The sequence below is a fragment of the Levilactobacillus parabrevis ATCC 53295 genome, assembly GCF_001434055.1.
Taxonomy (GTDB): Bacteria; Bacillota; Bacilli; order Lactobacillales; family Lactobacillaceae; genus Levilactobacillus; species Levilactobacillus parabrevis.
This window is the reverse complement of the sequence record NZ_AZCZ01000008.1, coordinates 1-57671: the sequence shown is the minus strand read 5'-3', so window position 1 is coordinate 57671 and position 57671 is coordinate 1. Positions and strand designations below refer to the sequence as shown.

Genomic DNA, 57671 nt, shown 5'->3' with positions numbered 1-57671 from the left:
AGCAGAATCGTTACTATGAAGTCTTGGAAAATGGTATTGTTAGTGAACAATCAGTGACCCAACCTAAAAGTGGGACTCCGGTTTACGGTAATTTCAAGAATACCAAGCGCCTTCACCAGATGATTTTGCAATATGCCAAGCTCGATTCGGAAATTAAACGAAGTATCAGTGAAATTCATGATGCGCCGAATAAGGACAATCCGAACCGGGTCCACTTGTTCATGAATGATGGTAATGAGGTCTACGCTAGCATCCCAACTTTCGCCCAGAAAATGGCGTATTACCCGGGGATTGCAGCGAAAATGAAACAAAAAGGTGTGGTCAATTTGGAGGTTGGGGCGTACTCGTACCCCTTTACAAAATAATTCATTTTGATTGCAACGGCGAAAAAGCGTCAATTAGGCTTTTTCAACCCCTAGTAAATGTGGTAAACTGAAAAATAATTAGGGGAAAAAGCGAATTCATGCAGTGTTGATATTAGATTAACTTAGGAGGTTCCTTTTTCTATGGATAATTCAGGGATGTACGTTGGTCTCGATATAGGAACCACCTCAATAAAAGTCATTGTTGCTGAGAATGTTAAAGGGCAAATGAACGTTATTGGTGTGGGAAATGAACGTTCGAATGGTGTCAGTCGCGGAGTTATCGTGGACATTGACAAGGCAGCTGAAGCGATTCAGCGCGCCGTTCGACAAGCCGAAGAGAAGGCCAGCATCGAAATTCACGATGTAATTGTGGGAATTCCCGCAAATATGTTAAAGATTGAACCATGTAGCGGGATGATCGCCATTGACGATCAATCTCGTGAAATTACGGGGCGTGACGTCCGGACGGTCGCCAGTGCCGCGTTGATTCAGAGCTTATCACCAGAACGTGAAGTCGTGGACATCTTAGCCGACGAATTTGTGGTCGATGGTTTTGACGGGATCAAGGATCCGCGGGGGATGGTCGGCGTTCGTCTTGAAATTCACGGGACGTTGTTTACTGGACCCAAGACGATCATGCACAATACCCGCAAAGCCGTGGAACAAGCTGGCCTTAACCTGCGGGGGACAGTTATCAACCCGATGGCACAAGGCATGATGGTCATGAATGATGGTGAACAAGACTTTGGGACCATCCTGATTGATCTTGGTGGCGGACAAGCTACGGCAGCCGTGATTCACGACCACCAGTTAAAATACATTGATGTCGACCAGGAAGGTGGGCAATTCATCACCAAGGATATCTCGGTGGTCTTGAACACTTCCCTGGACAGCGCGGAAAAACTCAAGCGCGATTATGGTTACGCCGATGCAACGCAAGCCAGCGACGAGGATGAGTTCCCAGTTGATGTGGTCGGTCAAAGCCAACCAACACCAATTTCGGAAAAATACTTAGCTGAAATTATTGAAGCTAGACTTGACCAAATTTTCCAACGTCTACGGTCTAACCTAGACAAAGTCCAAGCCTTAGAGTTACCGGGGGGTATCGTGTTGACTGGTGGCGTAGCTGCGCTGCCAGGCATCACTGACTTGGCTACGGATGAATTTGGGACCAACGTTCGGGTCTACGTGCCCGATCAGATGGGGCTTCGGCACCCATCGTTCACGTTGGCACTAGCTTTAGTGAAATACTTTGGGGATCTGAGTGAGATTGACTTGCTCATCAAGAGCGCTTTGACTGGCTCCACCCAATTAGCCGATGAGACTGACGAGATTCGTTCCAGAGAAGCCGCCCAAGAGGCTGCTAACAATGCTCCGGCACAATCTGGTCAGACTCCGAAGGCTAAACAACCAAAAGAAAAGAAAAAGCGAACTGAAGGGTTCCGGAAGTTCTTTAGCGACTTCTTCGACTAATGCGAGATGGAGGAAATACAAATATGGAATACTCACTAGATTCAGCGCAAAATCACGGCGCGAATATCAAAGTCATCGGTGTCGGGGGCGGGGGTAACAACGCCGTCAACCGGATGATCGCCGAAGACGTTAAGGGTGTCGAATTTATCGTTGCCAACACCGATGTCCAAGCCTTGGAAGCTTCTAAGGCTGAAACCAAGATTCAACTTGGCCCGAAACTGACCAAGGGACTTGGTGCTGGTGCCAACCCTGAGATTGGGGCCAAGGCTGCCGAAGAAAGTGAAGAACAAATCACGGAAGCCTTAGATGGCGCTGACATGGTCTTCGTTACCGCTGGGATGGGCGGGGGTACCGGGAACGGTGCTGCCCCAATCGTCGCTAAGATTGCCAAGGATGGCGGTGCTTTGACGGTGGGGGTTGTGACCCGGCCATTTAGTTTTGAAGGTCCACGCCGCGGTCGTTTTGCCGCTGAAGGGGTCGCTGCCATGAAGGAAAGCGTTGATACGCTGATCGTCATCGCCAACAACCGCCTGTTAGAAATTGTCGACAAGAAGACACCAATGATGGAAGCCTTCCAAGAAGCTGACAATGTGTTACGTCAAGGGGTTCAAGGGATCTCTGACTTGATTACGAGTCCTGGCTACGTTAACTTGGACTTCGCTGACGTGAAGACGGTCATGAAGGATCAAGGGGCTGCATTGATGGGTATCGGCTCTGCCAACGGTGAAAACCGGACGGAAGACGCTACCAAGAAGGCTATCTCCTCACCACTGCTGGAAGTTTCTATCGATGGTGCCGAGCAAGTCCTGCTGAACATTACCGGTGGGCCAGACCTGTCCTTGTTTGAAGCCCAAGCCGCTTCACAAATCGTGTCTGACGCCGCTACCAGCGATGTTAACATCATCTTCGGGACGTCCATCGACGAAGAACTCGGCGATGAAGTTCGGGTCACGGTGATTGCTACCGGGATCGACAAGAAGAAGGAAGAACGCGAGGCTGCCCAACACAGTCGGGTTGCTCGGCGTGAATCCAATCAACAAGGCAACAACACTGAATCACAAAATAACCAAGCAAGTAAGAATGAAACGGATCAAGATCCATTTGGTAACTGGGACATCCGCGAACCTGCCCACCGGCCAGAACCCAAGGCTAGTTCATCTCATGATGAATTTGCCGGAGTTGACAAGCCAGACTTTAATATCTTCAACCCTAGCTCTAACAATGACAGTGCACCGGCTGATGATAGCAATAAGGGCGAGGACACGCCACCGTTCTTCAAGCGTCGGCGCAAGTAAGGGCGTCCCAGGTAGGAGTCGTTATGAGAGGAGTGGCCAACCATGGCGGAGAAGTTTAGTCTAAGCAGATTTTTCGGTGTCAACGATGATTATGACGAAGACTATCAGGAACCCGAAACAGCTCCGGTAGCGAACCCAACGCCAGCTACCCCTAATCGGCCAGTCGATAGTCGAAAGGTGGTTGCCATGCGCAATGCAAAACCCAATGCCAGTCATATCGCAATTTGTGAACCCCGGATCTACTCTGATGCGAAGTCGATTGCCAAACAGCTTACAGGTGGCGATGCCGTCATCGTGAACTTTGCGCGGGTCGATGAGCCACAAGCACAGCGCATCGTAGATTTCTTAAATGGGACCGCATTTGCTGTGGGTGGCGAGATCAAGCGGATCGGTGAACAGATTTTTCTGTGCACCCCGCATAACTTTGAAGTTAGCGGCGACGTCGCGGCAAATCTAGGAACGCAGTTTACGAAGTAAAGGAGCGACGCCTTGTTAACGATTGTGAATTTGATTTTCCAGGTTTTAGGCTGGGTCGTGAGTGCCTACATCATGTTGATCGTGGTGTACGCGCTGATGAGTTGGTTGCCTGGGGCTTACCAGTCGAAGTTAGGTCAGTTCATTGGCCGGCTGGTCGAGCCATTTCTAAGTTATTTTAATTTCATTTCGGTTGGACCGTTAGGATTTGGCCCAGTCGTGGCCATCATCGTCCTATCGTTGGTTCAATACGGTTTGCAGTACCTGCAGTACATTGTACTGAGTCTACTCGTTTGACGAATCAAGGGGAGGTTTGAGACATGGATGAGAACGTCACACAACATTTTCGACCGGATGAAGCACCGTTTATTGATGCTGTCGGTGGTTGGCTTCAACAGGTGGCGGACGAGTACCGCCCCGTCCTCACGCATTTCTTGAACCCACGGCAAGTCTATATTGCCACCACGTTAGCACACCGTGCGGACGTGAAGGTTCAATTTAGCGGTGGCCACAAAATGGCTGAGATGCAACGCGCCCTGTTCTTTCCGGATTATTACGAACCCGAGGAGAAAGACTTCGAGTTAACACTGTTACGGGTAGATTATCCGGTGAAGTTTGCCACGTTACATCACAGCCAGATTTTGGGGACGTTGTTGGGTTCGGGGATCGAACGTGAAATTTTGGGCGATATCCTGACCGATGGCGAAACGTGGCAGGTCGTGACGGAGTCGTCAATGGCCGATTATTTGACGGGGCAGGTCGATCACATTGGTCGGGTCAAGTCCCGGCTAGTGGTCAGCGACTTTGCTGCGTTGATTCAACCGTTAGACGAGTGGGAAGCGGAGTCTGCAACCCTATCGTCATTGCGGTTAGACAACATCGTGGGGACCGGCTTCCATTTATCCCGGCACCGCGCGAAGGAATTGATTGAAGGCAATCACGTCCGGGTCAACTGGACGGAAACCATCAAGCCGGATTACGAGCTCGACGTGGCTGACATCGTGTCGGTCCGAGGGTTTGGTCGGGTGCGGTTAGACGAGATTGCCGGCCGTACGAAAAAGGAAAAAATTCGGGTCACCCTAGCGGTGTTGAAGAAATAGATGCGGAGGGAACACAATGGTACTAAGTCCATTAGACATTCATAATAAAGAGTTTGGCACGAAGATGCGTGGTTACAACGTTGATGAGGTCAATGATTTCTTGGATCAAGTCATCAAAGATTACCAAATTACGTTGAATCACAATAAGGAATTAGAGGAACAATTAGATGCAGCAAACGGGAAACTCAAGTACTTTAACGACTTGAAGGACTCTCTTAACCAATCTATCTTGGTTGCGCAAGAAGCTGCGGATAAGGTTAAGGCTAATTCTCAAAAGGAATCCGAAATCATCATCAGAGAAGCGCAAAAGCAGAGTTCTGATATTGTTTCTGAAGCCACGAACAAGGGCAATCAGATCATGGACGAAGCTTCGAAGCGGGCCAAGAAGTTGGCCGTGGAGACTGATGACTTGAAGAAGAGTACCCGGGTCTTCCGTCAACGTCTACAAGTTATGCTGGAAAGTCAGTTGGAAGTGGTTAAGTCCAATGATTGGGACAGCCTGTTAAAGGAAGGGTCCATGTCCAGCTACGAAGAAATCAAGAAGGTCGTTGGCGACCGGCTTGACAATGATACAGCTCAAGGCGTAAACTCAAACACATCCCAACCAAGTGGTGAGACGGCGGTGGCAGATGATGCCCCGGTCCAAGAAGCCCCAGTGACGGATGCGAATGATTATAATGGCGAGACCGTTGTGATTTTCCCAGACAACGATCAACCGCATTTTGATCAAGACCAACAATAAATAATAAATGACAGAGAAATCAGTCAACTAAAAAAGACGACACAAGCGAGTTAGCGATGGTGGAAGGCTAACGTCACCTCTTTTTAGCTGGTATCATTCTCCAAGTCCCGTGGCTGAACCAACAGTAAGCAACGGCGGAAGCGCCCCGATACGGCGTCTTGAGGGAAGGCGGTAACCGCCGCTTTCTGAATTTGGGTGGTACCACGAACGACTTCGTCCCTTGCGACGGGTCGTTTTTTGTTTGGAAAGAGTGCAGAACAAGGCGGTTAGGTCCCGAGCATTAACGTCAATAAGGATAAAAGCCCGGGTCTGGCTTTTTCCTTATTGGGGTTAAGCGCAGGGACCTGCCTTGTGGCGCACGTTTCGGCTGTGTAATGGTAGAGGAGCACCAGTGCAATCCTGCCAAAAAATAGTCAACAGCGAGGCCCCGATTACCAGCTGGCCGGTGTTAACCTGTTATACTAAGCAAGGCAAGTTTGGTAATCTGCTCCGGGGGCACTTCGGAGCATAAGATAATTATTTTGCATGATCATCAGGATACAATCGGTCCGGTAGACCGGTGAGCTGAGGCCAGTTAGACTGGCTTGAGCTCACCGGTTCATCAACCGTGAAGGACTTAATCATAAGGAGGAAATGACGGTATGCGAGTGAAAGACACGTTGAACCTGGGTAAAACCAAATTCAAAATGCGTGGCAATTTGCCGGTTAAAGAAGTTGAACGGCAAAAAGTCTGGGCTGAAAACAAGATTTATGAAGCCCGCCAAAAATTAAATGAGGGGAAGCCATCGTTTATTTTGCACGATGGCCCACCATACGCTAACGGTCCCATCCACATGGGGCACGCGTTGAACAAGGTTTCCAAGGATATTATCGTTCGTTACAAGTCGATGAGCGGCTACCGGGCACCTTACGTTCCTGGTTGGGATACCCATGGTCTGCCAATCGAACAACAGTTGACGAAGGCCGGCTACGACCGGAAGAAGATGTCGACTGCCGACTTCCGTGACCTCTGTCGCGAATACGCTTTGAAGCAAGTTGACCAACAACGTGAAGGCTTCAAGCGGTTAGGCGTTTCCGCTGAATGGGACAATCCTTACTTAACGTTAAAGCCAGAATTCGAAGCCGCTGAAGTGCGGGTCTTTGGTGAAATGGCCAAGCGTGGGTTGATCTACAAGGGGAAGAAGCCAGTCTACTGGTCATGGTCCTCCGAATCAGCCATGGCTGAAGCCGAAGTTGAATACCACGATGTGACCTCACCTTCCGCCTTTTATGGAGAAAAGGTCGTTGATGGTAAGGGCGTCTTAGATGACGATACTTACTTGGTCGTTTGGACCACGACCCCTTGGACCATTCCTGGTTCTGAAGGGATCACCATCGATGCTGGTATCGAATATGCCGTTGTCCAACCTGCCGGTGAAGATCGTAAGTTTGTCTTGGCCAGCGACTTGGTTGCTGAAAATGCCGAACGCTTTGGTTGGAAAGACGTCAAAGTCTTGAAGACGGTGATGGGCCAAGATATGGACAATATCATTGCCCAACACCCATTCATTGCCGACCGTAAGTTAGTGGTTATGTTAGGCGACTTCGTCACGACCGATTCCGGGACTGGTTTGGTTCATACTGCACCAGGTCTTGGGGAAGATGACTTCAACGTGGGTAAGCTGTACAATCTGCCCGTCTTAGTACCAGTCAACGACCAAGGGTACATGACCGAAGAAGCAGGTCCCGACTTTGCTGGTGTCTTCTACGAAGATGCTAACCAAATCGCGTTGGACAAGCTGAAGGCTAACAACGCCTTGCTGGACTACATGCCATACGAACACAGTTACCCATTCGATTGGCGGACGAAGAAGCCCGTTATCTTCCGGGCAACGCCACAGTGGTTCGCTTCTGTGGACAAGATTCGTGATGAAATCTTGGCAACGTTGAAAGACGTTAAGTTCCAGCCTGACTGGGGTCAACGGCGGTTAGCCAACATGATCAAGGACCGTGGCGACTGGGTTATTTCCCGGCAACGGGTCTGGGGTGTGCCACTGCCAATCTTCTATGGTGAAGATGGTGAGGCAATCATCACACCAGAAACGGTGGAACATGTCGCTGACTTGTTCGGCCAATACGGCTCAAACATCTGGTTCAAACGTGATGCCAAGGACTTATTGCCCGAAGGCTTTACTAGTGAACACTCACCAAATGGTGAATTCACGAAGGAAACCGACATCATGGATGTGTGGTTCGACTCCGGTTCATCACATCAAGGGGTCTTGGCTGAACGCGATTACCTCGATTTCCCAGCAGACCTTTACTTGGAAGGTTCCGACCAATACCGTGGTTGGTTCAACTCTAGTTTAATCACCAGTGTTGCCGCTACCGGCAAGGCACCTTACAAGCAAGTCGTTTCACAAGGGTTTACGTTGGACAAAGAGGGTCACAAGATGTCCAAGTCCCTGGGGAACACGATTGCTCCTGACGAGATCATCAAGAAGATGGGGGCCGACATCGTTCGTCTCTGGGTCACTTCCGTTGATTCCTCAGCCGACGTTCGCGTTTCTACGGAAGCCTTCGTCAAAATTTCTGACAGCTACAAGAAGTTGCGGAACACCATGCGTTACTTGCTGGCAAATACCAGCGACTTCGATCCTAAGACCGACGCCGTTGCTTTTGATCAGCTGACCGCGGTTGACCGTCACATGCTTTACAAGCTCAACGAATTCACGAAGAGCGTGGAAGGGCATTACGATAACTTTGACTTCCTGAACATCTACAAGGAACTCATCAACTTCGTCGTCACCGACCTGTCCGCCTTCTACCTGGACTTTGCCAAGGACATCTTATACATTGATGCCGCTGACAGCAAGGCACGCCGGTCCATGCAAACGGTCTTCTACCAGATTGCCGTTAGCTTGACTAAGTTGATCACGCCAATCCTGCCACACACCGCTGAAGAACTCTGGGGCTTCCTGCAAGAACCAGAAGACTTCGTGCAATTGGCCGAAATGCCTAAGGTTCTGGACATGGATGACGCTAACGAAGTGGAAGACAGCAGTGAAAACTCTGCTTGGGATCACTTCATGAAGCTGCGGAGCCACGTTCTGAAGGCCTTGGAAGAAGCCCGGAATGCCAAGTTGATTGGGAAGGCTGCTGAGGCCCACCTGGACTTGTACATTGACGACCAAACCAAGACGTTGTTGGACAAGTTAGACGTTGACGTGCAACAAATCTTACTGGTTTCTGGTTTAGACTTTGCCGACCTGGATCAAGCTCCAGCCGATGCGCTGAGCTTCGATCACGTCGCCGTCAAGGTTACGCCAGCTGCTGGTGAGGTCTGTGACCGTTGTCGTTTGACCAAAGAAGATGTTGGTAGTGACAAAGACTATCCTCACTTCTGTGCCCGCTGTGCCGCTATCGTTCGGGAGAACTATCCTGAAACGGCAACGGAAGGTTTTGAAGAAAAGTAAGCTTTGAGTGCTTGCCTTAACTGAAAATTAAGTTGTGCCGCAAAGATGACTGCCTGCTTGGGTAGTTGGGCTTTGCGGCACTTTTTTGGTGCGGGGGCATCCGAGAATGATGGCATGTTACAACTTAAATTGTTTACACGGAACACACAAGTCGGGTATACTGCTCGTAGTGTTAATTTTCATAAAAAGGGGATGACTTTATGACCGACGTTTTTAAGATTGTTAACTGGTTTAGAGTGACCAGTAATGCTGACATGCGGACGATTAAGGCTGATGAATTGACGCAAATGAAGGTTATGAAGTTATTATATTATGTTCAGGGGACGTACTTGGCGGTCCACGGCGAAAAGGCATTTTCCAATGATATTATTGCTTGGAAGTTTGGCCCGGTTGTTCGTGAGGTTCATGAAAAGTACAGTGGTCAACGCGGAATTGTTGGCAATCTTAGTGAAGATCCGCAAGCTATTGCGGACTATACCAGCATTCCGTCAGATTCTGATTTGGGCATCATATTGAAGGCCGTCTGGCAAGCATTCGGGGATATGTCTGCCACTGAATTGATGCAACAAACACACACGGAACGTCCGTGGCAGGAGACTGTCCCCAATGGTGTGATTACATCCGAATTGATGACGGCTTTTTTCAAAGCTGAAGTCGTTTTGCAATGAGCAAAAACGTTCGGTTGAATCCTAAATATCTTGAAACAGGGCATATAAAGATTGACCTCAGAAAACAGTTGCACTTTGACCCTGACCGTTTGGCTTTTAACTTGTCTTTTGTGACGAGAGATAGGCGGTTTAATTTTGAAGATAAGGGGTTTAGCAAGATTGTCAAAGCAAAATTATTCGACAAAATGGTTCGGCTCTCGTCTGATAATTTTAATGTAATCCTGGGTTGGTCCAAAAGTGTTGGGTTAGAGAATTTACCGGAAACGGCAGTAAGATTGGCAATCAATCCAGAGTTTGTCCAATCCCATCGGCATGAGGACTGTTTACCCGACTATTGGATTTTTCGATTGGCTAATACTGGTCGAGTTATTGGTAAGATTCAGGAAAAGACGTTTTACGTTCTGGCCGTCGATACTAAATTTAAATTATATAAACATTAATGATTAAACTACTGCGCCGTTGGCGGGGTAGTTTTTTGTAAGTATTTCTATTATTTTTATTCTTCAACCGCCAGTAAACCGGCAATAAGCCCCCGTGTTTGCGGTCTACCGGTCAAGCGAGTATAATTTGGGCTATGTATGGGAGGGATACCATGTTAACCGGAAAAGTAAAAAGTTATAGTGAACAACGCGGTTTTGGTTTTATTACCACGCCAGACGGTGAAGATGTCTTTGTCTATTACACGGGCATTATCGGCGAGGGTGAAGGCTTTCGGAAACTCGAAGCCGGCCAAACCGTGCAATTCGTGATTGTCCAAGGCATCCGTGGGCCACAAGCAGCCAAAGTGACGCCAGTCAAAATGGGCAGTGCGGAGGAGGCTTAACATGGATTTAGAAGAACACGTTGAATCCACCGAGGACCTGTATGACGGTGTGATTGTGAAATTAGAACGGCAACGTGTCCGCCTACCTAACGGGGATGCTGCGACCAGAGAAATCGTGCGTCACGCGGGTGCGGTCGGCATTTTAGCGTTGACCGATGATAATAAAATGATTTTGGAACGCCAGTGGCGAGCACCAATCGCCGCTACGACCCTGGAGATTCCAGCGGGTAAGTTGGACAGTCGTGATGCCGACAACGTTGAACACGCTGTTATCCGGGAACTGAACGAAGAAATTCGGTATCAACCGGGCCAGTTAAAACGGATTACCGGATTCTACTCCAGTGTTGGCTTTTCTGATGAATACATGACGCTATTCATGGCAACGGACCTCAAGCCCGTGACCACCGAACTTCCTCGGGACCAAGGGGAAAATTTGGAATTGATGACCGTCACAAAGTCTGAAGCACAGGCCATGATTGAGAGTGGCGAGATCAACGACGCCAAGACGATTACGGCCATCTATTACTGGCTATTGCAGAAGTAGGTGACAGCAATGCACAATGATTGGCAAGAAAACGACGATCAACCCAGGACCAGAGCCGACTACCGGCGCGAGCAGGAACAGGCCGAAAAGGACTTTCAGGAACGCGACCGCAAACGGGTTCAGGTCGAAAAGGACTATGCCAGAAGACATGGCAATCCTAAGGGAAACGAGCCAACCAACGAACCACCCATTGACCAGCGTGTCAGTCCCGTCGAAATGAAACAAAAACGGCTGGGCCACCGCCTAAACTGGGCGATTTTTTGGTTAGCTGCAATGATCATTATTGTTTATCTGATTCTATTCTTCATGCATTAACCGTAGAATAGTGGCGTAATGCCTGTCGGACTAGCGGCATACGCGCTGTAAACTGACTGAATAACTGGTGGTGGGCAGTGTCACATCACCCTGTCGGTCATCACATTTATGTCGTGGTGACCGCTAAAAACGACGATAAATTTTAAGGAGCGAATACCACACATGACATTTGGAATTCTCTGCGCCATGGAAGAAGAAATCAAGGAACTACACGACGCCTTACAAGACGCCAAGACCACGGATATTCACGGTCTTGAATTTTACGAAGGCACCATCAGCGGCCAACAGGTCGTCTTGGTCCGTTCTGGAATTGGTAAAGTTGAAGCCGGCTTGACGACGGCCTTACTGATTACCCAATTCAACGTGGATATCGTCATCAATTCCGGTTCTGCCGGTGCTTTGGCACCTGACCTGAATATTGGTGACGTGGTTGTTTCCACTGAAACGGCGTATCACGATGCCGATGCCCGGGCCTTTGGCTATGAATACGGCCAATTGCCACAACAACCAGCCCGGTTCGAGGCTTCCAAGGAATGGGGCGAAAAGATTGTGGCCGCCGCAGCCGACACCGGTTTGAAGACCAAGTTAGGCCTAATCGTTTCCGGTGACCAGTTCTTAAACAGTCCCGAAACCATCAAGGATATTATGGGACACTTCCCAGATGCCTTGTCTGGTGAAATGGAAGGGGCCGCAGTGGGCCAAGTTGCTCACCAATTTGACGTGCCTTACGTGGTCGTTCGGGCCATGTCCGATAACGCCGATAATGACTCTGGCGTTAATTTTGATGACTTTATTATTGATGCGGGACACCGTTCTGCTCAGATGCTATTAGCCCTGTTAGCCGCACAAGACTAACTCGGCCGTTCAGGAGGTTTTAAGGGTGCAAGAGATTCATATTGAGAACAGCAACGCCGTCAAGGAAATTTATCTGGACAACGCTGCCACGACGCCGATGGCCCCAGAGGTCTTGGCTGAGATGATGGATAAGATGACGAACGTGTACGGGAATGCTTCCACGCTTTACGGCTTGGGTCGTCAAGCCCACACGGTCATGGAAAACAGTCGCCAAGTCATCGCCAACAGTATTAATGCTGCCAGTGATGAAGAAATTATCTTTACCAGTGGTGGTAGTGAAGGTGACAACACCGCCATTACGCAGACTGCCCTTGCACGCCAATCGCTGGGTAAGCACATCATCACCACGGAGATCGAACACGAAGCGGTCCTGAAGCCCCTTCATGCGTTGGAGGAACAGGGCTTTGACGTGACTTATCTGCCCGTTGATGAGCACGGAAATATCAGCCTCGATGACTTCAAGGCGGCCTTGCGTGACGACACGATTCTCGTAACCATTATGATGGGTAACAACGAGGTTGGTAGTCGGATGCCGATTCACGAAATTGGTGAGATCCTAAAGGACCACCAGGCGTGGTTCCACACCGATGCCGTGCAGACTTATGGCTTGCTCGATATCGACGTCCAGCGTGACCACATCGACATGTTGTCGACATCGGCGCACAAAATCAACGGTCCCAAGATGATTGGGTTCCTTTACAAGCGTGAGGGGGTCAACTTCCCTAGCTTGATCAAGGGGGGCGACCAGGAAGAAAAGCGGCGCGCCGGAACGGAAAATGTGCCTGCCATCGCTGGTTTTGCTAAGGCCGCTGAACTGTTGACGCCGGAAGCTAAGGCTGAAAAGCGGGCTCGTTTCCACGGCTTCAAGGAACAGGTCGTTAAAGGCCTGACCGATAACGGCGTGGACTTTGAAATCAACGGGTCGCTGGGTGACGTGGGTGAAAACCTCGATCACGTGCTGAACATTTGGATCAAGGGAATTTCGACTTACGTGATGCAGACCAATCTGGACTTGGCAGGAATTGCCGTGTCCGGTGGGTCGGCATGTACGGCGGGTTCCATCGAACCGTCGCACGTCTTAACGGCGATGTTTGGTGAAAAGAGTCCCCGGATCGCAGAGTCGATTCGCTTGTCCTTTGGGCAACAGACGACGAGCGATGAGATCGCAGCGTTTGTAGAGAACGTGAGCGCCATCGTGAAGCGGTTAGCCAAAAATCATAGTGAGGTGAAGTAACGTGTTATTTGAAAAGCAAATGCAAGTTGACGGTGACCCCGATACTTACGAGCTGAATCCAAACGTGAAGCCCTATGCTTTGAAGGATGTCGGGTTCCAACTGTCCAACGCCGGTAACTACACGCTGGAACGGTCTGTCGATCCAACGTCACCCTACAATCGTAACCAGATGCTACGGGTGATTGTGGCTAAGGATCTCAGTGGTTTCAAGATGTCGACGACCAACGCTTCTGGTAACCGGCGTGTCAACATCTTCAAGGGTGCTCACGCCGAGGGCAACGTGGAACAATATCACTTTATCCTGCAGAATCTGATTGACCGCGAGATCATTCAGAAGAAGTAGTCGTTTCGTAAATGAAGGTCTAAAATAGATGATCCAAAGGTGGGAGGCCGAACCAGACCTGCCACCTTTTTGTGAGTAGGCGTGGTGTTGACCACAGTGGGCAGGCTGCCACCACCTTTTCTGAAAGGGAACACCAGGCTTGCAAAACTTACGAAAAATAGGTAAACTAAGCAATACTGGATTTATGCGACCTTCAAATCGTAGATTCTCCAGAATCTGAATGAAATGATGGTGATACCATGCAGGACAACAGCCACACGCGAGTTGTCGTTGGTATGAGTGGTGGTGTCGATTCTTCCGTCGTCGCTTTGCGGCTTAAGCAGCAGGGTTATGATGTAATCGGCGTCTTCATGAAGAATTGGGACGATACGGACGAGAACGGTGTTTGTACCGCCACAGAAGACTACAAGGATGTAGCCAAGGTTGCCTCAGAAATTGGCATTCCTTACTACTCCGTCAACTTTGAAAAGGAATACTGGGACCGCGTGTTCACGTACTTCTTGGATGAGTACAAGAAGGGTCGGACGCCTAACCCTGACGTGATCTGTAACAAAGAGATCAAGTTTAAGGCGTTCCTCGACTACGCGTTGGAGCTCGGTGCCGACTACATTGCGACCGGACACTACGCCCAGTTGACCCGCGACGAGAACGGCGACGCGCACTTGATGCGTGCCGTGGATCAGAACAAGGACCAGACTTACTTCTTGAGTCAGCTTTCCAAGGAGCAGTTGGACCGCGTGATGTTCCCAATCGGTGACTTGGTGAAGCCACAGGTTCGTGAAATCGCTAAGAATGCTGGCTTGGCAACCGCTGATAAGAAGGACTCCATGGGAATCTGCTTTATCGGTGAAAAGGGTCACTTCAAGGACTTCCTGAACACCTACTTGCCAGCTAAGCCCGGCAAGATGATGACCGTTGATGGTGAGATCAAGGGCGATCACGCCGGCTTGATGTACTACACCATTGGTCAGCGTCGTGGCTTGGGTATCGGTGGTGACGGTGAAGACAACGAGCCATGGTTCGTTATCGGTAAGGACCTGACGAAGAACATTCTTTACGTCGGCAAGGGGTACCACAACGAGCACCTCTACGCGACGCATTTGTCAGCTTCTGACATTCACTGGGTCAACACGATTGACCGCGGCAGTGATTTCCACTGCACGGCTAAGTTCCGGTACCGGCAAAAGGATACTGGCGTGACCGTTCACTTGAGTGAGGACGGCCAGCAGGTCACCGTTGAATTCGACGATCCCGCACGGGCCATCACACCTGGACAGGCCGTCGTCTTCTACAACGGCGACGAGTGCCTGGGGAGTGCCATTATCGACGCTGCCTACAACAAGGATCGCGAGTTACAGTTGATCTAGTTCTGACCATTTAAACCAAACAGTCAATCGAAACCCGCTAGCGAGAGCAATCTCGTTGGCGGGTTTTTGAAATTTCCGCAGTTGTTTCTTTGAAAATCACCTGAAAACTGGCATAATAAGGTGATGTGACTGCACGGGGTTCTGAAGGGCATGTTAGCGTGGTATTATTGAGGTTATTGAGATAGAACGCGACAGTTGTTTTGTAGAACGTAGCTAGTGCAGATGGATAGAATACGACAGGTATAGAAAGAATTGGTACGGGTTAAGCCAGTGTAAGCCGTGAGGGTGGCCCAAATCAACTTAGCCGTGGGAATTCTCTTAGCGACGTTTTTGGTCGCTTAGAGAATTGGTGTCTTTGAAACTCGATTTTAGAGGTTCAAAGACAAGTCAGAAGACCGCTCTTTGGCTTCTGGCGCCCGCCCCAGCGTTCCAGTTGATTTGGGCCACCCGGCAAGGCGCCAAGGGCTTAACCCATAATGAGATGAGAGGAAGGGACGACACTTTGAAATTATACTTTGTCCGTCATGGTAAGACGCAGTGGAATTTAGAGGGCCGGTTTCAGGGCGCTGGGGGCGACTCTGAGCTACTGACCGAGAGTTACCAGCAAATGGTCCAGGTGGGCCACTTCTTGCGTCAGACGCGCTTTCAGCACGCCTATTCAAGCCCCATTCGTCGTGCTCGGGTGACCGCCCAACACGTTGTGAAGGAGCTTCACCAGCACGTGCCCCTAACGCTGATGAGTCGACTCGAGGAATTTCACCTGGGGCAGCTCGAGGGCATGGCGTTTGAGGATGTTAAAGCACAGTTCCCGGCTGAGCTGGATGCCTTCCGTAACCATCCCGACCAGTATGATACCAGTCGGATTGGCGGGGAGACTTTCCAAGAAGTTATTGACCGCATGACACCTGGTATCCAGGCAATCGTTGGGGCCAATCCACAGCCGAAGGCCAACGTCCTGATTGTGAGTCACGGGGCTGCTCTCAACGCGGAGATCAATGCGCTGTTGGGCACTCCACTTCCGGATTTGCGAAAACGAGGCGGTATTCGAAATACCAGTGTCACGGTGCTTGAGACCACGGATGGTGGCCACAGCTTTGACTTGCTGGACTGGAATGATACGAGCTTCTTGACGGCGGCAGCATCGCCGACCGACACGATTTAGATATTAGGTGATTAATAAAATGACGGAAAAACAAACGGGTCAGGGGCGTGACCAAGATAAAGCACGCTCAGAACACATGGTTCATGAATTGGTTCAACGTATCGATAGTCATCCGGGGGATGCGGATGCGTACTACGAGTTGGCAACGGTTCTAGTCGATCTCAATTCTTTTGCGCAGGCAGAAGAACTTTTGATGAAGGCCTTGGGCTTGTTCGCGGCACAACCAGTTGCCGTGGAGAAGCTGCATTATGGTTTGGGGAACGTCTACTACGCTGCTCAGGATTACACGAAAGCCATTGCCGAATTTGACCAGCTGGGTGCGCAGCTAAAGGGTGCCGGTTACCTGATGATGGCACAGAGCTACATGGCAAGTGGTGATCACAAACGGGCACTGGTCTTTGGTTTGACCGCGTTAGGCAGTCAACCTAAGGACGTTGCAACGTTACAGGTGGTCGCTGAGAACCTGCTGGCACTGGGAAATATGGCCCAAGCTGCTCAGTACTACGATCAAGTTTTGGCACTGGACGATCACAATGGTCGGGCTAACTTTGATCGTGGCTTAGTGGCTATGGTTCAGGGCGAAGATTATGGTCCGTATTTTAAGGCGGCTAAGTCGTTAGACCCACGGTACTTTGAAAAGGGTCAAAAGAAGCTGGCCGATATCGAGCGGTTCATTCAGACGCAAAAGAACGAGACCAAAGAGTAGTCAGGAGGAGACGAGCAGATGGCATCCGAATCACTAGACTTATTCGCGGGCGACAGTGGCGATCAGGCCGATTACGTGGTCGGCACCGTCAGTGCGGTCTTCTTTGCCAGTCAAGATAGTTTCTACAAGGTCATGCTGATCAAGGTGTCCGAGACCAGTCTGGACTGGCACGAAGACGAAATCGTTGTGACGGGAAACTTCGCGGACGTGAAGGATGATGTGACCTACCGCTTTAGTGGTAAGAAGGTCGAGCATCCCAAGTACGGTGTGCAGTTTCAGGCCGACAACTATCAGAATGAAACGCCGACATCCCGTAGTGGCGTTATTGCCTATCTCAGCGGGGATGATTTTCCAGGGCTGGGGAAGAAGACGGCGGAGAAGATCGTCGACGGGCTAGGCACCAATGCCATTGAGAAGATTCTCGATGACAGCAGTGTTTTGACACCGCTGGGCCTGTCGCCCAAGGTGGTGGCAACGTTAGTCAGTCAGTTGCAGACTAATAACGGGATGGAACAGATCATCATTGGTCTGAACGGTTACGGTTTTGGGAGCACGCTGGCAGCCGCTATTTACAATCGGTATGAGGCGAAGACACTGGATGTGATTCATGACAATCCCTACCAGTTAGCCGAAGATATCACCGGGGTCAGCTTCAAACGAGCCGATCAGATTGCGACGCAGTTAGGCTACGCAGCCGATCGACCAGAGCGGTTGCGTGCGGGTCTCTTACAGACACTAACGGATCTATCCGTTGCCAATGGGGATACTTATACTACGGCTAAGCCACTGTTGGCGAATACGCTGAGCCTCCTAGAGAATTCACGGAATGTGCGATTGAATCCACAAGATATTGCGAACCAACTTCTCGAGCTGGCGAAGCAGGAGAAAGTCGTCGGTGACGAGCAGCGGATTTATCTGAAATCACTCTACGATGCCGAGTGGCAAATTGCCGAACATTTCCAACGGCTGTTACAGGGTGGCGAGGACGATGACCGATTCAACGATGAGGCCATTGCAAAGCAGGTCCGCATCGTCGAAAAGCAGGCCGACATCGTGTATGACGATTCGCAGACGGCCGCGTTGACCGCTGCCGTGAAGGCGAAGGTCATGCTGCTAACCGGGGGACCCGGGACCGGAAAGACCACGATTATTCGTGGCCTAGTTAACCTGTACGCCCGGTTGCACGAGGTGTCACTCGACATCAATGATTACAAGGAGCAACCTTTCCCAATCTTATTGGCCGCACCGACCGGCCGAGCTGCCAAACGAATGAGTGAGTCGACCGGTTTGCCGGCCAGCACCATTCACCGGTTGTTGGGACTGACGGGACGAGAAGATGATCTCGATGCCGCGGCCACTAAGGACCTAGAAGGTGGCTTGCTGATCATCGATGAAACGTCGATGGTCGACGTCTATCTAATGAAGACGTTGTTGCGGGCGGTCCCCGTGGGCATGCAAGTCATTCTCGTGGGCGATAAGGACCAACTCCCATCCGTGGGACCCGGCCAAGTCTTTCACGACCTATTGGCCAGTGACCAACTGCAGAAGATTCAGTTAGACACAATTTACCGGCAGGGGGATGGTTCCTCGATTATTCCACTGGCCCATGCGATTAAGAACGGGGAGCTACCGGCTGACTTTACCAAGAATCAACCAGACCGGTCGTTCATTCCGTGCCATGCTAACCAGGTTGAAAGCGTGATTGACCAAATCGTGGCTAAGGCGCATGCCAAGGGGTTTACGGCGAGTGATATTCAGGTGCTGGCGCCAATGTACCGTGGTTCTGCTGGAATTGATCGCTTGAATGTGGTCTTGCAGGATATTTTGAATCCGCGGAAATCCGAGCGGACTAAGGAAGTTGAATTTCGTAACCAAAAATTCCGGATTGGTGATAAGGTCTTACACCTGGTAAATAGTCCCGAAAATAACGTCTTTAATGGTGATATCGGAACGATTACGGGGATCGACTTGAGTGCTAAGAACAAGGAAATCAAGGCCGATCAGTTGACGATTGCGTTTGAGCAGACCGAGGTCACATATTCACGCAATGACTGGAACCGGCTGACGCTGGCCTACTGCATGTCGATCCACAAGTCGCAGGGGTCCGAATTCAAGATGGTGATTTTACCGATGGTTGGTCAGTATAACCGAATGCTCCAACGAAACCTGCTGTACACGGCGGTGACCAGAGCGGCGGACATGTTGATCCTGTTGGGGGAACCTAACGCTTTTGCCACCTGTGTCAACAATCTGTCGGTTAATCGCCACACGACGTTGACCACGCGGATTCAACACGTGTTGGATCCTGAGGGAGCAGTTGCGTCAGTGTCGGCAAGTGAATCGACCGAAGATTCTGGTGAGAACGCACCAACGGCAGAAATGTCGACCGGAAATGAGAAAACGGTGGCGCCGAGTGAGGAAGCACCGGAAACGCCTTCATCAGAGGCGTCACCAGCGGCTGAACCGACCGATTACCGCTTAACACCGGAGTTAGTGCTTGGTCGTCAGATTAATCCCATGATCGGGATGCAGGGAATCACACCGGCACAATTTATGGCAAAAGCCTAAAAGTGCGGCGCGAATCGTTGCGTTTCCGGGAAAAGATTGCGATAATATAAACAGTAAATTAGGCGTTGTGCGTCTTAGTTTAGTGGGGATTATCCCGCAAGCAGCACGACGTAAACTTAAAATATAAACGAATTTGGGGAAACCCACTGGGAGGCTGTTATGGCAGAACATGTCGAAGCTGGCAGAATGAAAGTTTTTGCACTGAATTCAAACCGGCCACTCGCGGAAAAGATTGCGAAGGCTGCTGGCGTTGAGCTGGGTAAGTCAACGATCAAGCACTTTAGTGATGGTGAAATTCAGATTAGTATCGATGAAAGTATTCGTGGGGACGAACTGTTTATCATTCAGTCAGTCTCAGATCCAGTCAACACGAACTTGATGGAACTGTTGATTATGGTGGATGCCGCACGGCGGGCCAGCGCTGAGAAAATTAACGTGGTCATTCCATACTACGGGTATTCACGGGCAGATCGTAAGGCACGTTCACGGGAACCCATCACCGCTAAATTAATCGCGTCACTCCTTCAAATGGATGGTGTCAGTCGGGTGATTGCCCTGGACTTGCACGCGGCGCAGTTACAAGGATTCTTCGATATTCCGGTGGATCATTTGCAAAGCGACCGGCTTTTGGCCAGCTACTTTGAGGACAACCCTGAAATGGCGGATGATAACTTCGTTGTGGTCGCTCCCGACCACGCTGGTGTGAGTCGGGCACGGCGGTTAGCCGAATTGCTGGGCGCCCCCATCGCCATCATCGACAACCGGGATGATACGGAGAATTCCGCGCATCCTGATGCCGTTATCGGGGATGTGAAGGGCAAACGGGCCATCCTAGTTGACGATATCATTGATACCGCCTTACGGATTACCGTTTCCGCTCGCGCCTTGAAGGCTGCTGGTGCCGCAGACGTTTACGCCTGTGCGACGCATGCGGTTCTGTCTGGTCAAGCAACGGAACGGATCGATGACTCACCACTGGAAAAAGTAGTCTTTACCGATTCGATTCAGTTGCCAGAAGAAAAGAATAGTGATAAATTTGTCGTATTGTCCGTTGGCGAGTTATTTGGTAAAGCCATGGACCTCATTTACCACCAAGAACCCGTGGATTCCTTATTCCACAAGGCTTTGAAGCAGCATAAGCAATAACAACGATGAGGGCCGTCACGCTGGTGATGGTTCTTATTTTATGCCCCACCGAATCCGCAAAGGGGTTGAATGGGTGGCGTCACAAATATCTAGATTAAGGAGCGAGTAGTTTGAGAGGAAAACATTTTGGTATCTTACTGGGAATCACAGCTTTAGTCGTGGGCGGTCTCGCTGCTTGCGGGAAGACCACGACTTCGAACAAGACGGGTCTGGCAGCCGACCAAGAGGTCAAACTGTCTACCAAGTCGGAAGTCACGACCTTGGATGTCTCCAAGGCAGCGGACTCTACGAGCTTGACCCAGTTGTATCATACGCAAGAGGGATTGTATCGTTTAGGTAAAAATGAAAAATTGATTAACGCGATGGCAACGAAGACCACGGTCAGCAACAACGGGAAAACCTACGTCTTCAACTTGCGTCACGATAATAAGTGGAATGACGGCAAGACGGTCACGGCCAAGGATTACGTTTACTCTTGGCAACGGACGGTTAACCCGAAGACGGCGGCCGAATATGCTTATCTGATGGCTGGTATTCAGAATTACAGTCAGGTTCAAAGCGGAAAATTAGCGCCGAGCCAATTGGGTGTCAAGGCGTTGGGTAAATACAAGTTACAAGTGACGTTAAGTAAGCCAGTGGCCTACTTCAAACTGTTGTTGGCTTTTCCAACCTTCTTCCCACAGGAACAAAGTATTGTGGACAAGTATGGCAAGGACTACGGTCATTCCAGCGACCAGACGGCGTACGATGGGCCGTTTGTCATGACCAAATGGCAGGGGACTAACCAGAACTGGCAATTGGTCAAGAACACCAAGTTCTGGGATAAAAAGAAGATCACCTTGAAGAAGATGAACTTCCAAGTCGTGGCTGATCCATCGACTGGCCTCAACTTGTATCAACAAAAGAAATTGGATGCGACGACCTTGGATGGAACGCAGGTAGCCAACCTGAAGAACAACAAGGATATGAAGACGTTTGTCGGGGGTTCGACCTACTACATGCAGATGAACCAAAAGCGGATCAAGGCTTTGCGGAATCTGAAGGTTCGTCAAGCCTTGTCCATGGCCATCAATAAGCAACAACTCGCTAAGAGCGTGCTCCGAGATGGGTCCAAGGCACCACTAGGATTCGTGTCACAGAACTTGACGCAGAACCCGAAGACTAAGGCGGACTTTGCCAAGGATGCTTATGTCAAGAGCGGCGTGACCTATGACTTGAAACAGGCTAAGCAGTTGATGAAGGCTGGCTTGAAGGCGAGTGGCACGAAGGAATTGCACCTGACCCTGATGGCCGATGATACTAGTGTGACTAAGACGGTTGCTCAGTACATTCAAGCTGACTTGGAGAAGTTGCCTAACGTGAAAGTTACGTTGAGCACGCTGCCTTACAAGACGCGGTTGAGCCGTTCCAATAGTGGAAACTTCGACTTGGTCCTGTCCAATTGGGGAGCTGACTTCGCCGACCCAATTAACTTCTTGTCGTTGATGAGCACGGGGAACACCAACAATAATGGTGGCTTCTCCGATGCCCAGTATGACAACTACGTGAAGAAATCTGAAAATCAGGATGCCAACAAGCCAACGGCCCGGTACAACGACCTGGTCAACGCTGAAAAGCGTCTGATGACCCAACAAGGTGTGATTCCACTGTATCAACCCGCAACGGTTGAAATGTGGAACGCTAAGGTCAGTGGCTACGTTTGGAACCCAGCCGGCATGAGTCGTGGGTACCAATGGATGGCAGTTCAGAAATAGATTAATCAGAGTGGGACAAAAGGTGGTTATCAGTTTTAAGCGGAATCGGCTGCCTTTTGGCGCACGTTTTAACCACATAAGAGTGGCTAGTAACAGAGTCTGGGATTTTATCCCGGGCTCTGTTTTTTTACAATTTAAAATCACGTAAAATGGCTTCGCGTTGGGCCAGGCTCCTCTCAACCTGTGCGAAGTTGCGTCACTTGAAGTGCCACAACCGCGTTTTCAGAAAGGCTCTCCTGTCGTTGAGTCGAATTCGGGCGGCAGAAGTCGGAGTAGTCGTTAACGGCTTTGACGGTCTCACGTGGTATAGTGAGGCCGGAAGGAAGCGATTATGATGTGTACAACATCCGTTACGATTACATTGGATGAGCAATTGCGGCAAGCCGTGACTGCTCAGTTACAGGCTGTTGGATTGACTTTGAATGCGTATTTTGTGCTAGCAGCAAAGCAACTTGTCATTCAGGACCGGATACCATTTGCCGTTTTGACACCTGGAGAGAATGAACCTAATGCAGTGACTAGAAGAGCGATGGTAGTGATAGAAGCCAAAGAGTTGGGTCTGATTCCGGACGATTCGCCGGTATTTACGGATGTCGCAGCAATGATGGCGTATTTGGATCAGAATGGTGAGTTCTAAAATAGTTTCTATACTATTACTAATGTAAATTTACGGAATCTAGTCTCACTTTTTTTAAAATAACGTGAAACTTTGTTTTAAGCACGTAATGGTGTGAGCACACAACTGATTTAACCGACGAAAGCCTGAAATTAACGGCGATCACAAGCCCACCGATTTTCAGAGCAATTGGACTAACAAAGCTCGGCTTGTAAACGCTGGAAGGCAACTTGAATATTACTGGCCTGATATTCACAATTGAAATTATGTATGAAACATGTTATACCTAGAGTAGTAACTATGAAAGCGAATACATAATTTTGACAAGTCTAATGAAAGTTGGAGGTCAACACCATGCAATTTGATGACTTACTTACAGAACAGAGAAATCACCGCTCGACACACATCGACCGTGAATCAACGTTGGAAATGGTCGGCACGATTAATCGCGAGGATCACCGGGTTGCCCGCGCCGTGCAAAAGCAGTTGCCAGAGATCGCTGCGGCCATTGACGCTGCGTACCCGAAGTTTGACCAAGGTGGACGACTGATCTACGTGGGCGCTGGGACTTCTGGCCGGTTGGGGGTCATTGATGCGACTGAGCTCCAACCCACTTACGGCTTGACCGAGCAACAAACCTTTGGCCTAATTGCTGGGGGAAATCAAGCATTGACCCATACGTTACCCTCCGTTGAAGATTCACCAGAGCTGGCTCAGGATGATCTCGCCGCCGTCCAACTGACGGAGAAGGATGTGGTCGTGGCCAGTGCTGCTTCCGGGCAGACGCCATACACCGTAGCCGCCTTGAAATTTGCTCAGGAACATGGTGCTACTGGGATCGGGTTCTCCTGTATTGAGGAGAGTCCGCTGGCCCAGCTTGCCGACTATCCCATTACGCCGGTCGTGGGTCCCGAAGTGATTACTGGAGCCACGCTGCTGAAAGCTGGGACCGCCGAGAAGATGGTATTGAACATGCTATCGACCGGGATCATGGTGAAGTCGGGGAAGGTTTATCAGAATCTGATGATCAACGTGGTTCCAACCAATGGCAAGACCTTTGAACGGGCCAAGAAGATTATCGCGGAAGCTACCCAGACGTCGACTTTGGCGGCAGAGCGGGCACTCGATCGCGCCGGTAATAATGTGCCCTTGGCCATTGTTTTGATTGAGACGAAGGGGACCATTGCCGAAGCCAAGAAGTTGCTCGATGCTACTGGTGGCCACGTTTCACAGGCAGTCAAGCTCAGCGACGACGTGCACCAGATTTAACGCAAAACTTGACTGGTCCACACCAATTCCTTTATACTCGTAGGTAGGCATAAAGGGAAGGAATGTGGCAAATGTATTTAGCAGATGAACATCGTTATGAAAAAATTCCAGTGCGGCGTGCCGGGAATACTGGTTTTCAATTACCAGCAATTTCTTTCGGAATGTGGCACAAATACGGGGAGCACGCCAATTACGGCGACACCCGCGACATTATCTTAAAGGCGTTTGACGCAGGGATCTTTAGCTTTGACTTGGCCGCCAACTACGGTCCTGGTTCCTACGAAGCAGAACGTCTTTTTGGTGAAGTTTTGGAACGTGAGTTAAAGCCTTACCGGGATGAACTCGTCATCAGTAGTAAGGCTGGCTTCCACATGTGGCCCGGTCCTTACGGTCAAATGAGTTCCCGCAAGGCGCTGATGGCTTCATTGGATCGTTCCCTGAAGTGCATGGGGTTAGACTATGTGGACATTTTCTATAGTCACCGTTACGACGCCGAAACGTCACCAGAAGAAACGGCCGTTGCGTTAGACGACATGGTTCGCCAAGGTAAGACGTTGTACGTTGGGATTTCTAACTACACGGCACCACAAGCTGAAGCGATGATCAAGATCTTTAAGGACCTGCATACACCATTCGTGGTGGACCAAGTTTCTTACAACATGTTGAATCAGAGCGCCAATGATGATGGACTCTTCGATATGCTTCAGAAGAACAATGCTGGGGCTATCGCCTACGGGCCATTGTGTGAAGGCTTGCTGACGGACAAGTACCTGGACGGTATTCCAGAAGACGTTGATATTCACTGGTCTAGTGAATACATTCTGGAACAAGGCCGCGACAAGATGCTGAGTAAGTTGCAAGCACTGAACAAGATTGCGCACAGTCGTGGGCAAAAGCTGTCCCACATGGCGCTCGCCTGGTTGCTACACAATCCGGTTATCACCAGTGTCATTACTGGCGCTTCCAAACCTGAACATTTATATGAAAACGTAAAAGCAGTTCAAAACTTAGAGTTTGACGATGAAGAGTTACAAGCTATCGACAAGATTCTAAAGGCTTAGGACTGATTGAAGACTGACGACGCAAGGATTAACTTACGGCTCAGTCTTTTCTTTTACACCGGCTAAGCGGTGGAATGACGATCCAGTCGAGTAATATCCTGAGAATTTTGGCCGAGTCAGTTGGTTAACTTACCAGCCAATCTAGTAAGCGGTTAACCGTAAATAGCTATAAATTTGATAATAACGAATGCTATTCTGTGAAATTCGAAAAATTGTTCAGCAAATGGACCGTAGGATAGGGTATAATCGTTATAGAGCGAGTGCGGCGGGGTAACTGCCGATGCTTCGGACAATAGAGAATTAGACAGATTGGTGTGGAGGATGTTATGACACGGAAAGTAACGATTCGAGATCTGGCAGAGGCTGCTGGTGTTTCGGTGACCACGGTTTCGCAGATTTTAAATGGCAAGGGTGAGCGCTTCAGCATCGATACGCGAACGCGCGTACATCAACTCCAAGAAGAGATGGGGTACGTGCCGGATTTTAACGCGCGTAATCTGATTATGCGTTCTGCGCAAACGATTGGTGTCATTGTGCCTAACCTGGGGAACCCCTTCTTCAGTATGTTTATCAAGGGGGTTCAATCGACCAGTCGTGAGCGGCACTTTATCCCCCTGATTTTTGGGGCAAACTATGATGAGGATCTAGAGGGTTACTACCTGCAGGAACTGATCAAGCGGGCCGTTGATGGTCTGATTATCGCCAGTTCCTCGATTACGGTTGACGCCGTTGATAATATTCTGAAGAAAAACGGAATTCCTTACTTGTTGATCGATCAAAATGGAGGGCCAAGTCTTGACCGCGTTCGGATCAACGATCAGCGTGGCGGGAAGATTGCGGCCGAACATTTGCTGGCGCTGGGTCACAAAAAAATTGCCATTGTTATGCCAGCAGATCCCACGGACAACCTGATCATACGGCTGGATGGGTTTAAACACACGCTGGCAACGGCCGGTGTGACGTTGAAGGCCGAGGATACAATTATTTCGCCGATGACCAAGCTCGGTGGTTACCAAGCAACGGCGGCCGTGGTCAAGCAAGCGCCAACAGCAGTATTCGCGGTCAACGATGAAATGGCGTTGGGCCTGATTCGGGGACTCCACGAAAAGGGTATTCGTGTGCCGGAAGACATCTCAGTCCTGGGCTACGATGACATCGACCTCGATGATTACGTGGTTCCTAAGCTGACAACGGTCCATCAACCAGTTGTGACCATGGGTGAACAAGCTACGACGTTATTGATTAACCGGATTCAGAAACGCCAGTTGGACCCACAGACGGTGGAATTGCCCGTTGAATTGAAAGAACGGGAGAGTACGGGACCAGTCAGTAAATAACTCGTCAAATATTAAAAAATAACTGAAAAAAATTTCAAGTTTTACTTGTAAGCCTTTTCGAATCATGATACGCTAGTAGTAATCTGAAACGGGTTACCGGGCGTATCGGTAATACGTAAAACGTTTTACGAACGGATAAATGGTTAAGGAGTGGAAGTTTATTATGGCAAACAAAGTTACTGTTTTGGGAAGTCTCAACGTGGATACAACCTTACGGGTTCCCCGTATGCCGTTACCAGGTGAAACCCTGTCAACTGAAAACAAGAGTAGTGCTGCTGGTGGGAAGGGTGCGAACCAAGCCGTTGCCGCAGCCCGTGCTGGTGCTGAAACGCGGTTCATCGGTAAAGTCGGTAACGACGATGCCGGTCGTTTCATGGTAGAATCCTTGCAAGAAGACAAGATCGATACGAGTGCCATTGTAACCGACAAGACGGTTGGTACCGGTTCTGCTTTCATTCTGTTGGATGAAGAAGGCCAAAACAGTATCTTGGTTTACGGTGGTTCTAACCAACAGATCAAGGATGCTGAAGTCTTGGCTGTCGAAGATGACATCGCTAAGGCCGACTTCCTGATCGCACAATTTGAAACGCCTCAAGCTGCAACCTTGGCTGCCTTTACCGTTGCCAAGCAACATGGTGTAACGACGATCTTAAATCCAGCGCCTGCCGCTGAGATCGATCCAGCTATTTTGAAGGTGACTGATCTGGTCGTTCCTAATGAAACTGAAAGTGCTGTTCTGACCGGTATCGAAGTGACTGACCGTGCGTCAATGGATGCTAATGCTGACAAGTTCCGTGCAATGGGCGCCAAGAACCTGATCATCACCGTTGGGAGTAAGGGTGCTTACTACGCAACTGAAAAGGAATCTGGCTTCGTCCCAGCATTCAAGGTTAAGGCCGTTGATACGACTGCAGCCGGTGACACTTTCATTGGGGCATTGAGCTCACAATTGAAGAGTGACTTGAGCAACATTGAATCCGCTTTGACTTTCGCTCAACGCGCTAGTTCATTGACGGTTCAAGGTTTGGGTGCGATGCCTTCAATCCCAACCTACGATGAAATTATCGCTGCAAGTAAGAAATAGGTTTTCTGAAAGACTTAACTAACTAAGCAATCTTTTTCGAAATTTTCGGAAAAAGATTGCTTTTTTTTGCGTATTTTGGACAACCGGTTGCAACATCAATGAATCGGTATATTTGATAATACAGTTATCCAGTTATTATAAACGCCGCTAGAATAACTTTTAAAAGAGTGGTTGCATTATTTCAGTTGAATTGGTATAGTTAGAAAAGTCAAGGAGATGCCGTTGACGATATCGATTAAATCAACGAATGCATGCGCCAATCAAAAATGGTAGCCGTGAATGGTCCGGCTACATAAAAGTGAGGTTATCTATCAATGTTGAATGAAAAAGCAGTAAAAAAAGCAGATTTTGATGAAGTTGATACGCAAGCGGTGACGGCCGTTCGGATGCTCAGTATGGACATGATTTCGCGGGCCCGTTCCGGTCATCCTGGCTTACCTTTGGGGGTTTCGCCAATGGCTTACGTCTTATTCTCCCGGCACCTACGCATTGACCCATCTTTCCCACAATGGTTCAATCGCGATCGGTTCGTCTTATCCGCCGGTCATGGCTCAGCAATGCTTTACAGCCTGCTGCACCTCAGTGGGTTTGCCCTGAGTAAGTCCGACTTGATGAATTTCCGGCAAGTTGGGAGTAAGACGCCGGGACATCCCGAACACGGGGTGACACCTGGTGTTGATGCCACGACTGGTCCTTTGGGACAAGGTATTGGTATGGCCGTGGGGATGGCCATGGCTGAAATGCACTTGGGTGCTGAATACAACCGCGCTGAATATGACGTGGTTGATCACTATACTTACGCGATTTGCGGGGATGGGGATCTGATGGAAGGGGTCGCTGCAGAGTCAGCTAGCCTCGCCGGTCAGTTAAAATTAAATAAATTAATCGTCTTATATGATTCAAACGATGTGTCCTTGGATGGGCCACTCTCTAACGCTTGCCACGATGACGTTGCGGGGCGGTTTGAGAGTTACGGCTGGAACTATCTGCGGGTCGCCGATGGTAATGACCTAGACGCGATTGATGCTGCAATCAACACCGCCAAGGACAACCAATCCGGGCCAACGTTGATTGAGGTCAAGACGGTGATTGGTGCCGGTAGTCCCCATCAAGGGACGAACAAGGTTCATGGCGCACCGCTCAATGCGGAAGACCTTGCCGCTACGCGTGAGTTCTACGGCTGGGATAACGATCCCTTCACGGTACCAGCGGCCGTTACGGAACGGTTCCAAAGCACGGTGAAGTCTCGTGGCTGGGCTAGCCATCAAGAATGGTCTAACTTGGTTACACGTTATTCCACTGCCGAACCAGCATTGGCTGCGCAGTTTGCACAAGGCATTAGTCAGAGCTTGCCAGCTGATTACACGGAGAGCCTGCCAACGTATTATAAGAAGGATGCGCTGGCATCGCGAGCTAGTGGTCATGAGATCCTTCAACGGTTGAGCGCAGCTTGCCCGAACTTGTGGGGTGGTTCAGCTGACCTGTTCAGCTCGAACAAGACCAACGTTGCCGATGAGGATCGTTTTAGTCGGGACAATCCAACCGGCAAGAATCTCTGGTTTGGGGTTCGTGAATTTGCCGAAGCCGCTGCGATGAACGGTATCGCCTTACACGGAGGGACTCGTGTCTACGGGTCAACATTCTTCGTCTTCTCCGACTACATGAAGCCAGCAATTCGGTTAGCCGCATTGCAAAAGTTACCCGTGATCTACGTCTTTACCCACGACTCCTTAGCCGTTGGAGAAGATGGCCCGACCCATGAGCCAGTAGAACAATTGGCAGCATTACGGTCCATCCCAGGTTTGACGGTTTACCGGCCAGCCGATGGGAACGAAACGGTCGCAGCTTGGGAACAAGCCATTTCTGCAACGGATCACCCAACGGCAATCATTTTGACGCGGCAGGGCCTACCGACCTTACCCAAGCCAGCCGCTAAGGTTCGTGCCGGCGTGAAGCGTGGGGGGTACGTCGTTACGGATGCGCAACACGAGGCTGAAGGGATCTTGATGGCCTCGGGTTCCGAAGTGAAGTTAGCTGTGGATGCACAGCAACGTCTGGCCGAGATTGGTCACGATGTTCGGGTGGTTTCCGTTCCTAGTTTTGAGAAATTTAACGCCCAATCCGCTGATTACCAGGAAAGCGTTCTTCCCAAGCATCTTCGTCGCAGAGTTGCGGTTGAGATGGCGAGTGGTGCCAGCTGGTACCGGTACGTTGGCCTAGATGGGATTGCATTGACACAAGAACACTTTGGCGCTAGTGGGAATGGCGCAGCCGTCGTCGAAATGGCTGGTTTTACCCCAGAAAATGTTGTTCAAGCCTATCTAGATCTGTTATAAAAGAAAAGTTTCTTCTATAATACTATGTCCTCCAGTCACGCTAGTCTTCCGCAACTAGCGTGACTTTTTTGTGAAGTGGTATTGGCACAGCTTTAGCGACTAGTTATCGAAACAATCACGTAAGTTACAGAACAATCTAGTAAGTTGATCGAATTATTGGTAAGATTGGGGTAAAGAAACTGGAGGCGGTTTTAATGGAGATTCGACGGATTAAGGTTCCCACGGCATTAGTGTGGTCTGCACCGACGGTAGCCACAGAGACTGATCAGACGTATTTACAAGACGGTGACCTGACGGCGTGGTTGGCAGCTTTGCAGCCAGCTGATCGGCAACGGTTAGCGGACACGAATGGCATCGTCACCGAAGCGCTATTTAACGATCGCGTCGTTTTGGATCGGCAGGAGGGTGACTGGGCGCACGTCTTTGTGACGCGGCAAGCCAATCGTCTGGAACGGCGGGGATATCCCGGCTGGATTCCGATGACCCAATTGACGACTAGTGATGCTGAGTTGGAGTACCCAACGACGACGGTTCGCCTGGTTCAACCAACGACGACGTTACTGGACGCGGAGCAACAGCCGGTCTTGACCTTACCGATGGGAACTATCCTAACTACGACGAGTCAGGACGCTGAGTGGATTCAAGTGGTCACCCCATTAGGTTCCGGTCAGATTCCAGCAGCTGCTGCGCAACTTGGCGTAACTGGTGTGGATGATGGAGATCGAATTCTTGCGTTGGGCCGCCAGTTTGTCAATACGCCTTACCTGTGGGGCGGGTTGACCCCAGCTGGTTTTGACTGTTCGGGCTTCATTTATGCGCTGCACCGTGCACTGGGCATTCCCGTACCACGTGATGCGCAGGACCAATTCGCCAATGGGTATCCCGTAGCGCCTGAGGAATTAACCGCGGGTGATCTGGTCTTCTTTGCCACGGACCACGGCACGGGAGCTATTCACCACGTGGGTCTATACGCGGGTGCTGGGCAGATTCTACATGCCCCTAAGCCTGGTGGCCAGGTTGAAGAAGTCAGCATGGCCAAATCTGCATTTGCCCCTGAATACGCTGGTGCACGGCGGTTCTGGCAATAAACCCAAGTCTGAAGAATTCTCTAAGGTCGCTTCGAATTCGGCTTCCAAATTGGCTCTCGTGCTATACTGGGTTCACCGGGGAAGTTAAATTCAAGTGAAAAGAGAGTGCAAACAATGAAATTAAAGCGAGTTATCTTGAGCTTGGCGGCGTTTACTCTGGCACTGGGCATTGGCGGAAGCATGGTTCATGCTAATGCGGATACCACGGACACGACGAGTGATACCAGTAGTTCCGCCACCAGCGGTAGTACCGTTCAGACTAAGGCGTTATCCAAAGCCTACGTGGTCTATGGTGCGGGGCTAGCCAGCGAGGACAAGGATGCCGTGGCTTCAGCCTTGGGCGTCAAATCCAATTACAGTGCGTTAACGGCGACTGGGAGCGACTATGCCCAGTACCTGAACTCGGCTGGGACAACCGACGCTAGTATGATCAGTTCTGTAGCGTTGGCCCCGGCTGATCCGGGAACTGGTGTGAAGGTCAACATTGCCGAATATAATGGTAGTAATAATATTACTGAGGTTACTTCTCAGCAGTACGCCATGGTCGCAACGATGGCCGGCGTTAAGGACGTTATCATTACGGTGACTGCCGACAAGTCCGTCTCAGGTGAATCGGCGCTGACTGGGGTCTACAAGGCTTTGGCAGCAGATGGGTTGACGCTGAATGCCGAGAATACACAAGCCGCTAACGGCGTTTTGGACGCCACGCAACCGGCAATTGATCATAACAATAATGATAAGAAGTATCCTGGTAAGCTGATGTCAGCGGTCGGTTCGGTTTCTTCCGACTTAGCTAAGCAACGGCAAAACGGGGATGATCTCGCAACCAAGGCCGACATTGAAGAAATGTTGGAAAAGGCTTTGGCTAAGCAGGGCATCGATGGTAAAACCAATCAAACACAGATCACTAATATTGCAATTGCGTTGAGCAAGGTGCAACAAGCACCAGTCTCAACGAGTAAGACTTACGTGAACAACGTCACCAATGTTGCCAATAATTTGGCGAATAGTATCGGTGACAAAATGGCAAATGTGAAAGACTTTGCCAACAGTGCCGATGCTAAAAAAGCTGAAAACTTCCTTGTTCAGATCTGGCACCAAGTTGTCTCGTTCTTCCAAGGACTATTCAACTAAGGAACGTCAGAACGGCGGGATTACTAACTAACGGGAGAATTTCTCCCGTTTTTTTGTGCACAAAAATAAATTTCACAAAGTCGCAACAAAAATCGCTAGTTGTAACCTACAGAAAGCGTTATCAATGGCAATTTGTATTCTGCAAACATTTTTAACCCCGAAACTGCTTGAGGTGTTCAATGAAATTGTGACGGGTGAATTTTGAAGGTGTTAGAACAGAGGTTTGGCTTATGTGACCGGTTAATGCCTATGAATAGACGCTTTCAGGTGATAAATAAGGTGATGAATTTAAAAATGGGAACAAACGTTTAAGCTTAAAAATCCGTTATGATTTCCTTAATATTTCACAAGGAACTGGCAAATCGTGTGGTAATATTAATTTGTGATTCGTATTTACTATGAACGACCGGAAGTTGCTTGCTGATTAGCAGGACTTTCACGTTCACCTGCATTGAAAAAAAGTCATAAAAGGACGTGTTGTTGAAAATGAGTACAGGACAACGAAAAACCACCAAAGCACTTGTCGGAGTCGTCAGCGCCATGGGTGCGTTAGCAGCCGGCGCCACGATCACCGCCAATGCGGATAGTATTCAAGTGAAGCAGGGCGACACCGTTTGGGAACTTTCACAAAAGCTAGGCGTTTCGATTCAAGACCTTGAACAACAGAACTCGATTGATAGTAAGACTGACATGATCTTTGTCGGTCAGAAATTACAAGTCCGCTCCGCCAAGACGCAACAGACGCACACCGTTAAATCAGGTGATACGCTGTGGGACTTGGCTCAGCAGTACCACGTCTCCGTGGCACAATTACAAAAAGCTAATCACATGGATGGCGATGTCCTGAGTGTGGGACAGAACCTGACAATTCCTAAGGGTAGCGTTGCCGCTACCACGAGCACGACTAATTCCACGGCTACGACAACCCGTAGCGCAACGCAACAGACAACGCAAAAGGCTAGTGCCGTTCAAGCCCAAATCGTGGCACAACAGCAAGCCGCAGCTAGCAAGCAACAGCAGAAGCAGAGTGCCGCAGCCACTAGCTCAAGTACTACGAAACAATCTGTATCGACGCCAGCTGCCAATAGTTCATCACGGACTAGCAGCTCAACGGTAAAGGATAATCACGTCAATGCCAACACGACGAAGGCACCGGTTGCAAGTCGCACGAGTAGTCAGTCAACTTCATCAACCACGAGCTCGAATAGTGCAGTAACGTCTAGTAATTCTGCAACGACGCCAAGCACGACGAGTTCTAGTCAACCAGTCCAACGTCAGTCTCGGGCAGCTACTGTGTCAAGTCAGTCTGTATCATCATCTACCACGACGCAGTCTAGCACACAGGCAACGACACCAAGCAAGGCTAGTACCAGTGCCGTAACCAGCAGTAGCAGTCAAACGCAAGCACAGCCACAGACTGGCAGTCAAAATGCAACGGCTACGACCCGGACGAAACGGATCAAGACCACCACGCAATCCGCTGTTAGAAAGCAAGCTGCCAAGGCTACGACGGCAACGAGCACTAACACAACTAACACCAGTTCTTCAGCAACGGCCGCAACCAGCAGCAGTACTAAGAAGACCACGAACACAGCCGGCTTAACCAGTGGGTCCGTGACTGGCTTAGCGCTGAAGTTGGCCTCAGCCAACATTCCTTACGTTTGGGGTGGCTCTTCACTCAGCGGGATGGATTGTTCTGGATTAGTTGCTTACGTTTACAAGAACGCAATGGGCGTCAGCTTACCACATAACACGGTATCGCAAGAAGCCTATGTTTCAACGCACTCTGTCGCTTCAGCCAAGCCTGGCGACATTCTCTTCTGGGGTGCGAAGGGGTCCACTTACCATGACGCAATCTACTTAGGCAATAATCAATTCGTTGCTGCACCACAACCTGGTCAAAATGTTAAGGTGCAACAGATCAGTAGTTACTTCATGCCATCCTTTGCTGGGTCGCTGAAGTAATCGGTTGCAGGAAAAAAGTTTATGAAAATCGTTGAAAAAGTTTAAGATAATCGTTAACAAATCCCTTAGCAAGTGGTATGATTCCTTTTAGTCGTTTGAGAAAACGGGAATCAAAAAAACTAATTTTGTTAAAGGAGTTGTGTAATGATGAGTAATCGGGTAGAGATTCTGGAAGAGTATCGGCAGGCTAATTCACAGCTAGCCACGTTGAAAGAAAAGGAATCCGCAACTGTTCAAAGTACTAATGAAACCGTACAGATTGAACCGCGGTATGGTGAGGAAATGAACTACCTCAGTAATAAGTGCGCTCAGCTAGACATGATTCTGGAAGCAATGGATGCTTCTGAAGATTAATCATAAACTGTTATTGGTTAGCGCCAATGACGAAGGGATGTGGTCGCGATCACATCCTTTTTTTGTTGCCTGCAAAGTGACTGAAAAAACGTCCCATCAGATGCAGCCTTTTCGCTGTGTCTGATGGGACGTTTTCATCTCTGGCTTTCAAAGAAACTTAACCGTCTAAATTGTCGTGTCGAACCAAAAAGGATACTGTTTGAGGCCCACGTAAACGTCAAAGAAACGTCCGCCCATCTCTTCGCCGTCTAATTGGCCGTATTCGATGGCTGGAACGGTAAGGTGGACACTTGATGCCTGATAGTAGTGAACGGCCTTAGACGTCAAATGACGCTTAAATACGAGGCGTAGGGCTAACCACATCAGCTTAAAGAAATTAGGCTTTTCGATGACCACCAAGTGCAGCTTGTGATCGGTGATCGTTGCGCTGGGGGCAATGCCCACGCCACCACCGAAGTAGGGGTGATTCGTCGTGGTGACCAGGAAGGCGTTCGGGTAAATATCTCGTTGGTTGCCGACGTGCACCGTCAGGGTGAAGCCGGTCTGGTTGTAATACACATCCAGGGCCGAGGCTAGATAAGATAGCTTGCCCAAGTGATGTTTATTGAGCCAGACCTTGGCTTTGGACTGATTTGCCTGAGAAATGATGGCGGCATCGAAGCCGATTCCCAGATTGTTAGTAAAAACGCCACGTTCCCGCTTGATGGTTTCGTTGTAGCTCCCAATATCATAGTCAGTGGCGTGGGTACACTGAATAATCTGTTTTAAGGCGTCCGGCCATTTCAACGCCATGCCAGCGCCCCGAGCAAAGTCATTACCGGAACCGATCGGTAAGTAGGCGACCGGAATGCGGTGGGTCCGAGGAAACTTGTTGAGGCCGTTGATGGCTTCGTGAAGGGTGCCATCGCCACCAACGGCGAGGACGACCCAGTTTTGATGGGGCTCGTCGGGTAACTTTTTGGCAAATTGCTCGCTTAAAAGAATCGCGTGGTTCGCATATTCTGAGATGGCGAGCTGATAGGAGACTTGAGCGGCATCAAGCGCTTGCTTGATCTCCGGCCAGAGTTCCTTCGCGCGGCCGCTTCCCGCGTGCTCGTTTAAGATGATATAGAACTGGACACTCACCATACTTCTCCTCTCAATTATTAATCTTCACTATTATAAACGAAATCGACCAAACTGCCTAGTGATTCTGATGGAACTTTCCTTAGTTATAAGGTTTTTATAAGGAAACGGACGGTGGGGTGCGGACCGCTCACTTTTCGAGCGAAGTATTGGAAAGGAGCATGAGCGCTGACGTGGTAATTGGAGATAAGTGGGGTGTTTGGTTTTGTTGGAGTTTTTCTGAGTTTATACAACGAAATTAAAGGCTAAGTCCGGTATTTGTTTGGGGCCTCGCTTTCATGCTTTATAGCCGAAACGTGCTCCACAAGGCAGACTCCTGCGCTTAACCCCACTAAGCCAAAAATCCAGATTCGGGATTTTTACCTTAGCGACGTTAATGCTCAGAGTCTAACCGCCTTGTGGAGCACTCTGACCATAAAAAAAGGCGCCATCACAGCGTCTTCTTCAAGTCATATTTACTTGGTCATAATGAACATTGGTAAGATCATTGGGTGGCGCTCCGTCTTCGCAAATAGGAAGTTTTGGAGGTCATCGATGACTGCGTTTCTAATTGAAGCTTCAGTAGCCTTGGGGTTGCGCATAGCTCGACGAATCGTTTGGAAAACACGACGACGGCCTTCATTTAGCAGCTCGCCGGATTCACGCATGTAGACGAATCCACGAGAAAGCAGGTCGGGGCCGGCCTTGATTTCTTGATTCTTGAGGTCGATGGTGGCAACTACGACAACTAAACCTTCTTCAGAAAGTAGTTGGCGATCGCGTAAGACCACGTTGCCAATGTCACCGATACCGGAACCGTCGATGTAAACATCGCCAGCGGTAAAGTGACCCGCAACCCGAGCGGAGTCTTGCGTTAAAGCTAAGACGTCCCCGTTTTGCAGAATGAAGCTGTGATCTAACGGTACACCACACTGTTCAGCCAGTTCGGTATGAATCTTTAACATCCGGTATTCCCCGTGAATCGGCATGAAGAATTTCGGTTGCATCAGCCGGAGCATCAGCTTCTGTTCTTCTTGACCACCGTGACCGGAAGTATGAATGTTATTGACCTTACCATGAATGACGTTAGCGCCGGCTTCTTCCAGTTCGTTAATGACCCGGTTCACTGAAATCGTGTTCCCAGGGATTGGGTTACTGGAGAAGACAACGGTATCGCCAGGCTGAATGGCAATTTGCCGGTGGGTCCCATTAGCGATCCGTGAAAGGGCCGCCATGGGTTCACCTTGCGAACCGGTACATAGAATCATGACCTTTTCAGCGGGCAGGGAACGAATGGTGTTGGCATCGACTAACGCATCGTCAGGGATGTTCAAGTAACCCAGTTCCCGACCGTTGACAATGGCTGCTTCCATGGATCGGCCAAAGACAGCAATCTTTCGTCCGTGAGCCAACGCCACTTCACAGGCCGTCTCGATACGTGAGATATTGGAAGCGAACGTGGCAAAGATGACCCGGCCTTCAACTTGGTCGAAAATCTTGCGAATGGATTTACCCACCCATTTTTCAGATTTTGTCCAGATGGGGCGTTCGGCGTTGGTACTGTCTGACATCAGACAGAGCACGCCTTCGTCGCCCAGCTTGGCCATCTTTTGAAGATCAGGCGGCTGGTTGGTAACGGGTGTTAAGTCGAACTTATAGTCCCCCGTTTCCACAATCGTGCCGACTGGTGTGTGAACAGCAACCCCCAGCGTATCGGGGATTGAGTGGGTCGTCCGGAAGAAGGTCACACTCATCTTCCGAAATTTAAGCACAGTATCATCGTCAATTGTGTGTAGCTCAGTCGATTTAAGTAATCCGTGTTCTTCGAGCTTGTTCTTAATCAATGCTAAGGCTAAGGGACCAGCGTAGACTGGAACGTTCAGAGCCTTTAACAGATACGGGATACCACCAATATGATCTTCGTGGCCGTGGGTAATCACTAGCGCCTTGATCTTAGACTGGTTCTCAACGAGGTATTGGTAATCGGGAATGACATAGTCGATCCCTAATAATTCGTCTTCAGGAAATTTAATCCCGGCATCAATCAGGATGATTTCGTCCTGAAATTGAATACCGTAAGTGTTTTTCCCGATTTCGCCAAGTCCACCCACGCCAAAGATAGCGGTCTCGTTATTTTTGACGTTTAACTTGTTCATTCATTGAACTCCGTTAACTTGTAATTCGGATTCTGTTGTTCGTAAGCGAGGGTACTGCCTTCCATCGCTTCAATGAATTCGATATTGTGTTCCGTGTGTGCCTCTACTTGGGCCCGAGCTTCAACTTCGGTGTCCGCTTCCAAATAGAGAGAATGGGTATCCTCGCGCTTAGGATTCCGCTTTTTATCGTTTTGGTAATAAACTTTATAAATCACTGACAAAACTCCTTTAACAAAATAATTTAACTCGTCAGTAAGACGGCGGGTCATGGGTCCTTCCGAACTGCGGGTTGCTTACACAACAATTAGCACAATTTTAGCATAGTTTCAGGTGATTGTATAGAATTACCACTGGGCGACAAAACATGCTATGATTAAGCTAACGCAAAGTGAACGGAGGAGACGCCATGGCACTAATAGTAGAGATCATCATTGGGGTTATCATTGCCATCGTGATATATGAACTTATTCACCGGACCATCGTGCAGCGAGCGACCCGAATTGTTCGCCGGTCTGCTCAGGATGAGACGGATGTGGCGGTGAAGGCGGCTCTCCAACGACTGGTCAATGAAGATGTGCTGACGGAACCCGAATGTCAGATTGAAGCCGTTGAAACGGTCGCCGATGTTTGGGGCCGCGGGGTCATGTCATTTGAGTACAGTTTTCCCGCGGGCTTGGATACCGAACGCCGGTTACCGGAACTTGAAGCAGCGTTTAATCAAGCACTCGCTAGTTTTTGTGCAGACCACGAGGTGAAGTCGGTCGTCAGTGGCTCGGCTTTCGTCGTCAGTGACATCTGGGTCTACACGGGTGAGTTACATCTTGACGTGGCTTACCTGATGAATGAATCTACCGTAGAATATATGAAGGATTTAAAGAAGTTGGGCGACCCGAGTGTTAAGTGAGTGACCAAACTAAATAAATTAAAATTAAAGGACGGCTGGGTTTTCGCAAGAAATTGTGAAAACCCAGTCGTCCTTTTTCAAACAACTACTCAATCATAATGGTATCTTCAGCGCGACTGAATGGTTGGTCCTTGTCAATGTGGTCGTAGAATAACGTCCCGTGTAAGTGATCGATCTCGTGTTGGCACACGATAGCGGGGTAGTTCTTCAAACGTAATTGATGCTTCTCGCCGTTAACGTCGTAGTAACGCAACGTGATTCGGTCGTGGCGGGGCACGAAGCCGGGCACGTCTTTGTCAACGGAGAGGCAACCTTCACCCTCAGTCAATGCCCCGAGCTGAACGGATTCGGAAACGATGACGGGGTTGATGATGACGTCCGTGAATGGCGACTTGCCATTTTCTTCTGCCGGCGGAACCAGTACGGAGGCCATCTTCTTGGAAACACCCACTTGGGGAGCGGCCAGACCAACACCGGCACGTAAACCATACTTCTTACATTGTTCTGGGTCTTGGGAAACGACCAGGTATTCCATTAAGTCCTTAGCGAGCTGTTGATCCTCTTCTGACAGGGGGAAAGTGACTTCTGCCGCTTCCTTGCGCAGTACGGGATCGCCATCTCTGACAATATCTTTCATGAGAAACAAGAGCATTACCTCCGCAATTTATTCATAACTAGTATTCATTTTAACATATCAGGCGGCCAAAATGAAATGAAAGAAAACGGTTTCCATACATTTAAAATAGCGAAAGCTGATAATCACAAGCGTTATCAACGATTTCGCGTCAAACCTTTATTTACGTCAATGAAAGGGCTTGCAACGGTTGTGAAAAAATGGTACTTTAGGGGTGTAGTCAGGAAACGCAACGTTAACTCACTCTATGTTAACAATTTCATATCAAGTGAAAGGAAAGTGTTACTTATGGCTAATGGAAGCAAACAGATTGTAGACTTTGCCAAAATCAAAGCTACGATGGCCGACCCATATAAGCACCCGGTGCAAGTCATTGACCGGGAAGGGAAGGTTGTTGATCCAGACACGTTGGCGAAATATTCAGATGACCAACTTGTTGACTTCATGAAGAAAATGGTTTGGGAGCGTACGTTACACGAACAAACAATGAACTTCTCCCGTCAGGGTCGCCTCGGTTTTTATGCTCCAACTGCCGGTGAGGAAGCTAGTGAAATGGGGAGTGTTACTGCATTCAAGCAACAAGACTTCCTGTTACCTGCATACCGTGATTTACCACAAATGATTCAACACGGGACTACCGTTGCAAAAGGTTTCTTATGGTCCAAAGGTCATGTTGAGGGGAACCAACACGAAAATCCTAACATGCTCTTCCCACAAATTATTATTGGTGCCCAATACGTAGAAACTGCCGGCGTAGCTTTGGGAATCAAGAAGAACGGCGACGAAGACCGTGTTGCCTTCGTCTACACCGGTGATGGTGGGACGTCACAAGGGGACTGGTATGAAGGGGTTAACTTCACCAGTGCCTTCCAAGCACCAGCCGTATTCTTTGTTCAAAACAACGGTTGGGCAATCTCCGTACCACGTTACAAGCAAACTGGTGCTGAAACCTTAGCTCAAAAAGCGGTTGCCATGGGTGTTCCTTCCGTCCAAGTCGATGGGATGGATATTGTGGCTGTTCACGAAGTATCAAAAGCTGCTCGTGACTTTGCCGCTGCTGGGAATGGTCCAGTGGTTATTGAAACGTTAACGTACCGTTATGGTGCGCACTCCTCTGCCGGGGATGATCCTTCTCGTTACCGGACGAAGGAAGAAGAAAAGCCTTGGTTCGATGCCGACCCATTGATTCGGATGCGGAAGGTCTTAACCGACAAAGGTGTTTGGTCACAAGATCAAGAAGACAAATTAGTCGACGAATACAAAGACGAATTTAAGCAAGCAATGAAGGAAGCAGAAGCAGCACCAGCACAAAAGGTTTCCGACTTCCTGAAGTGGACTTACAATGTTCCTACTCCAGCGGTTAAGAAGCAAATTGCAGAATTCGAAGCAAAGGAGTCGAAGTAATCATGGCTAAAATGACGTATATTAAAGCGATCACTTCTGGTCTGGATCAAGTCTTAAACGACGATCCCAAGACTTTGATCTTCGGTGAAGATGTTGGTAAGAACGGTGGTGTCTTCCGGACCACGATTGGTCTGCAAGACAAATATGGTGAAGACCGGGTCTTCGATACCCCATTGGCTGAATCTGGTATCTTAGGATTGGCAATTGGGTTGTCACTGACTGGTTGGCGGCCAATTCCAGAAATTCAATTCATGGGCTTCACGTTCGAAGCAATGGATGGGATTGTTGGACAATTGGCTCGTGACCACTACCGGTTTGGTGGCCAAAAGAACTTCCCAGTTACTGTTCGGACCCCATTTGGTGGGGGGACCCATACTGCCGAAATGCATGCCGATAACTTGGAAAACTACTTTACCAGTACCCCTGGGCTGCGGGTGGTTACACCAGCTAACCCATACGATGCAAAGGGCCTGATCATCTCCGCCGTTGAAAGCGACGATCCAGTTCTGTTCATGGAAAACCTGAAGCTTTATCGTTCAATGAAGGATGAAGTGCCAGATGAAAAGTACACGGTTCCGCTAGATTCTGCAAAGGTGGTTCGCGAAGGTTCTGATATTACCATCGTGGCCTACAGTGCAGAAGTTAACGAATCATTGACGGCTGCCGATGCTTTGGCTAAGGACAACATTTCAGCTGAAGTCATTGACTTGCGGTCACTGTCACCAATTGACACGGATACGATCTTTGCTTCTATCGACAAGACCCACAAGGTAGTTGTCGTTCAGGAAGCACAACGGATGGCCGGTGTCGGTGCCGTGGTTGCCTCTGACATTGCTGAAGAAAAAATCATGTCCTTGGACGCACCGATCGGCCGGGTAGCTGCACCAGATAGCATTTACCCATTTGCTCAAGCCGAAAATGATTGGATTCCAAATGCCGATGACATTGAAGCCAAGGCACGTGAAATCGCTAACTACTAATTTCAAACTTTAAAAAATAAAGATTAAACACAATGTGGGAACATCCTGCATTAAATGAAAGAAAGGAAGTTTTCCCATGGCTTATACGTTCAAACTCCCTGAGCTTGGTGAAGGAATGGCCGAAGGCGAAATTTCTTCATGGCTTGTTAAAGAAGGAGACGCCGTCAAGGAAGACGACACATTAGTCGAAATCCAAAACGATAAGTCTGTTTCGGAATTACCATCACCCGTTGATGGTACGATTTCAAAGATTGTGGCACAAGAAGGGGACACCGTTGAAATCGGCGATCCATTGATCGTGATTGATGACGGCTCCGATACGCCACCTGATTTAGGCAAGGGTGGGGATGCTGCACCGGCTGAAGAAGCTGCCCCAGCACCCGCTGCCGAACCTGAAGCTGCTGCACCGGCACCTGCCGCTGCACCAACTGGCGTTCCCGCTGCGTCCAATCCTAACAAGTTGGTTATGGCAATGCCATCTGTCCGGCAACATGCCCGCGACAAAGGCGTTGACATAACTCAAGTCACCCCAACTGGGAACCATGGTCAAGTCTTGAAGGCTGATATCGATAACTTCAATGGCGTCGCCGCTCCAGCACCCGCTGCTGCCGCTGCACCTGCTGCTCCAGCCGCTGCGAAAGCAACTGGGCAAGCTATCAAGCCTTGGAACGCCGACCGGCCTGAACTGGAAACGCGTGAACCAATGTCACCAATGCGGAAGATCATTGCTAAGAGTATGCGGACTTCCAAGGATATTGCGCCACACGTTACGTCATTCGATGAAGTTGAAGTTTCAGCTCTGATGGCTAACCGGAAGAAGTACAAGCAAGCTGCTGCGGACAAGGACATTCATTTGACCTTCTTACCCTACATTGTCAAAGCTTTGGTTGCTGTTATGAAGGACTTCCCAGAACTGAATGCTTCAATCGATGACACCACGCAAGAAATTGTGACGAAACACTACTACAATATTGGTATCGCTACCAACACGGATCACGGTCTGTATGTACCAAACATCAAGAACGCGGATTCCAAGGGTATGTTCGAAATTGCCAAGGAAATTAGTGAAAACTCACAAGCCGCCTACGACAACAAGTTATCACCAGCATCCATGGCCGGTGGGTCCATTACCATCAGTAACGTTGGATCAATCGGTGGTGGCTGGTTCACACCAGTTATCAACCAACCTGAAGTCGCAATTTTAGGGGTTGGCCGGATTGAAAAGGCACCTTACGTCAATGAAGATGGCGACATCGTTGTTGGCCGGATGTTGAAGCTCTCCATGAGTTACGACCACCGTTTGATTGACGGGGCCTTAGCTCAAAATATCTTAAATGAACTGAAAGCATTGCTTCATGATCCAGAAATGCTCTTAATGGAAGGATGACAGAAAATATGGCAGATGTTGAAAAAAAGGATACCGTCATCATTGGTGCCGGCCCCGGTGGCTACGTAGCCGCAATTCGGGCTTCTGAATTAGGCCAAAAAGTAACTTTGGTTGAAAAATCCGATACGCTGGGCGGTGTCTGCCTGAACGTTGGTTGTGTCCCTTCCAAAGCGTTGATCCAAGCGGGTCACCGGTTAGAACAGGCCAAGGATGGTTCCACTTATGGGATTTCGACGAGCTCGGCTGAGATCGACTTTAAGAAAACCCAAGACTGGAAGCAAAAGAAGGTCGTTGACCGGATGACCAGTGGGGTTAAGATGCTGATGAAGAAGCATCACGTTGACGTGGTCAATGGTGAAGCTGTCTTCTTGAGCGACACCCAATTACGGGTAATGCCAACTGGTGAAAAGCAATTCATGTCTACGGACACGGGTCAAACCTTCGAATACAATAACATTATTATCTCGACGGGGAGCCATCCCATTGAAATCCCTGGGTTCAAGTTTGAAGGCCGGGTCATTGACTCGACTGGTGGGCTCAACTTACCAGAGATTCCTAAAGAATTCGTTGTTATTGGTGGGGGTTACGTTGGGACTGAACTGGCGGGCGCATACGCTAGCTTAGGTGCTCACGTGACAATCATTGAAGGAACGCCATCGATCTTACCAAACTTTGAAAAAGACATGGTTTCTGTTGTGCTGAAGAACTTGAAGAAAAAGGGTGTTGATGTCATCACCAGCGCCATGGCTAAGGGTTCTAAGCAAGACGATAACAGTGTTGACGTTACTTACGCCGTTGATGGCAAGGAATCCACGATCAAGGCAGACTACTGCATGGTCACGGTTGGCCGGAAGCCAAACACGGATGACTTGGGTCTGGAATACACCAAGGTTAAGTTAAATGACCATGGTCAGATCGAAGTTGACAACCAGGGTCGGACCGCTTCAGAACATATCTGGGCGGTTGGTGATGTGGTTCCTGGCGCAGCATTGGCTCACAAAGCCTTTGCTGAAGCCAAGACCGCTGCCGGTGCCATCTCTGGTGAAAAGACGGCAAACGACTGGTTAAGTGTCCCAGCAGTTTGTTTCGCCGATCCAGAATTGGCAACGGTTGGTTACACCCAAGCCGAAGCTAAGGACAAGGGTATCAAGGTCAAGACCGCGAAGTTCCCATTTGCTGGGAATGCACGGGCCGTCTCCTTGGATGTTCCTGAAGGCTTTGTTCGCTTTGTCTACACGGATGATGAGAATAAGAACATCGTCGGTGCCCAAGCGGTGGGTCCTGAGGTCAGCACCCTGACCGGTGAATTATCACTCATCGTTAATGGTGGGTTGAATGTGGAAGACGTCGCTTTGACGATTCACCCACACCCAACATTAAACGAACCAATCCAAGAAGCTGCAGACATTGCTTTAGGGTTCCCAACCCACGTCTAACGGCGACTTGTGACAACTCTAGTTCCGCGGAAAGGGTCACTCCTAGTGAGTGGCCTTTTTTCGTGGCTAGCCGTCCTGATAGGGGGTAATCGCCGGGGGCTTCCACTTAAATCTGGTTAATCAAGGAGTGGGCGCTCGCTGAACCCACCTTGCGGACGATAAATTTTGGAGTTTGGACGCTCTAACTTGCTATCCGACAAGGTTCACTTATAATGGGACTATGTGGTCATTTTCGGCGTAAAATATTTGAAGTGTTTTGACCGCGGCACCAGTGGTTGGCGAAAGTCTTATTTCGAGAAGGTCAACAATCTGGGGGGGCATTCAACTGTCTGTTTAGGCTTTTGCAAGGGCTCGTAGCTAGGGTCAGTGCGGTAAAAGGAGGGTCACCATGAAACCAACGTTACTTATTCAAGGGAACTTTGATCAGACTAGTCAATTGGTTCACCAATTACTGGTCATGAACCTACCACTGGATTGTGTGGTTATGCCCAATACGACTGACGATACGCCGCGGTACCAGCCGTTAGTGGTGGCCAGTGCCCTGTGCCCACGTTTGACGGTGCGCGTCGGGACGGCTGCGGACTATGGCAAGGCAACCTGGTTGGTCATCTTGGACCGTTACGCAGCTGAGTTACCGCTGGCTAATCGTATCGCAGAACTTCGGTTGCTGATGAAGCACATCATTGAAAATGGCTTCAATGGTCAGCTCGTTTTTTCTGGCGAACAGGATGAGTTGTTAACTTATTTTGCGTGGAAATTCTCAGGCTTACCGGCAAGTCAAATCTGGGGTCTCGGGACGTACCCACTGACCCGACTGTTGACGTACCGCTTGGCGGAGCGTCTGGGTGTCGGTGCAACCGTGATTCAGGCCACGGTCGTTGGCACGGCTAAGTCGCCGATTGCGGCTTGGAGTCGGACCTATGTGGGACCGGCGCCACTGCTGATGTATCTGGCGAATGCGGATGCGGATTTTGATGCGGACGACCTGGACAAGATGAGTTCGTGGCTGGTTCGTGAGGCGGCTGAACAGCAGGATACGCTGCGGTACATGGCCATTATTCGACTGATTCAGGCGACGCTGTCTCAGCAGCCGGTGATTGCGCCGGTCACCAACATTCATGAGGAAGATCCAGTCTTTGCGGCGGCTTCACCGGTGTTGGTTGGTGCGAAAGGGATTCAACATTTAACCAATCTGGTCTTGTCGGAAGATGAACAACAGGCTTACGGCGCCCAGATTGCAGAAATCAGAGAACAAATTACGGCGATTGAAAGCCAACAAACGGAGGGAAAATAACTCGTGACCCAATCATCAAGTAATTATGAATATCCTTTACAGGCCGACTGGTCGACTACGGATATTGTAGCGGTGACCACGCTTTATCAGCGGGTGGAAGACGCTTACGAGGTTAATCAGGGGGTTCCGGCAGATGTGCTGATCGCAGCTTACCGTGATTTCCAGAAGGTTGTTCCACAAAAGTTTGAAGAAAAACAACTTGGTCGCGACTTCGAAAAGGCGTCTGGTTATAGTATTTACCGCACCATGAAGCAAGCACGCGAGCAGGGCGGTCGGATTAGGATGAAAGGGGCACGTTAGACGATGAGTGAAGATTGGCAGCAAGTAGCACGCGATGTATCAGCTTTATTACGGGAAGGCCGGCGACAGGTTATTGCCAAGATGGCCGGTCCCATGACGGTCGATGAGAAGACTGGGCGTAAAGACCTCGTTACTAATATTGATAAAAGTAATGAACAATTTTTAATTGCCGGTATCCGGAACATGGATCCTACGGCTAAGGTACTAGGCGAAGAAGGTTTTGGTGACAAGCTGACGAGTTTAGATGGTCGCGTCTGGATCGTGGACCCAATTGATGGCACCATGAACTTTGTGAAACAGCATGACAACTTCGCTATGATGATTGGTATTTATCAAGACGGCGAGGGGCAGCTTGGCTTTATCTATGATGTGATGAATGATGTGCTGTATGCTGGGGGACCAGCCGTTGGCGGCGTTTGGGCCAATGATCAGCAAATTTCCGCACCAGCTAACTTGGCCTTATCCGAAGGCTTGATTGGTGCCAGTGCACCATTAGTGGTTCATGATACAGCTCACATGCAGAAGATTGTTCACGACAGTGCTGGCATGCGTATCTACGGGAGCGCCGGTATTGAAATGATTAATGTTTTGTTGGGGAAGACGCTGGGGTACATTTCCTACCTCAAGCCATGGGACATTGCTGCCGGTCAAGTTATGCTAAACTTTTTGGGTGTTCGGGTCTCAACCATTGACGGCCAGCCGCTCAATATGCTATCATCTAACCTTGTACTAGTAGCGACGGAAAAAGCGCAACGTGATATTCTCCAAATTGAAGAAGATGACGTCTCACTGTGACACGGTCACAGTTTTTTTATGCGGCCGGTCGGTACAGATGGACTTTATTACTCAATCACGCTACAATAAGCGTACTTACTATCGACGTAAGCATGCCGTGATCCATCTAATTCAACAAGCATGAAAGGAAGAAATACACTTGAAATTCAGAGATGATATCCGTAACATTGCCATCATTGCCCACGTTGACCACGGGAAGACAACCCTGGTTAACGAAATGCTTAAACAATCCGATACGTTAGACGAACATACGTCCATTGGCGACCGCGCCATGGATACTAACGCAATCGAAAAGGAACGGGGCATCACGATCCTGTCCAAGAACACCGCTGTTCGTTACGGCGACAAGCAAATCAACATCTTGGATACCCCAGGACATGCCGATTTCGGTGGTGAAGTTGAACGGATCATGCGCATGGTCGACGGTGTTTTATTGGTTGTCGATGCCTACGAAGGTACGATGCCACAAACCCGTTTCGTTTTGAAGAAAGCTTTGGACCAACACTTGACCCCTATCGTGGTTATCAACAAAGTTGACCGTGAAGGCGCTCGTCCTTCCGAAGTTGTTGACGAAGTTTTGGACCTCTTCATCGAATTAGGTGCTGACGAAGACCAACTGGACTTCCCAGTGGTTTACGCTTCAGCTATGAACGGGACTTCAAGCTACGATCCAGAATTGGACACGCAAGAACACACGATGAAGCCTGTCTTTGACACCATCGTTAAGCACATCCCAGCCCCAATTGACAACACTGACGAACCTTTACAGTTCCAAGTTGCTATGTTGGACTACAACGACTTCGTTGGTCGTATCGGGATTGGCCGGATCTTCCGTGGGAAGGTTAAAGTCGGCGATAGCGTTACTGTTATGAAGCTTGACGGTTCTAAGCAAAACTTCCGAGTAACCAAGTTATTTGGGTACTTTGGGTTGAAGCGTTTGGAAATCAACGAAGCCCAAGCGGGTGACTTGATTGCCGTTTCTGGGATGGATGAAATCAACGTTGGTGAAACGGTTGTTGCACCTGACACGTTGGAACCACTTCCAGTATTGCGGATTGATGAACCAACGCTGCAAATGACTTTCCGGACCAACGACTCACCATTTGCTGGTCGTGAAGGTAAGTTTGTGACGTCTCGTCAAATCGAAGAACGTCTGAAGCGTGAACTTCATACCGATGTTTCCTTACGTGTTGACGACACCGACAATCCTGGTGCCTGGGTCGTTTCTGGTCGTGGTGAACTTCACTTGTCCATCTTAATCGAAACGATGCGTCGTGAAGGTTACGAATTACAAGCTTCTCGTCCAGAAGTTATCTACAGAACAGTGGACAACGTTCGTTGCGAACCATTCGAATCTGTTCAAATCGATACGCCTGACGAATACACGGGTTCAATCATCGATACCCTTTCACAACGTAAGGGTGAAATGAAGAACATGGAAGCCGTTGGTAATGGTCAAACGCGTTTGACTTTCTTGGCCCCATCACGTGGATTGATCGGTTACTCAACCGAATTCTTATCCTTAACTCGTGGTTACGGGATCATGAACCATACCTTCTCCAAGTACTTGCCAGTTATCAAGAACTGGAACCCAGGCCGTCACAACGGGACTCTGGTTTCAATTAACTCTGGTAAGGTAACGACGTACGCAATCATGGCCGTTCAAGACCGTGGGATCGTCTTCACTGAAGCCGGTACTGAAGTGTACGAAGGGATGATCATTGGCCAAAACAGCCGTGACAACGATATCTCCGTTAACATCACGCGTGGTCGTAACCAAACCAACGTCCGTGCCGCCGGTTCTGAAGATATTGCCAAGGTTAAGACGCCATTGAAGATGTCTCTGGAAGAATCACTGGAATTCATCAACGAAGATGAATACTGTGAAATCACGCCAGACCATGTTCGTCTGCGTAAGCAAATCTTGAACACCAGCGAACGTGAAAAGGCTGCCAAGAAGCGGAAGACTGCTTCGCGGAAGTAATCTCTAAACTTTAATTTAAATTCTAGCCGGTAATGGCTGCAGGAGACTGCGGTGGTTACCGGTTTTTTTGATGCAGAAATTGAGAATTGACGGCTGTGGTTCTCGGAGATGCCGGCGGATGTGATGACTTGTTGTTGGTTAAGCAGGCTGTTAATCCTGAGTAGGGTGCGAGACATGGTGTTTTTGAACCATTAAGTTGATTAATCACATCAAGTATCTTTGCCGTCCGGTAGGGTGTCGTCTGATCGTCATTGTAGCTGGTGGTTTGCACAATCCTTCCCAGTTTTATCACAATCTTAAACGCAAGCTATGCTATAATATAAACATTCGATTACCGTCTACGGACGGCAGGCTTGGAGCGAGTGAAACATATGCGGAAGTTAAAATATTTGGACTATTGGCTATTTGTGCCATATTTAATTTTGAGCCTCTTTGGGATCGTGATGGTGTATTCCGCCAGTGCTGATATTGGCTCGCAAAATGGTGGGAGTCCCGGCAGTTACCTGATGAAACAGCTGTTTTTCGTGATTTTGGGGCTCGCCATCTATACCTTTATGGTGCTCATGAACTTAAATAAATTGCGTAATAAGAAAATTTTGAAGTATGCCAGTATTATTGCGATTTGCTCGTTGTTGTTCTTGCTGATTATTGGGAAGACCATCAATGGGGCGGCCGGCTGGATTCGTTTTGGACCGATCAGTATTCAACCCGCCGAGTTTGTGAAGTTTTATCTCATCATTTGGCTGGCGCACGTCATTGACCGTCGTCAAGACGCCATTGCCATTGAAGGCTGGTGGGCCGTCATGTTACGACCAGTCGTCATTAGTGGAGCCATGATCGGTTTGATCCTGATCCAACCGGATTTAGGGGGAGCAACCATCAACGCCAGCATTGTCTTTGTGTTACTGCTTGCGAGTGGTTTTAATTGGAAGCGCGCGATTACTTACTTTTTAGGTGCAATTTTATTGGTCCTGGGAATTATTTTCCCGTTGGCCGTTAAGATTTCTGAGATGGGCTTTGCTAAAAATAACTATCAGTTACAACGGATCGTGGCTTTTGTGAATCCATTCGAGCATTCGCAAGGCGTCGGGCAACAGTTAGTTAACTCCTATTATGCGTTGAGTAACGGCGGAATCTTGGGTGTTGGCTGGGGCAATAGTATCCAGAAGACTGGATACCTACCCGAACCCAACACCGACTTCATTATGGCCATTTTGGCCGAAGAACTGGGGCTGATCACGGCTTTGGGTGTGATTGCCTTGCTGTTCTTAATTATTACCCGGACGGTATTGGTTGGGATTCGTAGTAACTCTGCCTACCACACGCTGATTTGTTACGGTGCGGCCACCTATTTAACGGTGCAGACGCTGTTTAACCTAGGTGGGGTCTTGGGTCTACTGCCAATTACTGGGGTAACGTTCCCCTTCATCAGTTACGGGGGGTCCAGTACCTGGACACTTGCGCTGGTCATGGGGGTCGTCATGAATATTAGCGCGCGGCAGAAACGTTACCGCGCCACACATTAACTGAGGAGGTCGACTGATGGCATTTGAAATTCAACCACGACAGAGTCTGATCGTGTATACGTATAGTTTAAAACAGACCCGCCAATTGAAGCGCTACGGTACCGTCATGTACGTGTCTAAGAAGATGCGTTACGTGGTTTTGTACGTGGATCAAGCGGATGTGGCCTCATTGACGGATCAGTTGAACCACTTACGCTTTGTCAAACGGGTCGTTGCATCACAACGGCCAGCAATCAATGAAACATTTAATGGTGTCGCCGAAGAAATGGCGGCCGCAACGAAGGATGATGATGAATGAGAATTGTAGCAGGTGATTTTGGTGGTCGGCGACTCAAAGCCGTTCCCGGTATGGCCACGCGGCCAACTACGGACAAGGTCAAGGAGGCCCTGTTCAATATCATTGGCCCGTACTTTGATGGCGGGCGTAGTCTGGACCTATTTGCCGGTTCCGGTGGGTTGAGTATCGAAGCCGTGTCTCGTGGGGTGGAACACGCCGTTCTGATCGACAAGCAATACGCAGCCATTAAGACGATTAAGGATAACGTGGCCGTCACGAAGGCCCCCGAAAAATTTGAAATTTTGAAACGCGATGCCAATCGAGCTTTAAAAGAACTCGCCGATCGAGGGGATCAGTTCAATCTGGTCTTTTTTGATCCGCCATACGCCCAGCAAAAGATTGCTGAACAGATGGCAACTCTGCGAGAACTGGGACTGTTGGCGAGTGGTGCCCGGATTATCTGTGAAACGGATCAACAGGCGCAATTGCCCGATGATATTGACGGTTTCGACTTTGTTGAGCGCCGAGACTATGGGATTACCGAGCTGACGATTTATGCGTTAGGGAGTGAAGGTTAATGACGATTGCAGTCTTTCCAGGTAGTTTTGATCCACTGACGAACGGCCATTTGGACCTGATTCAACGGGCTAGCCGAATGTTTGACCACCTGATTGTTGCGGTGGGGCAGAACACGTCTAAACGTGGCGTCTTTACCGCTAGTGAACGTGTTGCCTTCATCGAGGCTGGGACGCAGGCGTTGGCCAACGTTTCTGTTCAGGTCGAAGCGGGATTGACGGTTGATTTTATGCGGTCAGTCAACGCCACGGTCTTAGTCCGTGGCTTGCGTAACAGTACCGATTTTGAATTTGAACAGGGGATTGCCGGCATGAACCGGTCACTGGATGATCAGATTGATACGGTTTGTTTGATGGCGGCGCCGAAGTATCAATTCGTGTCGTCTAGCCTATTGAAGGAAGTGGCGCAATTCGGTGGTGACCTGACTCAGCTGGTACCGCCAGCGGTCGCTCAGGGACTGCGGGATCGATTGGAGCGTGACAAGTAGATGTGGAAGTTGACGCGTCATCAGTGGCGTCAAGTCATCGGTACGCTGATTTTAGCGATCGCCGTCTTGGCGTTTTTCTTTATGCCACTCCCCAAGTACATTGAGGGTCCCGGTGAAGCGAATGATCTTAAGACGTTCGTGAAGATGCCTGGCCATTCGGATACGGATAAGGGAAAATACATGATCACCTCCGTGGCGTTGGCCCAAGCACGGCCGGCGACTTACCTGTATGCCAAGATGAATGCTATCTACAGCATTGAGAGCGTGGACGCCGTAACGGGTGGGCAGAGCAATGCCACCTACGATAAAGTTCAGGACTTTTACATGCAAAGCGCTATTAACGAATCGATTTACACGGCCTATAAGGCCGCCAAGAAGCCGGTGACACGGAACTATCTAGGAATTTACGTGCTGAGTGTGGATCAAAAGTCGCCGTTTGCCAAGCAATTGCAGGTTGGCGATACGGTGACTAAGGTTAACGGCCACCATTTCAACTCGATGATCGGGTATCAGCAGTACATTCAGCGTCAAAAGGTTGGCGCCAAGGCCACGATTACTTATCGGCATGATGGTAAGACGCGGTCAGTGACGAAGAAGCTGATGCGCCTGCCAACCAAGAAGGCCGGGATTGGGATTACCTTGACGGATAATGTGAAGGTGACGGCAAAGCCCAAGGTCACGGTTGATGCCGGGAATATCGGTGGACCATCTGGTGGGTTGATGTTTAGCCTACAGATCTATACGCAAGTGACGGGCCAGAATCTTCGGCATGGTAAGAAGATTGCTGGAACTGGCACGATTGACGCCAATGGTGATGTGGGTGAGATCGGCGGGATTGATAAGAAGATCGTTGCGGCTAAACGTGCCGGTGCGACCGTCTTCTTTGCCCCGTACGTCAAGCCAAGTAAGCTCTTATTGAAGTATGAAGAACACCACATGACTAACTATCAGTTAGCCAAAGCAACGGCGAAGAAATACGCACCGAATATGAAGGTCGTTCCCGTCAAGTCCTTTAATGACGCGGTTCACTACCTCCAAACGCACTAAGTTAGAATTCCTCTTTGAAAAAAGGGGAATTTTTTTGATTTTAAAAGTTTATTCTGCCTTTAATTACGGAGTTAAGAGTAAAGGGGGCAATGCGTATGCAAATGATTGGAGATTGGTGGTCAGGGTTAGCGCGGCGTTATCAGCTGATCGTTGGTGGGGTACTCGTCGTGGTGGTGGGAATTGGATTGGGTGGTTGGTTGATCACGAGTCGTGCGGCACCAGCACCGCTACCCGCGGCGGTACCACCGGCACAGGCGCAAACGAGTCATCCTGCGAGTCACTCGGTAGTAGGTGTCAGTGCAGCTAGTCAGGTTAGTAGTCATGACACACGGGTCTTTGTGGACGTTCAGGGGGCCGTGGCTCATCCGGGACTCTATGAGTTTTCCGCCGGTATGCGGGTCGCCGATGCGGTCAAATCAGCTGGGGGGTTAACCGCTAAGGCTGACCGGCAGCAGGTAAATTTAGCTTCGCGACTGACTGATCAGCAACAGTTAGCTATACCGATGAAGGGTGAAAAGCCGGTTGATGTCGGTGGTAAGGAGTCGGCGGCCACCAAGACCAGTCAATCTGGAGGTGGCGCGTCTGCAAAATCCGGTGGGCCTGCAGCCGTCATTAATCTGAATACCGCAACGGTGACAGACCTGCAGCAACTGACCGGTATTGGCGAAAAGAAGGCCCAGAAGATTGTTGACTATCGGACGGCACACGGCTCCTTTCAGACGGTCAAGGACCTGACGCAGGTGCCGGGATTTGGTGAGAAGACGGTAGCTAACCTACAGGACCAATTGACCACCTAAACGTTCGGAACCGCTGATAACCAATGACATATCAATGGTGGTGCGTTAATGTTAATTTTAAGTTTAAGTGGATGGTGTAAGCTAGTGAAGGTAATTGGATGGTGAGTGTCGTCATGCCTCCGCTGAACTGAAAAATGAATTTTAAATTGATAGGAAATGGGGACTTTAACATGCAGCGAGAAAGAATTCCTTGGGATCAATACTTTATGCTTCAGGCGTTAGTTATTTCCACGCGGAGTACCTGCAATCGTCTGTCAGTCGGGGCAACTCTGGTTCGTGACAAACGGATCATTGCTGCGGGGTATAACGGGTCGGTGTCGGGCGATGACCATTGTTTAGATGAGGGCTGTTACTTGGTAGACGGTCACTGTGTTCGCACAATTCACGCTGAAATGAATGCCATCCTGCAGTGTGCCAAATTTGGTGAGGCCACGGATGGGGCTGAGATCTACGTCACGGATTTCCCGTGTTTACAATGCACCAAGATGTTACTGCAAGCCGGAATCAAGAAGATTACTTACATGCGTAACTACCACAATGATCCTTATGCTCAGAAACTAATTGCGTTGAAGCACGTGGCCTTGAATCAGGTCACGGTAGACCCGACAATGTTGACGCAACTTCCATTTGAACAACCGAAACAGGATTAGTGGCGGCTAACCATTGGTTTTTAGCGTGTTTACCAGTAGCGGCAATCAGTGTGGTTTTTGGTGCCCATCCAGTAGCAGGCATGGGACTGGTGGTCTTAACGATGGGTCGCGTGGTGGCGTTACGGTCGCGGCGGACGTTGCTGATTGCACTACTGCTAGTGGCCGTCTTTAGTGGCATTTTCGCTTGGCGACAGGGTCAGCTAAAACACCGGCAAATTTCGGCATTTCGGCCAACCAACGTGTCGCTAGCCGTGACTTTTCAACCGGATGCGCTCGTTTTCCACGGTGCCGGTTACTACTTTGTCGCGCGAAATCACCTGACGGGGGAACCGCTGACGGTGCGGGGTTGGGCTCAGTCCGCTGCGGAACTTCAGCGGTTGAAACGATTGCGACAACCGCAGCTTTGGCGTGTGAGTGGACAGCAGGTGGGGATTCTACCAGCAACGAATTTTAATCAGTTTGATGCGGCCGGTTATTGGCGGCATCGTGGGGTGACCAAGTCCGTTAAGATTGTCAGTATTGGCCAACAGCGGACCGCACCATCATCGCCACTGCAAGTCGTGAACAACTGGTGGCACCGTCAACGCACACGCCTGATTCGCTACTGTGATCGGCTTCCAGGAGCCTTGCGGGTCTACGCGTTGGGTCTCCTACCAGGGAGTCGCGCAGCCGAGGCTGTTCAAGAACTCCAAGGGATGCAGCAGCTGGGCCTCTTGCATTTATTTTCGATTTCCGGGCTACACGTGGCGCTACTGCTGACAGCGGTAGAGTGGCTGTGCGTACACCTTCGCATTCAACGGGAGCACTGGGAGTGGGGATTGCTCCTGGGACTTCCCGGTTACTTTATCCTAGCCGGAGGTGGTAGCGGTGTGCTGCGTGCCTGTTTGATGTGGGGCATTCAACTGGGCGGTCGTAAGATTCGCGTACGAGTGAGTGCGCTAGACGCCTGGGCAGGTGCTCTAGTGGTGGGTTTGTGGATGAACCCGGGGATGCTCTTTGAGCTGGGTAGCCAACTGAGCTATGGTCTCTCACTTGGCTTGATTCTTTTAGCACAAGAATCGCCCTGGTGGCGGCAGATTGGTCTGACGCTGCTGGGATTACCCAGTCTGCTGAACGGGATCTTTCAGTGGCATACACTCACAATTCTAGCTAATGTGGTATTGGTTCCGCTATTCCCACTGGTTATGCTACCGGTAACGTTGATTGGTGTGCTGTGTTTTTCCTGGCTGCCAGTAATTAGCGGGTGGAGCGCAGCCATTTTAGGCATGTTGGATGGCGGTCTGACCCGGTTGGCAGAACTGCCAGGAAATGTGAGCTTTGGTAAGCCCTGGTGGTGGGTGTGTTGGTTATGGGTGGTGTTGAGTTGGCTGTTGTTCAGTCGTCCACCCGCCCAACGTCGGCGATGGCTGGTTGGCTTACTCGCGAGCTATGGTTTGATGTACGGTTTGATTCATTTTCCACTTCACGGCGAGGTTGTCTACTTTGATGTGGGCCAAGGCGATAGTATTTTACTGCGAGAACCGTTCAATCGGCGGATTGCGATGATCGACACCGGTGGTCACCTGGCTTTTCCGCAGCCGAAATGGGTGCCAGCCACGCCAACTACATATGCCGCAACGCATACGAACCTGAATTACCTGCGAAGTCTGGGAATCGACCATATAGATGATCTGTATTTGACCCACCATGATGCTGACCACATCGGTGATCTACCAGCCTTTCTGCAAGCAATCAAGGTTAAACGATTGCTCGTACCGGCGGGGATGGAGAAGGAACCAGGCTGGCAAAGGTTGTTGGCGCTTAGTCGTTTCCCAGTGAAGATTCAACCGATCACGATTGCCAGTCAGGTTCCACTGCGGGTCCGCCATCCGTATGAGGCAGCCCCAGCTGAAAATGCTAATTCGTTGGCCTTGCAGGGCGACTTTGGTGGGTTGAACTTTCTCTTCATGGGGGATCTGGACCAAGCGGGTGAACAGAAAATTATTGGCGATGACCCACAGCTCCGAACGGACGTGTTAAAATTAGGACATCATGGTAGTAAGACGGCCAGTGCACCGGCCTTTATCGAGCAGCTCCGTCCGCGATGGGCAATTATTTCGGCTGGACGGGAGAATCGCTATGGGCATCCCCATGCTGAGACTTTGACAACGCTACGGGTGGCCAAGGTACCGGCAGTGAGCACCCAGACGAGCGGGATGATTCGTTACGTTTATGCGGGGAAACACGGTGTCTGGCAGACTAAACTAAAAGGGGAACGGGACTCTTGACGATTAATGAACTCTTAAAAACCTTGGCAACTGGTGGCAAACTCGCTCCAGTTTACCTGATCATGGGGCAGGCGGACTACCTTCAGCGGCGGTTAAAAACGGCTTTCAAGTCGGTCGTTCCCGCAGAAGAACAGACGATGAACTATGCCACCTATGATATGGATACCGTACCGTTGGCGGTCGCTTTAGACGATGCCATGGCAGCGCCATTCTTTGGTGAGCGGCGGGTCGTGTGCATCGATAATCCCCAGTTTCTGACCGGGGAGACCAAGAAGCAAAAGGTTGAACATGATGTGGCCAGCTTACAAACCTACTTAGGGTCACCGATGGAAAGTACGGTGCTAGTCTTTTTCGCACCGTATGAGAAGCTTGATGGCCGTAAGAAGGTTTCCAAGCAACTGAAGAAAGTGGCCACAACCATTGACATCGGTAACTTTTCCGAACGAGACGTGCGGCAGTTCGTGACGACTCAACTCAAGCAGGATGGGTATACTATGGACCCAGCAGCTTTGGGTGAGTTGATCCAACGTACGGATGCGGATCTGACGCTGATGATGGCGGAGCTCCCCAAACTGGAGCTCTTTGCCTATCCGCAGAAGACGATTCAACCGGACGCGGTTACCGGATTGGTGGCCCAGACGTTGACACAAAATGTGTTTGATCTGGTCAATCAAGTTTTGGCTAAGGACACAGCCAAGGCGGTCACGTTATACCGGGAGTTGTTGTTGGCGAAGGAAGAACCGTTAAAGATCAATGCAATTTTGCAAGGTCAGTTCCGGCTGTTGATTCAGACCAAGGTGTTGGCTAAGCAGGGATACAGTCAGGGCAAGCTGGCGAGTCTCCTGAAGGTTCATCCATACCGAATCAAGTTGGCACTGCAGTCACAACGGCGGTTCAAGCTGACGGATTTAAACCAGGCCTATTTAGGATTGTTCCGGGTGGAAAAACAGATGAAATCCACCGCGATGGCGCCAGAAATGCTGTTTTCGTTGTTTATGACGCAATTCGGGTTCTATGTCAACTGTTGTTGGTA

General features: G+C 49.6%; 54 protein-coding genes (1 of these 54 running past the window's edge). 50 read left to right on the top strand and 4 right to left on the bottom strand.

Features of this window, described 5'->3' with window-relative positions; all coding sequences use genetic code 11:
- From FD07_RS03435 to FD07_RS03280, 32 genes are all read left to right on the top strand, one after another.
- Positions 1–365: the 3' portion of a cell division protein FtsQ/DivIB gene (locus FD07_RS03435; protein WP_020088813.1), read on the top strand. It extends 493 nt beyond the left edge of the window; only the last 365 of its 858 coding nucleotides appear in the window; the start codon falls outside the window, past its left edge; its stop codon occupies positions 363–365.
- 141 nt (positions 366–506) lie between these two features.
- A complete protein-coding gene (gene ftsA, locus FD07_RS03430; protein WP_057161929.1) occupies positions 507–1838 on the top strand; it encodes a cell division protein FtsA in 1332 nt (443 codons plus the stop codon).
- A 23-nt stretch (positions 1839–1861) separates the two neighbouring features.
- Complete coding sequence (gene ftsZ / locus FD07_RS03425; protein ID WP_020088811.1) at positions 1862–3133, top strand: cell division protein FtsZ; 1272 nt, start codon at positions 1862–1864, stop codon at positions 3131–3133.
- 42 nt (positions 3134–3175) lie between these two features.
- Positions 3176–3610, top strand: coding sequence for a cell division protein SepF (locus FD07_RS03420; protein WP_020088810.1), 435 nt, complete (start codon positions 3176–3178; stop codon positions 3608–3610).
- Between the two features lie 12 nt (positions 3611–3622).
- The gene (locus FD07_RS03415) at positions 3623–3904 is read left to right on the top strand and encodes a YggT family protein (protein ID WP_020088809.1); all 282 of its coding nucleotides are present in this window, start codon (positions 3623–3625) and stop codon (positions 3902–3904) included.
- A 23-nt stretch (positions 3905–3927) separates the two neighbouring features.
- Entirely contained in the window at positions 3928–4707 is a 780-nt protein-coding gene (locus FD07_RS03410) for a YlmH family RNA-binding protein (protein ID WP_020088808.1), read from the top strand.
- Positions 4708–4723: 16 nt separating this feature from the next.
- A complete protein-coding gene (locus FD07_RS03405) occupies positions 4724–5449 on the top strand; it encodes a DivIVA domain-containing protein (RefSeq protein WP_020088807.1) in 726 nt (241 codons plus the stop codon).
- Between the two features lie 641 nt (positions 5450–6090).
- Positions 6091–8904, top strand: a complete 2814-nt coding sequence (gene ileS, locus FD07_RS03400; RefSeq protein WP_020088806.1) for an isoleucine--tRNA ligase — start codon at positions 6091–6093, stop codon at positions 8902–8904.
- Positions 8905–9104: 200 nt separating this feature from the next.
- Positions 9105–9572, top strand: coding sequence for a Panacea domain-containing protein (locus FD07_RS03395; protein WP_020088805.1), 468 nt, complete (start codon positions 9105–9107; stop codon positions 9570–9572).
- Positions 9569–10012 carry a hypothetical protein gene (locus FD07_RS12590; protein ID WP_020088804.1) on the top strand — a complete coding sequence of 148 codons (444 nt, stop codon included), beginning with the start codon at positions 9569–9571 and terminating at the stop codon, positions 10010–10012. Before FD07_RS03395 ends, FD07_RS12590 begins: the two co-directional genes overlap by 4 nt.
- Positions 10013–10164: 152 nt before the next feature.
- A complete protein-coding gene (locus FD07_RS03385; RefSeq protein WP_020088803.1) occupies positions 10165–10395 on the top strand; it encodes a cold-shock protein in 231 nt (76 codons plus the stop codon).
- Between the two features lies 1 nt (position 10396).
- Complete coding sequence (locus FD07_RS03380; RefSeq protein WP_020088802.1) at positions 10397–10939, top strand: NUDIX hydrolase; 543 nt, start codon at positions 10397–10399, stop codon at positions 10937–10939.
- Between the two features lie 9 nt (positions 10940–10948).
- The gene (locus FD07_RS03375; RefSeq protein ID WP_020088801.1) at positions 10949–11254 is read left to right on the top strand and encodes a hypothetical protein; all 306 of its coding nucleotides are present in this window, start codon (positions 10949–10951) and stop codon (positions 11252–11254) included.
- Positions 11255–11416: 162 nt separating this feature from the next.
- Positions 11417–12109, top strand: coding sequence for a 5'-methylthioadenosine/adenosylhomocysteine nucleosidase (locus FD07_RS03370; protein WP_020088800.1), 693 nt, complete (start codon positions 11417–11419; stop codon positions 12107–12109).
- Positions 12110–12134: 25 nt separating this feature from the next.
- Positions 12135–13343 (top strand): cysteine desulfurase family protein, encoded by a 1209-nt coding sequence (locus FD07_RS03365; protein WP_020088799.1) that lies wholly within the window; start codon positions 12135–12137, stop codon positions 13341–13343.
- A gap of 1 nt (position 13344) precedes the next feature.
- Complete coding sequence (locus tag FD07_RS03360) at positions 13345–13686, top strand: DUF1831 domain-containing protein (RefSeq protein ID WP_020088798.1); 342 nt, start codon at positions 13345–13347, stop codon at positions 13684–13686.
- Between the two features lie 239 nt (positions 13687–13925).
- Positions 13926–15053, top strand: a complete 1128-nt coding sequence (mnmA, locus tag FD07_RS03355; RefSeq protein WP_020088797.1) for a tRNA 2-thiouridine(34) synthase MnmA — start codon at positions 13926–13928, stop codon at positions 15051–15053.
- Positions 15054–15555: 502 nt separating this feature from the next.
- Positions 15556–16215 (top strand): histidine phosphatase family protein, encoded by a 660-nt coding sequence (locus FD07_RS03350; protein WP_020088796.1) that lies wholly within the window; start codon positions 15556–15558, stop codon positions 16213–16215.
- Between the two features lie 19 nt (positions 16216–16234).
- A complete protein-coding gene (locus FD07_RS03345) occupies positions 16235–16921 on the top strand; it encodes a tetratricopeptide repeat protein (protein ID WP_020088795.1) in 687 nt (228 codons plus the stop codon).
- 18 nt (positions 16922–16939) lie between these two features.
- Positions 16940–19489: an SF1B family DNA helicase RecD2 gene (recD2, locus tag FD07_RS03340; RefSeq protein WP_020088794.1), complete on the top strand. Its 2550-nt coding sequence runs from the start codon at positions 16940–16942 to the stop codon at positions 19487–19489.
- Between the two features lie 159 nt (positions 19490–19648).
- Positions 19649–20635 carry a ribose-phosphate diphosphokinase gene (locus FD07_RS03335; protein WP_020088793.1) on the top strand — a complete coding sequence of 329 codons (987 nt, stop codon included), beginning with the start codon at positions 19649–19651 and terminating at the stop codon, positions 20633–20635.
- A gap of 110 nt (positions 20636–20745) precedes the next feature.
- Positions 20746–22389, top strand: a complete 1644-nt coding sequence (locus tag FD07_RS03330) for a peptide ABC transporter substrate-binding protein (RefSeq protein WP_020088792.1) — start codon at positions 20746–20748, stop codon at positions 22387–22389.
- A 331-nt stretch (positions 22390–22720) separates the two neighbouring features.
- Positions 22721–23026 carry a type II toxin-antitoxin system RelB/DinJ family antitoxin gene (locus FD07_RS03325; protein ID WP_033388641.1) on the top strand — a complete coding sequence of 102 codons (306 nt, stop codon included), beginning with the start codon at positions 22721–22723 and terminating at the stop codon, positions 23024–23026.
- A gap of 333 nt (positions 23027–23359) precedes the next feature.
- Positions 23360–24274 (top strand): N-acetylmuramic acid 6-phosphate etherase, encoded by a 915-nt coding sequence (gene murQ / locus FD07_RS03320; protein WP_020088790.1) that lies wholly within the window; start codon positions 23360–23362, stop codon positions 24272–24274.
- Positions 24275–24345: 71 nt separating this feature from the next.
- A complete protein-coding gene (locus tag FD07_RS03315; RefSeq protein ID WP_020088789.1) occupies positions 24346–25335 on the top strand; it encodes an aldo/keto reductase in 990 nt (329 codons plus the stop codon).
- A gap of 326 nt (positions 25336–25661) precedes the next feature.
- Positions 25662–26672 (top strand): ribose utilization transcriptional repressor RbsR, encoded by a 1011-nt coding sequence (gene rbsR, locus FD07_RS03310; protein WP_020088788.1) that lies wholly within the window; start codon positions 25662–25664, stop codon positions 26670–26672.
- A gap of 163 nt (positions 26673–26835) precedes the next feature.
- Positions 26836–27756, top strand: a complete 921-nt coding sequence (gene rbsK, locus FD07_RS03305; protein WP_020088787.1) for a ribokinase — start codon at positions 26836–26838, stop codon at positions 27754–27756.
- 314 nt (positions 27757–28070) lie between these two features.
- Positions 28071–30092 carry a transketolase gene (gene tkt, locus FD07_RS03300; protein ID WP_020088786.1) on the top strand — a complete coding sequence of 674 codons (2022 nt, stop codon included), beginning with the start codon at positions 28071–28073 and terminating at the stop codon, positions 30090–30092.
- Between the two features lie 194 nt (positions 30093–30286).
- Positions 30287–31180, top strand: coding sequence for a C40 family peptidase (locus FD07_RS03295; protein WP_020088785.1), 894 nt, complete (start codon positions 30287–30289; stop codon positions 31178–31180).
- Positions 31181–31294: 114 nt separating this feature from the next.
- The gene (locus tag FD07_RS03290) at positions 31295–32314 is read left to right on the top strand and encodes a DUF1002 domain-containing protein (protein WP_020088784.1); all 1020 of its coding nucleotides are present in this window, start codon (positions 31295–31297) and stop codon (positions 32312–32314) included.
- Between the two features lie 486 nt (positions 32315–32800).
- Positions 32801–34279: a LysM peptidoglycan-binding domain-containing protein gene (locus FD07_RS03285; protein WP_033388635.1), complete on the top strand. Its 1479-nt coding sequence runs from the start codon at positions 32801–32803 to the stop codon at positions 34277–34279.
- A 147-nt stretch (positions 34280–34426) separates the two neighbouring features.
- The gene (locus tag FD07_RS03280; protein ID WP_027825913.1) at positions 34427–34633 is read left to right on the top strand and encodes a hypothetical protein; all 207 of its coding nucleotides are present in this window, start codon (positions 34427–34429) and stop codon (positions 34631–34633) included.
- A gap of 165 nt (positions 34634–34798) precedes the next feature.
- Here the strand turns inward: FD07_RS03280 and FD07_RS03275 are convergent, their stop codons facing one another.
- The 3 genes from FD07_RS03275 to FD07_RS03265 form a co-directional block, all read right to left on the bottom strand.
- Entirely contained in the window at positions 34799–35761 is a 963-nt protein-coding gene (locus FD07_RS03275; protein ID WP_020088781.1) for a diacylglycerol/lipid kinase family protein, read from the bottom strand.
- A gap of 452 nt (positions 35762–36213) precedes the next feature.
- Positions 36214–37893, bottom strand: a complete 1680-nt coding sequence (rnjA, locus tag FD07_RS03270; RefSeq protein WP_020088780.1) for a ribonuclease J1 — start codon at positions 37891–37893, stop codon at positions 36214–36216.
- Positions 37890–38108, bottom strand: a complete 219-nt coding sequence (locus FD07_RS03265; protein WP_020088779.1) for a DNA-directed RNA polymerase subunit epsilon — start codon at positions 38106–38108, stop codon at positions 37890–37892. Before FD07_RS03265 ends, rnjA begins: the two co-directional genes overlap by 4 nt.
- Positions 38109–38299: 191 nt before the next feature.
- On the opposite strand from FD07_RS03265, the gene FD07_RS03260 reads away from it, so the two are divergent.
- Positions 38300–38797 (top strand): hypothetical protein, encoded by a 498-nt coding sequence (locus tag FD07_RS03260; protein WP_020088778.1) that lies wholly within the window; start codon positions 38300–38302, stop codon positions 38795–38797.
- Between the two features lie 85 nt (positions 38798–38882).
- On the opposite strand, the gene def is transcribed toward FD07_RS03260, so the two are convergent.
- Positions 38883–39443: a peptide deformylase gene (def, locus tag FD07_RS03255; protein ID WP_020088777.1), complete on the bottom strand. Its 561-nt coding sequence runs from the start codon at positions 39441–39443 to the stop codon at positions 38883–38885.
- Between the two features lie 276 nt (positions 39444–39719).
- Here def and pdhA point away from each other — a divergent pair, with 276 nt between their 5' ends.
- From pdhA to holA, 17 genes are all read left to right on the top strand, one after another.
- A complete protein-coding gene (gene pdhA, locus FD07_RS03250) occupies positions 39720–40835 on the top strand; it encodes a pyruvate dehydrogenase (acetyl-transferring) E1 component subunit alpha (RefSeq protein WP_020088776.1) in 1116 nt (371 codons plus the stop codon).
- A gap of 2 nt (positions 40836–40837) precedes the next feature.
- Positions 40838–41815: an alpha-ketoacid dehydrogenase subunit beta gene (locus FD07_RS03245; protein ID WP_020088775.1), complete on the top strand. Its 978-nt coding sequence runs from the start codon at positions 40838–40840 to the stop codon at positions 41813–41815.
- Positions 41816–41891: 76 nt separating this feature from the next.
- Entirely contained in the window at positions 41892–43202 is a 1311-nt protein-coding gene (locus tag FD07_RS03240; protein ID WP_020088774.1) for a 2-oxo acid dehydrogenase subunit E2, read from the top strand.
- Between the two features lie 8 nt (positions 43203–43210).
- Positions 43211–44638, top strand: coding sequence for a dihydrolipoyl dehydrogenase (gene lpdA, locus FD07_RS03235; RefSeq protein WP_020088773.1), 1428 nt, complete (start codon positions 43211–43213; stop codon positions 44636–44638).
- A gap of 388 nt (positions 44639–45026) precedes the next feature.
- The gene (locus FD07_RS03230; protein WP_020088772.1) at positions 45027–45932 is read left to right on the top strand and encodes a hypothetical protein; all 906 of its coding nucleotides are present in this window, start codon (positions 45027–45029) and stop codon (positions 45930–45932) included.
- 3 nt (positions 45933–45935) lie between these two features.
- Positions 45936–46232, top strand: a complete 297-nt coding sequence (locus FD07_RS03225) for a UPF0223 family protein (RefSeq protein WP_020088771.1) — start codon at positions 45936–45938, stop codon at positions 46230–46232.
- Between the two features lie 3 nt (positions 46233–46235).
- A complete protein-coding gene (locus FD07_RS03220; protein ID WP_020088770.1) occupies positions 46236–47027 on the top strand; it encodes an inositol monophosphatase family protein in 792 nt (263 codons plus the stop codon).
- 139 nt (positions 47028–47166) lie between these two features.
- Positions 47167–49011 carry a translational GTPase TypA gene (gene typA / locus FD07_RS03215; RefSeq protein ID WP_020088769.1) on the top strand — a complete coding sequence of 615 codons (1845 nt, stop codon included), beginning with the start codon at positions 47167–47169 and terminating at the stop codon, positions 49009–49011.
- A gap of 371 nt (positions 49012–49382) precedes the next feature.
- Complete coding sequence (locus FD07_RS03210; RefSeq protein WP_020088768.1) at positions 49383–50537, top strand: FtsW/RodA/SpoVE family cell cycle protein; 1155 nt, start codon at positions 49383–49385, stop codon at positions 50535–50537.
- 16 nt (positions 50538–50553) lie between these two features.
- The gene (locus FD07_RS03205; RefSeq protein ID WP_020088767.1) at positions 50554–50835 is read left to right on the top strand and encodes a YlbG family protein; all 282 of its coding nucleotides are present in this window, start codon (positions 50554–50556) and stop codon (positions 50833–50835) included.
- Positions 50832–51392 (top strand): 16S rRNA (guanine(966)-N(2))-methyltransferase RsmD, encoded by a 561-nt coding sequence (gene rsmD / locus FD07_RS03200; protein ID WP_020088766.1) that lies wholly within the window; start codon positions 50832–50834, stop codon positions 51390–51392. The genes FD07_RS03205 and rsmD overlap by 4 nt, the downstream gene beginning before the upstream one ends.
- Entirely contained in the window at positions 51392–51877 is a 486-nt protein-coding gene (coaD, locus tag FD07_RS03195; protein ID WP_020088765.1) for a pantetheine-phosphate adenylyltransferase, read from the top strand. Before rsmD ends, coaD begins: the two co-directional genes overlap by 1 nt.
- Positions 51878–52924, top strand: a complete 1047-nt coding sequence (locus tag FD07_RS03190; protein WP_020088764.1) for a SepM family pheromone-processing serine protease — start codon at positions 51878–51880, stop codon at positions 52922–52924.
- Positions 52925–53019: 95 nt separating this feature from the next.
- A complete protein-coding gene (locus FD07_RS03185; protein WP_020088763.1) occupies positions 53020–53721 on the top strand; it encodes a helix-hairpin-helix domain-containing protein in 702 nt (233 codons plus the stop codon).
- Positions 53722–53891: 170 nt separating this feature from the next.
- Positions 53892–54371, top strand: coding sequence for a ComE operon protein 2 (locus FD07_RS03180; RefSeq protein WP_020088762.1), 480 nt, complete (start codon positions 53892–53894; stop codon positions 54369–54371).
- Positions 54372–54451: 80 nt separating this feature from the next.
- The gene (locus FD07_RS03175; RefSeq protein WP_081624571.1) at positions 54452–56638 is read left to right on the top strand and encodes a DNA internalization-related competence protein ComEC/Rec2; all 2187 of its coding nucleotides are present in this window, start codon (positions 54452–54454) and stop codon (positions 56636–56638) included.
- The coding region (gene holA / locus FD07_RS03170; RefSeq protein WP_020088760.1) for a DNA polymerase III subunit delta at positions 56635–57671 on the top strand (1037 nt) is incomplete at its 3' end. The genes FD07_RS03175 and holA, both read left to right, overlap by 4 nt.

Excerpts from the sequence above, each read along its gene's own strand:
- tkt (WP_020088786.1), top strand. The coding sequence starts at position 28,071 with ATGTTGAATGAAAAAGCAGTAAAAAAAGCAGATTTTGATGAAGTTGAT.
- FD07_RS03275 (WP_020088781.1), bottom strand. The coding sequence starts at position 35,761 with ATGGTGAGTGTCCAGTTCTATATCATCTTAAACGAGCACGCGGGAAGC.
- FD07_RS03375 (WP_020088801.1), top strand. The coding sequence starts at position 10,949 with ATGCACAATGATTGGCAAGAAAACGACGATCAACCCAGGACCAGAGCC.
- pdhA (WP_020088776.1), top strand. The coding sequence starts at position 39,720 with ATGGCTAATGGAAGCAAACAGATTGTAGACTTTGCCAAAATCAAAGCT.
- FD07_RS12590 (WP_020088804.1), top strand. The coding sequence starts at position 9,569 with ATGAGCAAAAACGTTCGGTTGAATCCTAAATATCTTGAAACAGGGCAT.
- FD07_RS03335 (WP_020088793.1), top strand. The coding sequence starts at position 19,649 with ATGGCAGAACATGTCGAAGCTGGCAGAATGAAAGTTTTTGCACTGAAT.
- rnjA (WP_020088780.1), bottom strand. The coding sequence starts at position 37,893 with ATGAACAAGTTAAACGTCAAAAATAACGAGACCGCTATCTTTGGCGTG.
- FD07_RS03205 (WP_020088767.1), top strand. The coding sequence starts at position 50,554 with ATGGCATTTGAAATTCAACCACGACAGAGTCTGATCGTGTATACGTAT.
- ftsZ (WP_020088811.1), top strand. The coding sequence starts at position 1,862 with ATGGAATACTCACTAGATTCAGCGCAAAATCACGGCGCGAATATCAAA.
- FD07_RS03175 (WP_081624571.1), top strand. The coding sequence starts at position 54,452 with ATGGGACTGGTGGTCTTAACGATGGGTCGCGTGGTGGCGTTACGGTCG.
- coaD (WP_020088765.1), top strand. The coding sequence starts at position 51,392 with ATGACGATTGCAGTCTTTCCAGGTAGTTTTGATCCACTGACGAACGGC.
- FD07_RS03395 (WP_020088805.1), top strand. The coding sequence starts at position 9,105 with ATGACCGACGTTTTTAAGATTGTTAACTGGTTTAGAGTGACCAGTAAT.
- rbsR (WP_020088788.1), top strand. The coding sequence starts at position 25,662 with ATGACACGGAAAGTAACGATTCGAGATCTGGCAGAGGCTGCTGGTGTT.
- murQ (WP_020088790.1), top strand. The coding sequence starts at position 23,360 with ATGCAATTTGATGACTTACTTACAGAACAGAGAAATCACCGCTCGACA.
- recD2 (WP_020088794.1), top strand. The coding sequence starts at position 16,940 with ATGGCATCCGAATCACTAGACTTATTCGCGGGCGACAGTGGCGATCAG.
- FD07_RS03420 (WP_020088810.1), top strand. The coding sequence starts at position 3,176 with ATGGCGGAGAAGTTTAGTCTAAGCAGATTTTTCGGTGTCAACGATGAT.
- FD07_RS03370 (WP_020088800.1), top strand. The coding sequence starts at position 11,417 with ATGACATTTGGAATTCTCTGCGCCATGGAAGAAGAAATCAAGGAACTA.
- rsmD (WP_020088766.1), top strand. The coding sequence starts at position 50,832 with ATGAGAATTGTAGCAGGTGATTTTGGTGGTCGGCGACTCAAAGCCGTT.
- FD07_RS03410 (WP_020088808.1), top strand. The coding sequence starts at position 3,928 with ATGGATGAGAACGTCACACAACATTTTCGACCGGATGAAGCACCGTTT.
- FD07_RS03190 (WP_020088764.1), top strand. The coding sequence starts at position 51,878 with ATGTGGAAGTTGACGCGTCATCAGTGGCGTCAAGTCATCGGTACGCTG.
- ftsA (WP_057161929.1), top strand. The coding sequence starts at position 507 with ATGGATAATTCAGGGATGTACGTTGGTCTCGATATAGGAACCACCTCA.
- FD07_RS03315 (WP_020088789.1), top strand. The coding sequence starts at position 24,346 with ATGTATTTAGCAGATGAACATCGTTATGAAAAAATTCCAGTGCGGCGT.
- FD07_RS03325 (WP_033388641.1), top strand. The coding sequence starts at position 22,721 with ATGATGTGTACAACATCCGTTACGATTACATTGGATGAGCAATTGCGG.
- FD07_RS03210 (WP_020088768.1), top strand. The coding sequence starts at position 49,383 with ATGCGGAAGTTAAAATATTTGGACTATTGGCTATTTGTGCCATATTTA.
- FD07_RS03185 (WP_020088763.1), top strand. The coding sequence starts at position 53,020 with ATGCAAATGATTGGAGATTGGTGGTCAGGGTTAGCGCGGCGTTATCAG.
- FD07_RS03230 (WP_020088772.1), top strand. The coding sequence starts at position 45,027 with ATGAAACCAACGTTACTTATTCAAGGGAACTTTGATCAGACTAGTCAA.
- FD07_RS03260 (WP_020088778.1), top strand. The coding sequence starts at position 38,300 with ATGGCACTAATAGTAGAGATCATCATTGGGGTTATCATTGCCATCGTG.
- FD07_RS03345 (WP_020088795.1), top strand. The coding sequence starts at position 16,235 with ATGACGGAAAAACAAACGGGTCAGGGGCGTGACCAAGATAAAGCACGC.
- FD07_RS03220 (WP_020088770.1), top strand. The coding sequence starts at position 46,236 with ATGAGTGAAGATTGGCAGCAAGTAGCACGCGATGTATCAGCTTTATTA.
- FD07_RS03240 (WP_020088774.1), top strand. The coding sequence starts at position 41,892 with ATGGCTTATACGTTCAAACTCCCTGAGCTTGGTGAAGGAATGGCCGAA.
- FD07_RS03380 (WP_020088802.1), top strand. The coding sequence starts at position 10,397 with ATGGATTTAGAAGAACACGTTGAATCCACCGAGGACCTGTATGACGGT.
- FD07_RS03285 (WP_033388635.1), top strand. The coding sequence starts at position 32,801 with ATGAGTACAGGACAACGAAAAACCACCAAAGCACTTGTCGGAGTCGTC.
- FD07_RS03405 (WP_020088807.1), top strand. The coding sequence starts at position 4,724 with ATGGTACTAAGTCCATTAGACATTCATAATAAAGAGTTTGGCACGAAG.
- lpdA (WP_020088773.1), top strand. The coding sequence starts at position 43,211 with ATGGCAGATGTTGAAAAAAAGGATACCGTCATCATTGGTGCCGGCCCC.
- FD07_RS03245 (WP_020088775.1), top strand. The coding sequence starts at position 40,838 with ATGGCTAAAATGACGTATATTAAAGCGATCACTTCTGGTCTGGATCAA.
- FD07_RS03280 (WP_027825913.1), top strand. The coding sequence starts at position 34,427 with ATGAGTAATCGGGTAGAGATTCTGGAAGAGTATCGGCAGGCTAATTCA.
- FD07_RS03385 (WP_020088803.1), top strand. The coding sequence starts at position 10,165 with ATGTTAACCGGAAAAGTAAAAAGTTATAGTGAACAACGCGGTTTTGGT.
- ileS (WP_020088806.1), top strand. The coding sequence starts at position 6,091 with ATGCGAGTGAAAGACACGTTGAACCTGGGTAAAACCAAATTCAAAATG.
- FD07_RS03180 (WP_020088762.1), top strand. The coding sequence starts at position 53,892 with ATGCAGCGAGAAAGAATTCCTTGGGATCAATACTTTATGCTTCAGGCG.
- mnmA (WP_020088797.1), top strand. The coding sequence starts at position 13,926 with ATGCAGGACAACAGCCACACGCGAGTTGTCGTTGGTATGAGTGGTGGT.
- FD07_RS03295 (WP_020088785.1), top strand. The coding sequence starts at position 30,287 with ATGGAGATTCGACGGATTAAGGTTCCCACGGCATTAGTGTGGTCTGCA.
- FD07_RS03290 (WP_020088784.1), top strand. The coding sequence starts at position 31,295 with ATGAAATTAAAGCGAGTTATCTTGAGCTTGGCGGCGTTTACTCTGGCA.
- rbsK (WP_020088787.1), top strand. The coding sequence starts at position 26,836 with ATGGCAAACAAAGTTACTGTTTTGGGAAGTCTCAACGTGGATACAACC.